The 42,510-nt window shown below is 66.9% G+C and carries 43 protein-coding genes and 3 pseudogenes; 28 read left to right on the top strand and 18 right to left on the bottom strand.

The genetic code is table 11. From position 1 onward, the window contains the following. Nucleotides 1-26: 26 nt before the first annotated feature. Nucleotides 27-812, bottom strand: a complete 786-nt coding sequence (locus tag CWS39_RS09220; protein ID WP_102142595.1) for a DUF3710 domain-containing protein — start codon at nt 810-812, stop codon at nt 27-29. After that, entirely contained in the window at nt 813-1,277 is a 465-nt protein-coding gene (gene dut / locus CWS39_RS09215) for a dUTP diphosphatase (protein WP_102142594.1), read from the bottom strand. Between the two features lie 25 nt (nt 1,278-1,302). Here dut and CWS39_RS09210 point away from each other — a divergent pair, with 25 nt between their 5' ends. Further along, a complete protein-coding gene (locus tag CWS39_RS09210) occupies nt 1,303-1,794 on the top strand; it encodes a DUF3093 domain-containing protein (RefSeq protein ID WP_102142593.1) in 492 nt (163 codons plus the stop codon). Between the two features lie 71 nt (nt 1,795-1,865). Here CWS39_RS09210 and CWS39_RS09205 read toward each other — a convergent pair whose 3' ends face one another. Beyond that, nucleotides 1,866-2,168 carry a DUF4193 domain-containing protein gene (locus CWS39_RS09205; RefSeq protein ID WP_102142592.1) on the bottom strand — a complete coding sequence of 101 codons (303 nt, stop codon included), beginning with the start codon at nt 2,166-2,168 and terminating at the stop codon, nt 1,866-1,868. A gap of 165 nt (nt 2,169-2,333) precedes the next feature. On the opposite strand from CWS39_RS09205, the gene cei reads away from it, so the two are divergent. Continuing rightward, the gene (gene cei, locus CWS39_RS09200) at nt 2,334-2,987 is read left to right on the top strand and encodes an envelope integrity protein Cei (RefSeq protein ID WP_102142591.1); all 654 of its coding nucleotides are present in this window, start codon (nt 2,334-2,336) and stop codon (nt 2,985-2,987) included. 9 nt (nt 2,988-2,996) lie between these two features. On the opposite strand, the gene CWS39_RS09195 is transcribed toward cei, so the two are convergent. Then, nucleotides 2,997-3,821, bottom strand: coding sequence for an inositol monophosphatase family protein (locus CWS39_RS09195; RefSeq protein ID WP_199178016.1), 825 nt, complete (start codon nt 3,819-3,821; stop codon nt 2,997-2,999). Nucleotides 3,822-3,904: 83 nt separating this feature from the next. Between CWS39_RS09195 and ppgK the strand changes: the two genes are divergently transcribed. The 3 genes from ppgK (at nt 3,905) to CWS39_RS29120 (ending at nt 6,864) form a co-directional block, all read left to right on the top strand. Then, a complete protein-coding gene (gene ppgK, locus CWS39_RS09190) occupies nt 3,905-4,708 on the top strand; it encodes a polyphosphate--glucose phosphotransferase (protein ID WP_102142589.1) in 804 nt (267 codons plus the stop codon). A 193-nt stretch (nt 4,709-4,901) separates the two neighbouring features. Then, nucleotides 4,902-6,446, top strand: coding sequence for an RNA polymerase sigma factor (locus CWS39_RS09185; protein WP_102142621.1), 1,545 nt, complete (start codon nt 4,902-4,904; stop codon nt 6,444-6,446). Between the two features lie 112 nt (nt 6,447-6,558). Next, nucleotides 6,559-6,864, top strand: a complete 306-nt coding sequence (locus CWS39_RS29120) for a methyltransferase (RefSeq protein ID WP_199178018.1) — start codon at nt 6,559-6,561, stop codon at nt 6,862-6,864. An 88-nt stretch (nt 6,865-6,952) separates the two neighbouring features. On the opposite strand, the gene CWS39_RS09175 is transcribed toward CWS39_RS29120, so the two are convergent. Further along, on the bottom strand, nt 6,953-8,551 hold the full coding sequence (locus tag CWS39_RS09175; RefSeq protein WP_102142587.1) for a flavin-containing monooxygenase: 1,599 nt from the start codon (nt 8,549-8,551) through the stop codon (nt 6,953-6,955). A 102-nt stretch (nt 8,552-8,653) separates the two neighbouring features. Here CWS39_RS09175 and CWS39_RS09170 point away from each other — a divergent pair, with 102 nt between their 5' ends. From CWS39_RS09170 to CWS39_RS09150, 5 genes and pseudogenes are all read left to right on the top strand, one after another. Then, the gene (locus CWS39_RS09170; RefSeq protein WP_102142586.1) at nt 8,654-9,430 is read left to right on the top strand and encodes an SDR family oxidoreductase; all 777 of its coding nucleotides are present in this window, start codon (nt 8,654-8,656) and stop codon (nt 9,428-9,430) included. A 20-nt stretch (nt 9,431-9,450) separates the two neighbouring features. After that, nucleotides 9,451-10,242, top strand: coding sequence for an SDR family NAD(P)-dependent oxidoreductase (locus tag CWS39_RS09165; RefSeq protein ID WP_102142585.1), 792 nt, complete (start codon nt 9,451-9,453; stop codon nt 10,240-10,242). Further along, a pseudogene (locus tag CWS39_RS09160) lies at nt 10,239-10,834 on the top strand (alpha/beta fold hydrolase). The gene CWS39_RS09165 and the pseudogene CWS39_RS09160 overlap by 4 nt, the downstream one beginning before the upstream one ends. Before the next feature lie 99 nt (nt 10,835-10,933). Further along, nucleotides 10,934-12,289: a histidine phosphatase family protein gene (locus CWS39_RS09155; RefSeq protein ID WP_233213422.1), complete on the top strand. Its 1,356-nt coding sequence runs from the start codon at nt 10,934-10,936 to the stop codon at nt 12,287-12,289. A gap of 115 nt (nt 12,290-12,404) precedes the next feature. Beyond that, complete coding sequence (locus CWS39_RS09150) at nt 12,405-13,253, top strand: IclR family transcriptional regulator (RefSeq protein ID WP_233213421.1); 849 nt, start codon at nt 12,405-12,407, stop codon at nt 13,251-13,253. A 6-nt stretch (nt 13,254-13,259) separates the two neighbouring features. Here the strand turns inward: CWS39_RS09150 and CWS39_RS09145 are convergent, their stop codons facing one another. Continuing rightward, complete coding sequence (locus tag CWS39_RS09145) at nt 13,260-14,348, bottom strand: acyl-CoA dehydrogenase family protein (protein WP_102142583.1); 1,089 nt, start codon at nt 14,346-14,348, stop codon at nt 13,260-13,262. A 77-nt stretch (nt 14,349-14,425) separates the two neighbouring features. Between CWS39_RS09145 and CWS39_RS09140 the strand changes: the two genes are divergently transcribed. Beyond that, nucleotides 14,426-15,451: an acyl-CoA dehydrogenase family protein gene (locus CWS39_RS09140; protein WP_142386819.1), complete on the top strand. Its 1,026-nt coding sequence runs from the start codon at nt 14,426-14,428 to the stop codon at nt 15,449-15,451. Here the strand turns inward: CWS39_RS09140 and CWS39_RS09135 are convergent. Beyond that, complete coding sequence (locus CWS39_RS09135; protein ID WP_102142581.1) at nt 15,365-16,834, bottom strand: wax ester/triacylglycerol synthase family O-acyltransferase; 1,470 nt, start codon at nt 16,832-16,834, stop codon at nt 15,365-15,367. The two genes, CWS39_RS09140 and CWS39_RS09135, sit on opposite strands and share 87 nt — an antisense overlap. A 134-nt stretch (nt 16,835-16,968) precedes the next feature. On the opposite strand from CWS39_RS09135, the pseudogene CWS39_RS29510 reads away from it, so the two are divergent. The 4 genes and pseudogenes from CWS39_RS29510 to CWS39_RS09115 all read left to right on the top strand — a co-directional run bounded on the left by CWS39_RS29510 (nt 16,969) and on the right by CWS39_RS09115 (nt 21,073). Next, a pseudogene (locus CWS39_RS29510) lies at nt 16,969-18,586 on the top strand (AMP-binding protein). Next, complete coding sequence (locus tag CWS39_RS09125) at nt 18,583-19,521, top strand: alpha/beta hydrolase (protein WP_233213419.1); 939 nt, start codon at nt 18,583-18,585, stop codon at nt 19,519-19,521. Before CWS39_RS29510 ends, CWS39_RS09125 begins: the two are co-directional and overlap by 4 nt. Then, complete coding sequence (locus CWS39_RS09120) at nt 19,512-20,306, top strand: SDR family oxidoreductase (RefSeq protein ID WP_102142580.1); 795 nt, start codon at nt 19,512-19,514, stop codon at nt 20,304-20,306. The genes CWS39_RS09125 and CWS39_RS09120 overlap by 10 nt, the downstream gene beginning before the upstream one ends. A 2-nt stretch (nt 20,307-20,308) precedes the next feature. After that, a complete protein-coding gene (locus tag CWS39_RS09115) occupies nt 20,309-21,073 on the top strand; it encodes a glucose 1-dehydrogenase (protein ID WP_233213418.1) in 765 nt (254 codons plus the stop codon). Here the strand turns inward: CWS39_RS09115 and CWS39_RS09110 are convergent. Beyond that, on the bottom strand, nt 21,063-21,914 hold the full coding sequence (locus CWS39_RS09110) for a PE-PPE domain-containing protein (protein WP_102142579.1): 852 nt from the start codon (nt 21,912-21,914) through the stop codon (nt 21,063-21,065). The genes CWS39_RS09115 and CWS39_RS09110 overlap by 11 nt on opposite strands. 78 nt (nt 21,915-21,992) lie before the next feature. Between CWS39_RS09110 and CWS39_RS09105 the strand changes: the two genes are divergently transcribed. Further along, nucleotides 21,993-22,850, top strand: a complete 858-nt coding sequence (locus CWS39_RS09105) for an IclR family transcriptional regulator (RefSeq protein WP_102142578.1) — start codon at nt 21,993-21,995, stop codon at nt 22,848-22,850. 5 nt (nt 22,851-22,855) lie between these two features. Here CWS39_RS09105 and CWS39_RS09100 read toward each other — a convergent pair whose 3' ends face one another. Further along, nucleotides 22,856-23,959: an acyl-CoA dehydrogenase family protein gene (locus tag CWS39_RS09100; RefSeq protein WP_102142577.1), complete on the bottom strand. Its 1,104-nt coding sequence runs from the start codon at nt 23,957-23,959 to the stop codon at nt 22,856-22,858. Nucleotides 23,960-24,018: 59 nt separating this feature from the next. Between CWS39_RS09100 and CWS39_RS09095 the strand changes: the two genes are divergently transcribed. After that, complete coding sequence (locus CWS39_RS09095) at nt 24,019-24,933, top strand: acyl-CoA dehydrogenase family protein (RefSeq protein WP_102142576.1); 915 nt, start codon at nt 24,019-24,021, stop codon at nt 24,931-24,933. A 3-nt stretch (nt 24,934-24,936) separates the two neighbouring features. Here CWS39_RS09095 and CWS39_RS09090 read toward each other — a convergent pair whose 3' ends face one another. Next, nucleotides 24,937-26,340, bottom strand: a complete 1,404-nt coding sequence (locus CWS39_RS09090; RefSeq protein WP_102142575.1) for a PE-PPE domain-containing protein — start codon at nt 26,338-26,340, stop codon at nt 24,937-24,939. Nucleotides 26,341-26,533: 193 nt separating this feature from the next. Beyond that, on the bottom strand, nt 26,534-27,316 hold the full coding sequence (locus tag CWS39_RS09085; RefSeq protein WP_102142574.1) for a hypothetical protein: 783 nt from the start codon (nt 27,314-27,316) through the stop codon (nt 26,534-26,536). Nucleotides 27,317-27,356: 40 nt separating this feature from the next. Between CWS39_RS09085 and CWS39_RS09080 the strand changes: the two genes are divergently transcribed. After that, nucleotides 27,357-27,761 carry a RidA family protein gene (locus tag CWS39_RS09080; protein WP_102142573.1) on the top strand — a complete coding sequence of 135 codons (405 nt, stop codon included), beginning with the start codon at nt 27,357-27,359 and terminating at the stop codon, nt 27,759-27,761. On the opposite strand, the gene CWS39_RS09075 is transcribed toward CWS39_RS09080, so the two are convergent. Further along, entirely contained in the window at nt 27,710-28,063 is a 354-nt protein-coding gene (locus CWS39_RS09075; protein WP_102142572.1) for a DUF952 domain-containing protein, read from the bottom strand. The genes CWS39_RS09080 and CWS39_RS09075 overlap by 52 nt on opposite strands. Nucleotides 28,064-28,198: 135 nt before the next feature. On the opposite strand from CWS39_RS09075, the gene CWS39_RS09070 reads away from it, so the two are divergent. Then, nucleotides 28,199-28,390: a DUF7455 domain-containing protein gene (locus CWS39_RS09070; RefSeq protein WP_102142571.1), complete on the top strand. Its 192-nt coding sequence runs from the start codon at nt 28,199-28,201 to the stop codon at nt 28,388-28,390. 63 nt (nt 28,391-28,453) lie between these two features. After that, a complete protein-coding gene (locus CWS39_RS09065) occupies nt 28,454-29,377 on the top strand; it encodes a YihY/virulence factor BrkB family protein (protein WP_102142570.1) in 924 nt (307 codons plus the stop codon). Here the strand turns inward: CWS39_RS09065 and CWS39_RS09060 are convergent. Beyond that, nucleotides 29,367-29,603 carry a DUF3039 domain-containing protein gene (locus tag CWS39_RS09060; RefSeq protein WP_102142569.1) on the bottom strand — a complete coding sequence of 79 codons (237 nt, stop codon included), beginning with the start codon at nt 29,601-29,603 and terminating at the stop codon, nt 29,367-29,369. The genes CWS39_RS09065 and CWS39_RS09060 overlap by 11 nt on opposite strands. 65 nt (nt 29,604-29,668) lie before the next feature. Between CWS39_RS09060 and CWS39_RS09055 the strand changes: the two genes are divergently transcribed. From CWS39_RS09055 to CWS39_RS09045, 3 genes and pseudogenes are all read left to right on the top strand, one after another. Next, entirely contained in the window at nt 29,669-30,067 is a 399-nt protein-coding gene (locus CWS39_RS09055; RefSeq protein WP_102142568.1) for a DUF3099 domain-containing protein, read from the top strand. 139 nt (nt 30,068-30,206) lie between these two features. After that, nucleotides 30,207-31,175, top strand: a pseudogene (locus CWS39_RS09050) (sigma-70 family RNA polymerase sigma factor); the annotation flags it as partial. A gap of 126 nt (nt 31,176-31,301) precedes the next feature. Then, nucleotides 31,302-31,997 (top strand): iron-dependent transcriptional repressor DtxR, encoded by a 696-nt coding sequence (locus tag CWS39_RS09045; RefSeq protein ID WP_102142566.1) that lies wholly within the window; start codon nt 31,302-31,304, stop codon nt 31,995-31,997. Nucleotides 31,998-32,011: 14 nt separating this feature from the next. Here the strand turns inward: CWS39_RS09045 and CWS39_RS09040 are convergent, their stop codons facing one another. Together CWS39_RS09040 and CWS39_RS09035 are read right to left on the bottom strand one after the other, a co-directional pair. Continuing rightward, the gene (locus tag CWS39_RS09040; protein WP_102142565.1) at nt 32,012-33,043 is read right to left on the bottom strand and encodes a DUF4192 domain-containing protein; all 1,032 of its coding nucleotides are present in this window, start codon (nt 33,041-33,043) and stop codon (nt 32,012-32,014) included. 103 nt (nt 33,044-33,146) lie between these two features. After that, entirely contained in the window at nt 33,147-33,839 is a 693-nt protein-coding gene (locus tag CWS39_RS09035; protein WP_142386818.1) for a DUF5642 family protein, read from the bottom strand. Nucleotides 33,840-33,992: 153 nt separating this feature from the next. Between CWS39_RS09035 and sthA the strand changes: the two genes are divergently transcribed. The 4 genes from sthA (at nt 33,993) to CWS39_RS09015 (ending at nt 38,336) form a co-directional block, all read left to right on the top strand. Continuing rightward, the gene (gene sthA / locus CWS39_RS09030; RefSeq protein WP_102142616.1) at nt 33,993-35,399 is read left to right on the top strand and encodes a Si-specific NAD(P)(+) transhydrogenase; all 1,407 of its coding nucleotides are present in this window, start codon (nt 33,993-33,995) and stop codon (nt 35,397-35,399) included. Nucleotides 35,400-35,563: 164 nt separating this feature from the next. Beyond that, on the top strand, nt 35,564-36,553 hold the full coding sequence (locus CWS39_RS09025; RefSeq protein ID WP_102142563.1) for a proteasome assembly chaperone family protein: 990 nt from the start codon (nt 35,564-35,566) through the stop codon (nt 36,551-36,553). Between the two features lie 36 nt (nt 36,554-36,589). Continuing rightward, nucleotides 36,590-37,612 carry an alpha/beta fold hydrolase gene (locus CWS39_RS09020; protein ID WP_102142562.1) on the top strand — a complete coding sequence of 341 codons (1,023 nt, stop codon included), beginning with the start codon at nt 36,590-36,592 and terminating at the stop codon, nt 37,610-37,612. 40 nt (nt 37,613-37,652) lie between these two features. Next, a complete protein-coding gene (locus CWS39_RS09015) occupies nt 37,653-38,336 on the top strand; it encodes a PhzF family phenazine biosynthesis protein (RefSeq protein WP_102142561.1) in 684 nt (227 codons plus the stop codon). Here the strand turns inward: CWS39_RS09015 and nrdR are convergent. Together nrdR and CWS39_RS09005 are read right to left on the bottom strand one after the other, a co-directional pair. Continuing rightward, a complete protein-coding gene (gene nrdR / locus CWS39_RS09010; protein ID WP_102142615.1) occupies nt 38,333-38,809 on the bottom strand; it encodes a transcriptional regulator NrdR in 477 nt (158 codons plus the stop codon). The genes CWS39_RS09015 and nrdR overlap by 4 nt on opposite strands. A 175-nt stretch (nt 38,810-38,984) precedes the next feature. Continuing rightward, a complete protein-coding gene (locus CWS39_RS09005) occupies nt 38,985-39,416 on the bottom strand; it encodes a LysM peptidoglycan-binding domain-containing protein (protein WP_102142560.1) in 432 nt (143 codons plus the stop codon). A gap of 277 nt (nt 39,417-39,693) precedes the next feature. Here CWS39_RS09005 and lexA point away from each other — a divergent pair, with 277 nt between their 5' ends. Further along, entirely contained in the window at nt 39,694-40,407 is a 714-nt protein-coding gene (lexA, locus tag CWS39_RS09000) for a transcriptional repressor LexA (RefSeq protein ID WP_102142559.1), read from the top strand. 6 nt (nt 40,408-40,413) lie between these two features. Here the strand turns inward: lexA and CWS39_RS08995 are convergent, their stop codons facing one another. Continuing rightward, on the bottom strand, nt 40,414-42,378 hold the full coding sequence (locus CWS39_RS08995; RefSeq protein ID WP_102142558.1) for an LGFP repeat-containing protein: 1,965 nt from the start codon (nt 42,376-42,378) through the stop codon (nt 40,414-40,416). Nucleotides 42,379-42,510: the final 132 nt, after the last annotated feature.

Here is a 42,510-nt window from a genome sequence, read left to right as displayed (position 1 = left end):
AGCGCAACTCCGCGCGCCCAAATCGCTTACCCGCCGGTGATTGTTCGCAGCTGCTGCATCGCGGTGCCCTGCGCGCTGCGGCGGGCCGTGGGCTGCGGCGGCTGCTGCTGCTCCGGCGGCTGCTGCGCCTGCTGGGCCATCTGCGCGGCGGCGGCCCGCAACTGCTCGGCCATCGGCTCGGGCAACTGCACGGCCAGCGGGGTGCGCACCGGCAGCGGGGTGTCTCCGCGTCGAACCACCGTGTCCGCCAATGCATTTCGGGCTTCTTCAGCGAGCGCGTCGATGGTCTCCGCGGGACCGTTGACCACACAGCGGATCATCCACCGGTAGCCGTCGATGCCGATGAACCGCACCATGCTCCGACTGTTCCCCGGGTCGCTTCGCTCCTGTCCGCCGCCCGATGCCGTGCCGACGACCTCGCGGCCCCACGGGCCGTCCTGGATGCTGACCTTGGCCGAGTCCTTGCGCAGCGAGTCGGCGAGTTCACCGGCCACTTCGCGCCACAGCCCGGCGGTTTTCGGCGCGGCGTAGGCCGCGACGGTGAATCGGCCGTTCGGCGTCACCACCCACACCGCGCTGGGCACGCCCGCCTCGTTGAGTTCGACCTGCACCTGCCCGGCTTCGGGCATCGGAATCAACACCGACCCCAGATCGAGCCTGCCCAGTGCCGCGACGGACGGGTCGTCGAAGTCCTCGATGTCGAATGGCCCTTCGAGCTCCTCGTCGACGTCAGCCGCCGAGGACTCGACGACCTCGTCAGGGCCGCCCGCGTCGCCGATGTTGTCTCTACTCTTACGTTTTCCGAATGCCATCTACAAACTCGCATGTCCGCCGGAGGAACCGTGGCCGCCGTCGCCACGGGAAGTGTCGGCCAGGCCGGCCTCGTCGAACGACGTCACCTCGACCAGCTCGGGCAGCTCCACTCGCTGCACCAGGAGCTGGGCGATGCGGTCGCCGCGGTGTACGACGATGGGTGTGTCCGGGTCGAGGTTGATCAGCGTCACCTTGATCTCACCGCGATAGCCCGCATCGATCGTGCCCGGGCTGTTGACGATCGAAAGTCCCACGCGGGCAGCCAAACCCGAGCGCGGATGCACCAATCCGACCATCCCGTACGGGATGGCGACCGCGATTCCCGTCGGGACCAGTGCCCGCTGTCCCGACGCCAGTTCGACGTCGAGCGCACTGTACAGATCGATGCCGGCGTCGCCGTCGTGGGCGCGTTGCGGCATCGGCAAGTCGCGGTCCAGCCGGACGACCGCCAGAGAAGTGGACACGACGACAAAGATTACTCTTGGCCGCGTGTCCGACACGCGCGCAACCGCCCAAACGGTGCGCTATCGCGAACGGCTCTGGGTGCCGTGGTGGTGGTGGCTGCCGGGTCTCGGGCTCGCTGCGCTGATCGCGTACGAGGTGACCCTGGGCGTGCGCAGCCTGCCCACCTGGCTGCCGTTTGCGGTGTTGTTGCCGGTGGCCGCGGCGGTGCTGCTGTGGTTCTCCAAGACCGAACTGCGAATCGTCGGCAATTCGGCGTCCGACATCGAACTGTGGGTGGGCCCCGCGCATCTGCCGGTCAGCGTGATCGCCCGCTCCGCCGAAGTACCGCAGTCGGCGAAATCGGCGGCGCTGGGCCGCCAGCTGGACCCCGCGGCCTACGTCGTGCACCGCCCGTGGGTGGGCCCCATGGTGCTGCTGGTCCTCGACGATCCCGACGATCCCACGCCTTATTGGCTGGTCAGCTCCCGTCATCCCGACCGCGTGCTGGCCGCATTGAGCGGCTCCCCAACGAATTGACTCTGCGTTCCGGGCGCAAAGCGAGAAGAGTGCGCCCTCAACGCAGAGTCATCAATGAAAACCCGAGGAGATCAGGCCGCGCAGTCGGTGCAGAGCATCACGCCGTTCTTCTCGCTGGCCAGCCGACTGCGGTGATGCACCAAAAAGCAGCTCGAGCAGGTGAACTCGTCCGCCTGCTTCGGGATCACTCGCACCGACAACTCCTCGCCAGAGAGGTCGGCGCCGGGTAGTTCGAAGTTTTCGGCGGATTCGGACTCGTCGACGTCGACGACGGCCGACTGGGCTTCGTTACGCCGAGCCTTCAGTTCCTCGAGTGAATCCTCGGAAACATCGTCGGTCTCGGTGCGCCGTGGGGCGTCGTAATCGGTAGCCATCGTCCTCATCCCCTCCGTATACGTTGCAGCAGAGCTTTGTACCAGCGTCGAACGCATCCACCAAACGATTCGTGCCCGTATTGACACGCGTTCCACTGTGATTTACATCACACTCTAAACGCCCAGGTGGGAGGCCCGCAAAGCAACACGCTCTACAGTGCAAGGGTGGTCGCGCAAATCACAGAAGGCACCGCGTTCGATGAACACGGTCGCCCCTTCCGGCGCCGGAACTATACGCCGGCAATCATCGTCTTCGCATCGCTGGCGGTCGTGACGATGTTGGTCTGGGCGTTCGCGCTCAACCAGCCCACCGCCGTCCACGAGGCGACGATCTGCAATCCGCCGCCCGCAGCGGACCCGACGCAGCCCGCTCCGAGCATCGGCGAACAGGTGAAGCGCGCCGACATGACGGAAGTGAGCCCGGCGAAGCTCGCCGACACCCGCATCCGGGTGCTCAACGCCAGCGGGGAGGGCGGTCAGGCCGCCGCGATCGCCGGGCAACTGCGCGACCTGGGATTCGCACAACCCGAGGCCGCCAACGACCCGGTGTACGCCAGCGCGCGCCTGGAATGTCAGGGCCAGATCCGGTTCGGTGAGGCCGGCCGCGCGGCCGCCGCCGCGGTATGGCTGGTGGCGCCGTGCACGGAGCTGTATCTCGACCAAAGACCGGACGACACAGTCGATTTGGCGATCGGGACGGAGTTCGCCGAGCTGAGCCACAGCGACGACATCGAGGCGGTGCTGGCAAGCCTGCGGCCGGATGCGACGCAACCCGCCGATTCCAAGCTGCTGTCGAAGATTCACAGCAGCGCCTGCTGAGCCCCTCGGTCAGCGCACAGCGTCCTCGAGGGCCGTCGCAATACCGGGTGCCGCGGCGATCACCCGCGCCGGCCCTGGCACATCGGGCGGCGGCAACAGCACCCGCGCGCCCGCCTCGGCCGCGACCAGCGCCGCGGCGGCCCAGTCCCACACATGCACACCGTCCTCGTAGTAGCCGTCGAGCCGGCCGGCGGCCACCATGCACAGGTCCAGCGCACACGACCCGATCCGCCGGATGTCGCGCACCCGCGGCAGCACCCTGGTGAGCAACTGCGCCTGCAAGACCCGCTGCTCGGGCGCGTACGAGAAGCCCGTGCCGACCAGCGCCATCGACAGATCGTCGGCGGTGCTGCAGCGCAGCGGCGTGGTCACGCTGCCGCGTCGCAGCGTGGCACCGTGGCCCAGGGCGGCGGAGTACACGGCGCCGGCGGCCACATCAGCCACCGCGCCGGCGACCGATGCACCGTCTCGTTGGGCGGCCACCGACACCGCATAGGCCTCGATGCCGTAGACAAAGTTCACCGTGCCGTCGATCGGGTCGAGCACCCACGTGATGCGACCGTCGCGGACGTCGGCCGCCCCGCCCTCCTCCTCCCCGAGCACGTGCTCCCCCGGGCGCAGCTCGGCCAATCTCTCGCGGAGCAATCGTTCGGCCTCGGTGTCGACGGCGGTGACGGGGTCGGTCGGGGTGCTCTTCGACCTGACGGCGGGGGTGGATCCGGGTGCGCCCTCGAACACCTCGGCGCGGCGGCGCCGCACGAAGTCGGCCGCCTCGGCGGCCAGCTGTTCGGCCACCGCACGCAGCGCAGGCGGGTCGTTGTCGTGATCGGTCACCGAACTATCGCAACACATATGCAGTACCGAGCTACTAGTCTGAGTGGCGCGTCGCACGTGCCCGTCCGGACCAGAGGAGCGCCATGACCGCGACCGATTCGCCCACTGCCGATCCCAGCACCAACGGAGGTTCGCAGCGCCGTGGATTCGGCGTCGACGTCGGCGGCAGCGGCGTCAAGGGCGGCATCGTCGACCTCGACACCGGCCAGCTGATCGGCGAGCGGTTCAAGCTCGCCACGCCGCAGCCGGCCACCCCCGACGCGGTTGCCAAAACCATCGCCGCGGTGGTCAAGGAATTCGGCTGGACCGACAAGCTCGGCGTGACCTACCCCGGAGTGGTGACCAACGGGATCGTCCATACCGCCGCCAACGTCGACAAAGCGTGGATCGGGTTGAACGCACCAGAAGTCATCGGCGCACAACTCGACGGTCAACCGGTCACCGTGCTCAACGACGCCGACGCGGCCGGACTGGCCGAGGAGAAGTTCGGCGCAGGCAAGGACAACACCGGGGTCATCGTGTTGCTGACATTTGGCACCGGCATCGGCTCGGCGGTCATCCATAACGGTGTGCTGCTGCCCAACACCGAGTTCGGCCACCTCGAGGTCGGCGGCAAGGAAGCCGAGCATCGCGCCGCGTCCTCGGTCAAGGAACGCAAGGGCTGGAGCTACGAGCGCTGGACGCAAGAGGTCACGAAGGTGCTCGTCGCGATCGAGAACGCGATCTGGCCCGATCTGTTCATCGCCGGTGGCGGAATCAGCCGCAAGGCCGACAAATGGGTACCGCTGCTCAAGAACCGCACCCCGGTGGTGGCCGCGGCGCTGCAGAACACCGCCGGCATCGTCGGCGCCGCCATGGCCGCCGACGTCACCGCGACCACGCTGTAGCCACGCCGGGCGCGCACAATTTGCCGCTCGGGACAGTTCTTTCTCAACAGTGTCGTTACAATGGTCGACGGCGGCCGCCTACCGAATAGCGGCGAGTATCCCCAGCCGATAACAACGCCACATTCGACATAGCCGACGCTTTCGGTGGTGTGCGCCCACGCCCACCGGATTACGCAAGACCGAAAGGGTGTACGTGGCAGCGACAAAGGCAAGCCCGGCAACCGACGAGCCGGTGAAGCGCACCGCTACCAAGACCCCCGCCAAGAAGGCTCCGGCGAAGGCTTCTGCGAAGACCTCCCCGGCGAAGGCGGCGAAGGCCGCCAACGGTGCAGCACCCGCCAAGCGGGCGACGAAGAGCACCGCGGCGAAGAAGGCGGCCCCGGCCAAGGCGGCCAAACCGGCCAAGGCAGCTCCCACGGCGCGGGCATCGCGCGCCAAGGCCGACGCGCCCGCCCCCCGTGGCCGCGCGAAGAAGGACACCGCCGCCGCAGTCGAGGTCGCTGAGGACGTCGTAGCCGACGATCTCGAGGTTGGCGACGATCTCGAAGTCGAGCCCGGCGACGATCTGGTGGTCGAGGACGCCGATCTGGATCTGGAGGATCTGGAAACCGGCGACGACGTGGCCGTCGAAGCCGTCGTCGAAGACGTCGAAGAGGACACCGCGGAGGCCGAGCCCGCTGCCGCCGTCGAGGAACCCGCCGAGGCAGAAGACGAGCTCGCCGAACCATCCGAAAAGGACAAGGCATCAGGCGATTTCGTCTGGGACGAAGAAGAATCTGAGGCGCTGCGCCAAGCCCGCAAGGATGCCGAGCTCACCGCTTCCGCCGACTCGGTACGCGCCTACCTCAAGCAGATCGGCAAGGTTGCGCTGCTCAACGCCGAGGAAGAGGTCGAGCTGGCCAAGCGCATCGAGGCCGGCTTGTACGCCACTCAGAAGCTCGCCGAGCTGGCCGAGCGGGGCGAGAAGCTGCCGGTGCAGCAGCGCCGCGACATGCAATGGATCTGCCGTGACGGCGATCGCGCGAAAAACCATCTGCTGGAAGCGAACTTGCGTCTGGTGGTGTCGCTGGCCAAGCGCTACACCGGTCGCGGCATGGCCTTCCTCGACCTCATTCAGGAAGGCAACCTCGGCCTGATCCGCGCGGTCGAAAAGTTCGACTACACCAAGGGTTACAAGTTCTCCACGTACGCGACGTGGTGGATCCGCCAGGCGATCACCCGCGCGATGGCCGACCAGGCCCGCACCATCCGCATCCCCGTGCACATGGTCGAGGTGATCAACAAGCTGGGCCGCATCCAGCGCGAGCTGCTGCAGGATCTGGGCCGCGAGCCCACTCCTGAGGAGCTGGCCAAGGAGATGGACATCACGCCGGAAAAGGTGCTGGAGATCCAGCAGTACGCGCGTGAACCGATCTCGCTGGACCAGACCATCGGCGACGAGGGTGATTCCCAGCTTGGCGACTTCATCGAGGACAGCGAGGCCGTGGTCGCCGTCGACGCGGTGAGCTTCACGCTGCTGCAGGATCAGCTGCAGTCGGTGCTGGAGACGCTCTCCGAGCGCGAGGCCGGCGTGGTGCGGCTGCGGTTCGGGCTCACCGACGGTCAGCCCCGCACGCTTGACGAGATCGGCCAGGTGTACGGCGTCACCCGTGAGCGCATCCGCCAGATCGAGTCGAAGACGATGTCAAAGTTGCGCCACCCCAGTCGTTCTCAGGTTTTGCGCGACTACTTGGACTGACAGTCCTTACGCGTGTCCGAGAAGCCCCCACGAATCCCGCCGTTGGCGTTGGTCCGCGCGACGGGGGCTATCCGCGCAGGCCTGCATCGTCTGCTGCGCACGCTTGCCCCGGGTGGCATCACCGTGCTCGAGCTCGCTACCGGGGCATGGGTGGAACGACGACGACGCGCAGCGCATCCTTCACATTGTCCGCGACGCGATCGCACCCGGCGGCAAGCTGTTGCTACTGGAAGCTGTGCTGCCGGAACGCCCGTCGCAGATCGACGTGATGTTCGATCTGGAGATGATGGTGGCGCTGCACGGCAAGGAACGCACCCGCGCCGAATGGACGGACCTGTTGGATCGCGCGGGTTTCCGGCTCGACCGCGTCGTCGACACCGCCGGGCCGTTGTCGGTCATCGAGGCGTCACCCGCCTGACACGCATTGCACCGTTCCTTCGCCGAGGTCTGCATCAGGGTTCGCTCGGCGAATTCACGACCATGGCGCAGAAATCGCGTGCCAGCAATCATGCCTCGATGACGTCGAATCCCTTGTAGCCCGCTTCGGCGACCCCGGCGATGATCTCCCCGTAGACGCCGAAGCCCCCGACGAACGGCATGAACACCCGCGGCTTGCCGGGGATGTTGGCGCCCAGGTACCACGAATTCGCTTGCGGCATCAGTGTTCCCGCCGCGCGTCGGCGACATTCTTCGACCCACCCGGCCGCCGCCTCGGGCTGGGCCTCCAGAGCGGTCGCGCCGTGGGCATCCAGATAGGCGATCGCGTCGGCGACCCAATCCACGTGCAGCTCCGAATGCAGCACCATGTTCGCGAGCACCGACGGGCTGCCGGGCCCGGTCATGTTGAACAGGTTCGGAAACCCCGGAATGCCGAGCCCGAGGTAGGTGATCGGCCCGTGCGCCCACGCGTCGTTGAGAGTCAGTCCCCCGCGGCCGATGATGTTCAGCTTGGAGACCGACCCGGTCATGGCGTCGAAACCCGTTGCCAGCACCAGCGCGTCCAATTCGTAATGCGCATCGGTGGTGTGCACGCCGGAGGCATCGATGCGCCGGATCGGTGTCGCCCGCAGGCTGACCAGGTGAACGTGCTCCTGGTTGAACGTTTGGTAGTAGTTGTCGTCGGTACAGATCCGCTTCGTTCCGATGGGATGGTCGTTGGGAATCAGCAGATCGGCCGTCGCGGGATCATCGATGACCGCCCGTATCTTCTCTTCCCAGAACTTCCGCGCGGTCTCGTTGGCTTCGAGCGTGATCATCTGATCGGCGAAGGTTTTGGAGAACAGCACACCGCCCAGCTGCCAACGCTTTTCGTACGCCTCGCGAAGCTCCTCCTCCGACGCCTCGACAGCCAGCTTGGGGTGCGGCTGATGCGGCGAGCCGCCACCGCTGGCCATCGACAACCGCCGTCGCTGCGCGTAGTTCGCCTTCTGACTTGCCCGCGTCGCGTCATCGAGCGGCACATTGCCGGCCGGCACACTGTAATTCGCGGTGCGCTGGAACACGTACAGCTGCGCGGCCTGCCTGGCGATGCACGGAATCGCTTGAATACCAGACGATCCGGTGCCGATAACGCCGACGCGCTTACCGGAGAAATCGACACCATCGTGCGGCCAGCGCGCGGTGTGGTACACCTCGCCGGCGAACGAGTCCAGGCCGTCGATGGCCGGTATGTTCGCGTTCGACAGCGGACCGACCGCCAGCACGCAGAACCGCGCGGACAACACGTCACCGCGGTCGGTGCGAACCTCCCAGCGCAGGGTTTCCTCGTCGAGCACCATATCGGTCACCCGGGTGCTGAAGGTGATGTCGCGCCGCAGATCGAAGCGGTCGGCGACGTGGTTCAAATAGCGCAGGATCTCCGGCTGCGTGGCGTACTTCTCGCTCCAGTCCCACTCCTGCTGCAGGTCCTCATCGAACGAGTACGAGTAGTCGACACTTTCGACGTCGCAGCGAGCGCCGGGATAGCGGTTCCAGTACCAGACCCCGCCCACGCCGTCGGCGGCCTCGATCACCCGCACCGACAGCCCGTCGCTGCGCAACCGATGCAGCGCGTACAGACCGGCGAAGCCCGCACCGACCACCACCACATCGACCGACTCGTTCATAACCGGTGACGGTATGGGCCGCTGGAATCTCGCCGCAGTGGTTGTCCCGCTGGCCGAGACACTTCGCGTCGGCCGCGGCGCCGGACATGGTTGCCTGCGCGAATGACAGCAGAATCACATGTCCTGTCCGGTGTGGTCGCGATCGTCACCGGGGGTGCCCGCGGCCTGGGCGCGGCCTTCGCCCGCCACATCGTCACCAACGGCGGCCGGGTCGTCATCGCCGACCTGCTCGACGCGGAAGGCAAGCTGCTGGCTGGCGAGCTCGGCCCGTCGGCCGCATACACCCACCTCGACGTCACCGACCCCGAACAGTGGGCCTCGGCGGTGACGTTCACCCACGCCGAGTTCGGCACGTTGACGGGCCTGGTGAACAACGCCGGGGTCGCGACCGGCCAGTTCATCGAACACGAGCCCGTCGACCACCTCCGGTCGGTGCTGGAGGTCAATCTGGTCGGGGTGTTCAACGGCATGCAGGCGGTGATCGCCCCGATGCGCGCGGCGGGCGGCGGCTCCATCGTCAACATCTCGTCCGCCGCCGGGCTGTTCGGCCTGGCCCTGACCGCGGGCTACGGCGCGTCAAAGTGGGGTGTGCGCGGACTGACGAAGATCGCCGCGGTGGAACTCGGTACGGATCGCATCCGCGTCAACTCTGTCCATCCCGGAATGACGTATACGCCGATGACCGCTCAGGTCGGCATACAAACTGGAGAGGGCAACTACCCGAACACCCCGATGGGCCGTGTCGGCGTGCCCGAGGAGATCGCCGGGGCGGTCGGGTACCTGTTGTCCGATGCCGCCGCGTACGTCACCGGTGCGGAGATCGCGGTCGACGGAGGCTGGACCGCCGGACCGACTGTGAAATATGTTATGGGACAGTGAGTTTGACCGATGGAGGCGACATGAATCGACTGGACGGCCATCGGATCCTGGTGACGGGCGCGGCATCGGGGATCGGGCAGGCCACGGTGCTGCGGCTGCTGGCCGAGGGGGCCGCGGTGGTAGGCGCCGACATCGCCCCCGACGGCTTGGAGAAGACGCGCCTGAAAGCACAAGAGGCCGGGGCCGACGCCCGACTCACAGCGCTGCTGATGGACGTCGGCGATGAATCCTCCGTGGTCGACGGGGTGAAGTCGGCGCTCAAAACGCTCGACGGCCTGGATTCGGTGGTCAACGCCGCGGGCATCCTGCGGGCGGCGCATACCCATGAGATGAGCCTGGCGGCATGGAACCAGATCCTCACGGTCAACCTCACCGGGACGTTCCTGGTGGTGCGGGAGGCACTGCCGGCGCTGCTGAGGAACTCGCGCAGCGCGATCGTGAACTTCAGCTCCACCTCGGCGACGTTCGCCCATCCGTACATGGCGGCCTACGCCGCGAGCAAGGGCGGTATCCAGGCGATGACGCACGCGCTCGCACTGGAATACGGCCGTCAGGGTCTGCGCGCCGTGTGCGTCGCCCCGGGCAGCATCAAATCCGGAATCACCGACACCACAGGCGGATACCTGCCGTCGGATTCGGATTGGTCGCTGTTCGGTCGGTTGACGCCGATCCTGCCGACGTCACTGGAAGCCAGCGGGGCCGGCATGGCTGACCCGTCGGTGGTCGCGGGTGTCGTCGCGATGTTGGTGTCCGACGACGGCGCGTTCATCAGCGGCACCGAGATCCGAATAGACGGGGGCACGCACGCGTGAGTTTGGCACTCAGTTACGAGACCACGTACCGGGAGATCGCCACACCGACGCGGGTGTATTGCGGTATCACGAATACGGCTACGGGCCCCCGCTGGTGCTGCTTCACGGTTCCGGACCGGATGTCACCGGCTGGCACAACTTCCACGGCGTGCTGGGGGCGTTCGGCGAGTTCTACCGCTGCCTGGTGCTTGAGCACCCCGGCGTGGCCACCGCGCTCGACGCGCTCACCCAGTTCGTCGACACGCTACAACTCGACAGCGTCGACATCATCGGCAACGCGATGGGCGGCGGCGTCGCGATCACCTACGCGATCGCCCATCCGGAGAAAGTCCGGCGCCTGGTCACCGTCGGCGGTCTCGGCTGCGGCCTGCAGCCGTGGGAGGGCATACACCGAATCACGGCGCCGACCCTGATCACCTGGGGTCGCGACGACCGGGTGAGCCCGCTGGACATGGCGCTGATCGCGCTGCGCGCCATCCCCAACGCCGAACTGCATGTGTTCCCCAACTGCGGGCACGGGGCAATGATCGAGCAGCGCGACGCGTTCGTCACGACCGTGTTGTCGTTCCTGCTCCACAAAGAGAGCAACTGACCAGCCATATCCGAGTCCCGTTCTACGGGACCAGCGCTTACTTCGCGGTCGACCGCGAGTTCAACATGACCCTGTCCGCCCAGCGAAAGGGAGTGTTGAATGAACGATCCTCGACGGCGCCAAACCGTGCCGTGGACATATCTGGGCGCCGCCCTGACGGCGTTCGCGCTACTCCTCGGCGTCGCGATTCCCGCGTGGGCCGCCGAGAACATGAGGGTGACGTTCGTGCGTCACGGCGAGTCGGCAGGCAACGCGTCCGGGCTGATCGACACGTCGACGCCTGGTCCGGTGCTCACCGAGTTGGGCCAGCAGCAGGCCCGGGATGTGGTCGACACGCTGGGTGACAACAACTACGACGCCATCTACGCCTCGACGATGGTGCGGACTCAGCTCACGGCGGCACCGATGTCGCAATACCTCGGCCTGCCCATCCAGGTACTGCCCGGTCTGCAGGAGATCGAGGCCGGCGTCTTCGAAGGAACACCGGAGAGTGAAGCCGCCAACGGGTACGCCAGGATCCCGCTTGCATGGGCACTGGCGGGAAACCGCGATGTGGTGATGCCGGGTACGTCGCTCGACGGGCACGCGTTCGACGCCCGGGTGGACGGCGCGCTGAAGACCATGTACGACAAGGGCGACCGGAACGTCGTCGTGTTCTCGCACGGCGGCACCATCATGTTCTGGACGATGATGAACGCCCAGAACCTCACCACCACACAGAAGATTCAGCTGCTGAGCACCGCGCCGTTGGGCAATACCGACTACGTGATCATCGAGGGCAATCCCGAGGACGGCTGGACCTTGGTGGAATGGAACGGCCAGCGGTTCGCCCCCGAGCCCACCTTCGAGCATGAGGTGCAGCTCCAAATGCGCACGCTGACACGGCAGCTCAACGCCGCCGCCCAGCAGGTCACCGATGCGATCGCGACCGGCGACGTGACAGCCGTGGCGACCGCGATCAACCGCAGCGTCGCGACCGCGGCCTTCTCGGTCACGAAGTTCACCCGCGCGATCAATGCCGAAGTCATCGAGCGTGTCGGCAACGCGGTCGAGGAGCAGCCTTCGGAACTGACGAACACGGTGGAGGCAAACACCACGGCGGTCGGCAATGTCGTTGCCGACGTCACGTCGGCCGTCGACATGGTGAAGCCGTTGAAGGCGCCTGTGGCCGATACGGTCACCAAGGCGTCGCCGACCGGCCCGGCGAATGACGTCGTGTCCAACGGCGCAACCGATCTCACCGACGGCAACATGGCCGAGCCCGGCAAGGTCGGAACCACCGCGACCCGCACCCAACAGCGGGTGCGCGAGACGGTCAAGGCGGTCAGCGATCAGGTGGCGGAATCGGTCGACAAGATCGGTGACGCCGTCAAGAAGGCCGCCGATACGGCACGCGACGCCGCCAAGGCCACGACGTCAAATTCCGGCGAGGCTGACTCCGACAGCGAAAGCTGACCACGCGGCAATGGCGCCGCCGCGAAATTGCATTCCGGCAGGCCTCTACTCGCACTTTTGCTGCCTGCACGCAATCTCGCGGCGGCGCCGTCCGCATGGTGGAAGGCTGACGTCCATGCACAAGACCGTCAGCGGCGACGGCGACACCGCGGTGTCGATGGTGGAACGTGTCGCGCTGATCATGAATTCGTTCGATGACCCGGGGAAGCCGTTGCGGCTCGACCAGGTCGTGACCCGGACGGGTCTCCCGCGATCCTCGGTCCATCGCATCCTCAAGCAGTTGCACGGTGCCGGGTTGCTGCAACACCGCCCCGACGGCTACTGCCTGGCGGCCTCGCCGCTGCCGATGACGAGGATGGTCGACCACTCGCGGTTGCGCGGAGTGGCATCGCTGACGCTCGATCGACTGCACGCCGACACCGGCCTGGTGGTCCACCTCGGCGTCTTGCTCGGCGGCGACGTCGTCTATCTCGACAAGGTGGCGGGCCGCAACAGCGCGCTGGTGCCGACGCGGGTGGCCGGCCACACGCCTGCACACGCCAGCGCATTGGGTAAGGCGATGTTGGCCCAACTTCCCGCCGAACAGGTGGATGCGATTGTTCCAGAACGTTTTCGAAAACGCACACCCGCCACGATCGCCGATCTCGCGACGCTGCATCAGGAGCTCTCGCGCATCCGGTCCCGACACGGACTCGCCTACGACAACGAGGAATTCGCGATCGGACTGGCCAGCGTCGCGGCGCCACTGCGCACACCCGACGGTGAGATCGCGGGCCTGTCGTTGACAGGGGCGGTCCCCATGCACCGGCTCCAGCGCACCGCACCGTTTGTCATGCGCGCCGCGCGTCACATCGCCCAACAGCTGGGCAGCACGCCATCCGCGGCGGCGGCGAGCGGCTCGCCGGCCACCGACAGCATCCTGTCGCGGGTGCTGCGCACACTCACCTCCGACGCGTGGGTCTGAGCGGACTCACCAGATGAGGTCGTCGACGTTCAAGCCGAATGCGAACCGGCCGACCACCGACAGCACTTGTTCGACGTTGCTGGCCACGTGCGTGCGCGCGGTCTGCACGTCACGCCATACCCGCTCCGACACATCGTCGTCGACGTCCGAGTGACGGAGGAACGTCTGCACCGCCCGCACGGCCCGCTCCGACGCCATCACCTGATCGCGGCGCGAGCGCAACATCAACTCTGTATCCGGCGCGATGTCGCGGCGTGCGCAATCCATGAGTTCACCCAGATTGCGCCGCATCTGAAGAAGCGACAGGTCGAGATCGGTTCTGGCCATGGCGATCTCGCTGAGTGCCGAGGTGGGATTCGGCGGCCCCACCGCCGACACTGCAAGAGCCGCTCCGAGAATCGGTGCGATCCCGGTGTGGGTGTACATTGTCGGTTGCGGAAGCCGGTAGAGCGGCGCAAGTCCGGCTCGTTGATCCTGGGTGACCCAGCCGAATGTCCGATACCTCGGCACGAGCGCGCCGGAGACCACGACGTCGTCCGCACCGATTCCTCGCAGTCCCAACCCATTCCAGTTCGGCTCGATGACGTAGTCACTCCGCGGCACCAGCGCCACCGCGAAGTCCTGGGCGTCCCCGTCGGCCCCGATGAGCACCGCTGCCGCCAGAAACCACGATGCATGGCGCACGCCGGTGCAATGGTGCCAACGGCCGGACAACCGGAACCCACCGTCGACGCGCTCCAGCCGCCCGGTCGGCGCGTAGGACTCACACAGCAGCGCCTGCGGGTCGCAACCCCAGACATCGCGCTGCGCGCGCTCGTCGAACAGGGCCAGGTGCCAACTGTTCACCCCGAGCCACCCCGCCAACCACCCCGTGGAGGTGCACGCCGACGAGAGTTCCCGCGTCGCCACCAGATAGTCGAACGGCGCCGCCTCGCGGCCCCCGAAAGCCTTCGGCTGCAGCATCGAGAAGAATCCCGCGTCCCGCAGGCGCGCAATCGTGTCGGCGTCGACGGCGCCGTCCCGATCGACAACCGGAGCGGCCTCGGCGATCGCGGGCAGCAGTGCGCGGACCGCGTCGAGCACACTTTGCGTCATCGGCACCGCCCCGTCTGGCTCGTTCCGTGTGTCACCATCGTGGATACCACTGATCGTCGCGCCCCGAGGAGGTCTGGGTGTCTCAGGTGTCCCGGCCCGCCGGTGCGTACGCCTCGGCCCGGGCGATTCTCGACGCCGCCGGATCGACGGACGTTGCGGCGCTTCGCGATTCAGGAATCTGGCGGATGTTGCAGCCGAGCCGATACGGCGGCGCAGGCGTCGACGCCGACGAGTTCATCTCGGCCGTCGAGGGACTCAGCGCGCTCGACGGGTCGGCCGGTTGGCTCACCGCGGCGTTCAACACTGCGGCCTACGACATGGCTGGGTTGCCGGCGGCCGACGACGTCTGGAGCGACGACCCCGACGCGTTGGTTGTCGCGAGCTATCGTCCCGAGGGTCGATTGGTTCGATCCGGCCGCGACCGACGACTGACCGGCCGGTGGCGGTCTGTCGCGGGTTGCGAGTACGCCGGCTGGCTGTTGCTGACCGCGCACGACGAGGATGGCCCATCCGCCATCCTTCTGCCCCGCAGCGACATCGACATCCATCCGGTGCGGCCCCGGCCCGGACTGCTTGCGGCCGGCATCTGCGATGTGACGGTGTCCGAGGCGGCGGTCGCCGAGCATCGAGTGTTCCAATGCGCCAGCGCGCGTGTGGAATTCGAAGCAGCATCGAGGATACCGACGCCTGTGGTCGTCGGCGCTGCGGCGGCCGCCGCCGTGGTCGGATCGGCGGACGGCGTCTGGCGAAGCCACGTCGACCAGGTCCGCGAACGGCTGGCCGTCTCGTACGGCAGCGAAGAGGTGACCGATCAGGCATCGTCGACGACCCAGGTGGCACGGACGGCGTCCGACATCGATGCGGCCAAGCTGCAGATCGCCGCGTCGATCCAACGGTCGGACACGGGTGACGTCGACGTGCGCGCGGCGGCGTGGGCGCATCGGCAGGCCATCGTCCGGGCGCGCGATGCGACCGACCACCTGTTGGCCAGCAATCACCGCCATGCGCTCGACGCCTCAGATCCGGTTACCCGCCTCTGGCAGGACGTCCACGCCGGTTGCCGGCTGACCATACGTCTTCTCGATGGCCTCGATCCGGGCTGACGCCGCCGCCGCCAACTCGGCGAGCTCGGCGGGCAGGTGGTCCGCGATCTCGAATGGGTCGCGCACCTGGTCACCGCACGTGAGCACGCCGATCGTCATCTGATCTTCGTAACTCCACCCGGTGAAGTTCAGCCCCATCGGAAACACCAGCGGGCCGGTCGAGATGAGCTTTTCGATCGGCGCCCCGCCCCAGTAGAGCCGGCGCTGTGGGCCCCGCATGTTGGAGGCGATGAGGCTGAACATCGGCCGGCGACTGATCCGCGCGCCGAGGATCGGCAGCACCCGGGAGTAGAGCCAGAACAGCGGCCAGTACTCCATCCAGTCGTGCTGCAGGAACGCGTCGCGCTCGGCCTGCACCTCGCGGGCGGTCTTGGTGGCGGTGGCAATCGCGTGTAGCCGCTCCACCGGATCGGCGATATGGGTGGCGAAGTCGACGTTCCAGCGGGCCACCTGATTGCCCCACTTCACCTCGGCACCGGGCGGCCGCATCGACACGGGCACCACAGCGGTCAACGGTTCGTCGCTCAATTTCCCTGTGCGGTACAGGAATTCGCGAAGCGCGCCGCTGCAGATCGTCAGAAATACGTCGTTCACGGTGACACCGAACGTCGTCGCGACCCGCTTGATCTGCCGCATCTCGCAACCGCGGTAGGCGAACCGGCGATCCGAGGTGAGCGGCTCGTTGAACGGGGCCGGCGGCGCGGCGAATGCCTTGGCATAGCCGGGTTTGCCGGCTTTCTGGCGGCGCCGGATGATGCCGGTGACGCGCACGGTGCGGGCGATGATGCCCGGAAACCTTGCGAGCGCGGCGAGTTGATGCCGCAGCACCAGCGGGAACCACACCCATGGCGCCGGCCGCCGCTCATCGGGCATCGGGTTCCGTCGCGGCGTCGGCAGCGGAGTCTGCGGGTCGCTGCTGAACATCGCCTCGAGAAGGCGCAGCGAGGCCGCCCCGTCGGCCACGGCGTGGTGAATCTTCAGCATCAACGCGATCCGCCCGTCGGCAAGACCGTCTATGTACCACAGCTGCCAGGCAGGACGGTTGCGGTCCAGGCGCGCTTCGAAGATCGAGCTCATCGCCGCCGCGAGCTCACGATCGCCGCCCGGTGCCACGGCGGTAGTGCGCTTCACGTGGTAGGCGATGTCGAGCTGGGGGCGTGCGATCCACCACGGCCGACCGAACCCGATGCGCGGCATCAGCAGCTGCCACTGCAGTGGTTCGACCTGCTCTACCAAACCTGAAACGGCATCCTTGACCGCCTCGAAGGTCAGCGGCACCCGCCCGTGGCTCGGGTCGAGCACCACGACCTTCATCGTGTGCTGGGGTTGCACGTCGCTCTCCCACGCCAGGAAGCTGTTGTCCTCGCCTTTCAGACGCCGCATCGGTCACCTTTCCCGTCGAACCCGTTGTGGTGTGGCTTACATCTACGCGCGTGGTGTGCGGAAGCAGACAAGATGTCTCGGTCAGCGAGACTTTCCGGTGAGCCGGGCGTGGCGTCGCCCCTACCGTGCCGGGCATGAAGTACGTCGTCGATACCGCCCGCCGGCTCCGTACCACCGCCCGCAGCGTGAGCGTGCTGCGTGACGCCGGCCTGTCCGGAGGCATCGTGGACGGCATCCGGTCGGCGAAACTGGTGCGCGCCTACGGTGGGTTCGCCGGGGTCATCGAGGCGGCCGCGGTGAACAACCCCGATGCGTTCGCCGTCACCGATGAGGCCGGTGATCTGACATTCGCCGACCTCAACGGTCAGATCAACGCGTTGGCGCGGGCGTGGACCCAGCGGGGTATCGGATCGCGCGACGTCATCGCGGTGCTGTGCCGCGATCACCGGGGACTGCTCACCGCCCTCGCCGCGGCCGGCAAGATCGGCGCACAGCTGCTGCTGATGAACACCGGGTTCGCCAAGCCCCAGCTCGCCGACGTCGCCCGACGCGAAAACGTCACCGTCTTGGTCTACGACGACGAATTCAGCGAGCTCCTCGGCGCCATCGACGGGAGCGTACGGCGATTCGTCGCCTGGACAACCGACAGCCCACCCGACGGCTCCATCGAGGGGTTGATCCGATCGGCTTCCACCGCACCCGTGCCGGCGCCGGCGAAGCCGGGCGGTCTGACGCTGCTGACCAGCGGGACGACGGGCACCCCGAAAGGCGCACCGCGTGGCAAAACCTCTCCCCTGTTCTCCGCGCAACTGCTGGACCGAGTTCCGCGGCGCCGCAACGAAACAGCGATGCTGGCCGCGCCGATGTTTCACGGCACCGGGCTGGGCCAGGCGGTGCTGTCGCTGGCGCTCGGCAACCGGCTGGTGCTGCGCCGCAGGTTCGATCCCGAGCAGACGCTGCACGCCGTCGACGCGTACCGGTGCGACGTGCTCGTCGTCGTGCCGACCATGCTGCAGCGAATCATGGCCCTGCCCGAGGAGGTTCGCGACCGCTACGACACGTCGTCACTGCGGATCATCTTCGTCTCCGGATCCGCCGTGCCGCCCGACCTGGTCGTGCGCACCATGGACGAGTTCGGACCGGTGCTCTACAACCTCTACGGCTCAACCGAGCTGGCCGTGATGACCGTCGCCATGCCCGAAGACCTCCTGCACGATCCGAGGACAGCGGGACGGCCCCCCGGTGGGCTGCGCCGTCAAGCTCTACGACAAAGACGGCAACGAGATCACCGCGCCGCACACCATAGGCCGCATCTTCGCCGGCAGCAACATCAGCTTTTCGGGCTACACCGACGGCCGGCGCAAGGAAGTCATCGACGGGCTGCTCAGCAGCGGCGATGTCGGCCATTTCGACGAGACCGGACGGCTTTACGTCGACGGACGCGATGACGACATGGTGATCTGCGGCGGTGAGAACGTCTACCCGCTCGAGGTGGAAAACCTGATCAGCGCCCACCCCGCCGTCGACGAAGTGGCCGTCATCGGTGTCGACGACCCGGACTTCGGCCAGCGTCTCAAGGCGTACGTGGTGCCCGCCGGCGACGCCGCCGTCCGGCCCGACGACATCAAGGAGTATGTGCGGGCAAACCTGGCGCGCTACAAGATTCCTCGCGACGTCGAGTTCCTCGCCGAATTGCCGCGCAACGCCACCGGCAAGCTGCTGCGCGGGCAGCTGACGGGCGGCGTCAAATGACGGACACAGCCACGATGCAGCAGGAGCTGGCGGCCCGGATGAGCGCTGCGTTCGCCTCCGGTGACGCGGTGCGCGTGCGCGCCAGCCTTAAGGCCAGTCGCAGACCTGCCATCCCGGTTCCCGTCGATCGGGTCGAGGACCGCACCATCGGCGAATCCGGTGTGGGCGTTCGCATCTACCACCCCGCGGCCGCGGGTCGTTCCGGTTCGGGGTTGCCGGCGCTGGTGTACTTCCACGGCGGCGGGTTCGTGCTGTGTGACCTCGACTCACACGACTCGTGCTGCCGCAGACTGGCCAACGGCATTGGCGCCGTGGTGGTTTCGGTGGATTATCGGCTGGCCCCGGAGTTTCCCTTCCCGGCCGCCGTCGACGACGCCTGGACGGCTACCGAGTGGGTGGCGGCCCATATCGACGAGCTCGGCGGTGATCCGACACAGCTGGTGGTGGCCGGCGACAGCGCCGGCGGCAATCTGGCCGCCGTCGTCGCCATGATGGCCCGCGATCGCGGAGGTCCGCCGATCGCCTTTCAGGTGCTGATCTACCCGGTCGTCGACCAGCGCCGAAAGTCCTCGCTGGACAGTCCGCACACCGCGAGCGGGGTGCTCACCGCAGCGCACATGCAGTGGTTCACCGAGCAGTACCTCGGCGCCGACGGTGACCGTACGAACGTGTTGGCCTCGCCCATCCTCGGCGACTTCAACGGCTTGCCACCCGCTCACGTCGTCACCGGCGAACTGGATCCGCTGTGCGAAGAGGGCGAGGAGTTCGCCGCGCGGCTTCGCGCGGCCGGTGTCCCCGCGACGGTTCGGCGGTATGAGCGGGGCTTTCACGGATTCTTCAACCTGGCCGACCACCTTCCGGCCGCCCAGCAAGCCACCGACGACGTGTGCGCGGTCGTGCGTAGCGCGTTGAGAGGGGAATCACCATGCAGTTGAGGAACACCCGCGCGCTCGTCACCGGCGCAAGCCGCGGACTGGGCAAGAGCATCGCCGAGGTACTCGCGGCGCGCGGCGTCGACGTTGCCCTGGTGGCCCGCAGCGATTCGATTGAGGTGCTGGCAAAAGAGCTGGACGGCAAGGCATATCCGACCGACCTCGCCGACCCCGGCGCGGTAGAGGACCTGATCGAACGGGTAGAGGCCGACGGCCCGATCGATGTACTGATCAACAATGCCGGCATCGACCGGGTTGGCCGATTCCCCGAGGCCAGCGCACAAGAAGTCCGTGATCTGTTGCAGGTCAACCTCAATGCCCCGATGGAGTTGTGCCGGCAGGCGATGCCCCGCATGCTGTCGCGTGGACGCGGCCACATCGTCAACGTGTCGTCGATGGGCGCGATCTCGACGGGACCCGGCGTCACCTTGTATGGCGCATCGAAGGCCGGGCTCAGCCACTTCACCGCGGGCATCCGGTCCGAACTGCGCGGCAAACCGGTGAACACCACGCTCGTTCAGATCGGTGAGGTCAAGACCGACATGATCGACCACATCCGGGAATTCGGTCCGGCACGCCGCACGATCGAGCGGTCGTTGAAGTGGAAGATGTTGCCACCCGAGGCGTTGGAACCCGAGGAGGTCGCGGTGGCCGTCGCGGAGGCCATCGAGCGCAACCGTCGCCACGTGATCCTGCCGCGCCGCATCGCGATGATGGCCACCTTCACCGAGTTTCCGCGCCGGGTGTCAGAGATCATGCTGACCGGCATCGATCAGGACTCGGACTGATCATGCCCACACCGATGGACCTGTCGGGAAAGGTCGCGATCATCACCGGCGCGGCGCAGGGCCAGGGCGCGGCGGAGGCCCGCCTGTTCGCCTCACTGGGCGCCCGTGTGGTGCTGACCGACGTGCTGGCCGAGCAGGGTCGTGCGGTCGCCGACTCGATCGGTGCGGCGGCGTGCTTCGTACGGCATGATGTCGGCAACGAAAACGACTGGCGCACAACGGTGGACACCGCACTTGCCACGTTCGGCCGGGTCGACGTCCTGGTCAACAACGCGGCGATCTGCGTGAACCGGCCACTCGTCGAGCAACCCGCAGCCGAGTTCGAACGGATGCTGCGGGTCAATCTCGTCGGGGCGTTTCTCGGCATCCAGGCTGTCGTGGGCCCGATGACATCGGTCGGCGGCGGCTCGATCGTCAACATCGCGTCGCAGGCCGGTCAGCAGGGCCTGTCCGGTTACAGCGCCTATGGCGCATCGAAGTGGGGACTGCGCGGCATGTCCAAGGTGGCGGCGATCGAACTGGGCCCGTTGGGCATTCGGGTCAACACGGTGTACCCCGGGATGATCGATACGCCGATGATCGCGCACCTGGGCGTGCAACGTGGACCGGGAGGCCATCCGGGCGCGCCGCTGACCCGGGTGGGGACGCCCGAGGAGGTCGCCGACGTCGTCGCGTTCCTCGCCTCGGACGCATCGTCCTACATCACCGGGGCCGATCTGACGGTCGACGGCGGCGCCAGCGCGGGCCGGATCCCGGTCACAGGTTGACGACGTCGGGCACCCGCGGTCCCCAGAAGTTCAGATGGTTCGCGGAATGCTGTAGCGCCGTCCGCCCGGGAATGATGTCTGTTACCGCGTACTTGTCGTGCGGGAAGTCGCGCAGGAACACCCCGAGGTCGAATCCGGTTTTGACCAAACGGAACAAGCTGACCGGCCCCAGCTCGCCGGTCTGCGCCCAGCGCGCGATGTTCATCGCGATGGTCGCGATCATGCTGAACGGGTCGACGAGCGAAAGCGGCGTGACAAGGTCGTAACCCTGCTTCAGATAGGTGCCGAAAATGTCGGCATTGCCGTAGATGTCGCCGGGCAGGCAATAATCGAACCAGTCGATGGTGCCGGCCATGGTGATGTTGTCGCCGGAGATTCCTTGGTAGGCAAGCTGATTGCCGAGATGGAAGGTGCGCCCGCGACCTCGGTGCGGTGATCCGATCGCGTGTACCCAACGGCAGTCACGTTGGCGTGCGGTGAGCGACCCGGACACCAACTCACGGCCGACCAGCGACACCACCGCGGCGCCCTGGCTGTAACCGAGCAGGCCGAATGAGCCTCGATGTTCGCCGATCAAACGCTTCACCTCGGCGACACCCATATCCCGGGACTTCAGATACGACGGGTTGCCCAGCGCGTCCAGCAGGTCCTGGCCACCCCCGGGAATCGGGCCGAAACTGGCCGGATAGTTGACGTAGACGATGTCGAACACAGTGCGATCGAGGACATCGGTGATGCCTTTGAGCATCCCGATCTCGGCCGCCGGCGTGATGGGGCCGCCATTGGCCGCAGCGACCGCTTCCCAGGTCCCCGGTACGCAGAACAGTCTGTGCCTGGCCATAACTCGAGTATGCGCCGACGTAGGTGAAACGACGATTTCCGCAGCGCTGAATCCGGTGTGGTGAGATTCTTTCGGTACATGCAGCGGTCATCGAGTGGTAAACGCGACGCGACGACGTCGTTGGTGGACCGCGTCGCGCAAATCATGAACCTGTTCGACAGTCCCGGCACGCTTCTCTACCTCGACGAGGTGGTCGCCCGCACGGGGCTACCCCGTTCGTCGACGCATCGCATCCTCAACCAGCTGCACGACGCGGGGCTCCTGCACCATCGGCCCGACGGCTACTGCGTCGCATCCTCACCGCTGCCGCTGACCCGGATGGTCGATCACTCACAGCTGCGCGGCGTCGCCGCCCCCACCCTCGAGCGTCTGCACGCCGACACCGCGTTGGTCGTGCACCTCGGGGTGCTGGTCGGCGCGGATGTCGTCTACCTCGACAAGGTGTCGAGCGGCCAAGGCGTGGTGGTGCCGACGCGCGTCGGCGGTCACACGCCTGCACATGCCAGCGCGTTGGGAAAAGCGATGCTTTCGCAGATTCCGGCCGAGTCGGTCGACGCGATCGTCGCGGACCCGCTCCGCAAATGCACTCCCGCGACCATCGCCGATCTGTCCATGCTGCATCAGGAGCTGGCCCAGATCAGATCCCGCCACGGGCTCGCGTACGACAACGAGGAGCTGACCGTCGGCCTGTCCAGCGTGGCGGCGCCCATCCGCACCGCCGACGGCGAAGGGGCCGGCCTGTCACTCACGGGAGCGGTGCCTGTCGGACACCTACAAAATACGGCCCCGTTCGTATTGCGTGCCGCGCGTGACATTTCCGAGCGACTCGGCCGCATCGCAACCCGGTCAGCACCGGGCCCGGCCGAACCCCCGTCGGTGACCGATGACATGTTGTCGCGGGTGCTTCGCACGCTGTCCTCCGACGACTGGGTCTGACCCGGTCACCAAATGAGGTCGTCGACCTTGAGGCCGAACGCGAACCGGCCCACCACCGACAGCACCTGAGTGACATTGCTAGCGACGTGGACCCGGGCGGTCTGCACATCGCGCCACACGCGCTCGAGCAGACCGTCGTCGTCCGCGCCAGACTCTTGCATGACCGTGCGAACGGCCCGCATCGCCCGTTCGGAGGCCATCACCTGGTCTCGGCGCGATCGCAACACCAACTCGGTGTCCGGGTAGCCGCCGGCACGAGCGCATTGCATGAGGTTTGCAACGTTGCGGCGGATCTGGCGCAGCGACAGCTCGATATCGGTTTCGGCCATGGCGAGCGCACTTTGGGCTGCCGTCGTGTCGGGACGTCGTGCTCGCAGCACGCGCCGAGCCGCACCGAGCAGCGGAATGGTGCCGGCAAGGGTGTACAGCGTCGGTTGCGGTAGCCGGTACAGCGGCGCAACGGTGGCACTCTGGTCGATATTGAGCCAGCTAAAAGTGCGGTAATCGGGCACCAGCGCGTCGGTGGCGACGACGTCATCTGCGCCAATCCCGCGCAGCCCCAAGCCATTCCAGTTCGGCTCGACCTCATAGTCCGTACGCGGCACCAGCACCGCGACAAAATCCTGAGCGGCGCCGTCCGGGCCGACGAGAAGCGTCGCGGTGTTCAGCCACGATGCCTGCCTCGCGCCGGTGGCCCGCTTCCACCGCCCCGACAGCCGGAAGCCGCCGTCGACGCGCTCCAGCCGTCCGGCCGGCGCGTAGGACGAACACAGCAGCGTCCGTCGATCGGTACCCCAGATCTCTTGCTGCGCCCGCTCATCGCGCAGTGTGAGCCCCCAGCTGTTCACCCCCAGCCACCCGGCCAACCAGCCCGTCGAGGTGCACGCCGATGAGATCTCGAGGGTGAGCGCCAGAAAGTCGTTCGGATCAGCCTCCAAGCCCCCGAACGACTTTGGCTGCAACAGCGAAAAGTAACCCGCGTCGTGCAGGCCAACGATCACCTGTGGGTCGACCGCGCCGTTTCGGTCGACGTCGGCCGCCGCGTCCGCGATCGCAGGCAGCAGTGCCTCGACCGCTTCTCGCACCGCTTGCGAGGAACCCTGGGTCATGGCTGCCCATCCCGTGCCACGATCATGCATACCATTCGCGGCTGCCGAAGGATGCAGATATGACCGAGCCGGGCGGGACGGGCGACGTTGTGCGCGACGTGCTCGACGCGATGGCCCCGCTTGCAGCCGGCGCGCAGAGCACGCCGACAGCTGAATGGGTTACCACGCTGCATGATTCGGGCATCGGCCGGCTGTCGGTCGAGACGTTGTTCGAGGTGGTTTACGAGCTCGCCGCGCTCGACGGTTCGCTGGGGTGGCTCGCGGCGATGTTCAACACGGCCGCCCATGACGTTGCTGGGCTGCCGGATGTCTCCTTGGTCGCCGCCTCACATCGGGTCGGCGGCGAGCTGGTGAATCGTCGGCTCACGGGTCGATGGGGATCGGTCGTCGGTGCCGAGTACGCGGATTGGCTGTTGCTCACCGTCAGCGACGGCGACGCACGCCGTCGCGTCCTGCTGCCGCGGGACTGCGTGCGCATCGACCCGGTTCGCCCGCGGATCGGCCTCGAGGCGGCCGGCGTGTGCGATGTGACGGTCACGGACTTGGCGGTAGGCGAGGGCTGGATGTCCGAAACCTGGAGTGCCGATGCCCATTTGGTCGCTGCGGCGGCAGCGGCGACGGCGGTCGTGGGATCCGCCGATGGTGTCTGGCGCAAGCACGTCGGCGAGGTACGCGCACGGCTGGTCACGTCGTTCGGCAGCGGCGAGGTCACCGAGGAGAAGTCGGCCCAGGTGGCTGCGACGGCTTCCGATATAGACATGGCCAAGTTGCAGGTCACCACACCGAACCGCGCTGCTGACGCGGCGCGCGCCTATCGACAGGCCATCGTCCGGGCACGTGACGCGGCGGATCGGCTCCTGGACAGCAGCCGGCATGCACTGGACGGGGCCGATCCGGTCAGCCGCCAGTGGCGCGACGTGCACGCCGGCTACAGTCTGGCGCTGCAGCTGCTCGACGCGCTCGACCCCGCCTGACGATCACGCCGCGGGCTTGGATTCGTTCGATGAATCCTTATCGGACGTGGAATCTGGGTGTCCAGCCCGCGCCTCACGTGTTTCGCCCTCGGACTCGGTTTGGTCCGACCTCGGAGTGGCCCGACCCGGCAGAGCCTCGGAAATGGCATTCGCGAGCCGGGATGCCAACCGGTTCGCGCCCAACGACCCTCTCTTGGAGCGGGTGTCGCGCGTCGTCGCCGGCGTCTCGCTGCCATTTTCGGTCGCGCGTGCCACGGCAGCGGAGGAGAGTTCGGCCGCCTCGGGTTCTTCTGACGCCGGCGACTCGACGACCGGCGCGGGCGGGGCCGGCGGGACGTATTTCTTGCCCCCGAGGATCTCCACGCCCTCGGCGACCGCCCCGGGCAGCTGCTGCACCGCCTCCGCGATTTTCTCCGGCGGCGTGATGAGGCTGAACTCGGAGACCTGGCTGGGGTCCGCAGTGCGGTCGTACCCCATTTCGACCAGCACCCGAAGAGCGGGTTCGGCGAAATCGACGAACCGCTCCATCCCGACGACGGACGCCGCCACATGGAACGGGTACAGCAACGGAAGGTGCTGGGGCAGCAACACATACGTGGTGTTGCCAACCGTGGTTTCCACCCGGTTGGGGTTGTTCGGATCGTCGAGAAAGTATCCGGGGATGGCGTGCTGGAACACCGCACCGGCCGCAGCGTTGGCGAGCGACAGCGGGTTGAAGTAGGCCGGGAAATCGGACACCGGGTCGTACTGGTTCGAGTAGTCGGTGGTCTTGAACGGGCTGTCGGCCGGTCCGGGGCGCCCGATCGGCACACCCAGAAGGCGTTCGATCGGCGTGTCGTTGAAGAAGTTGAAGCGCGTCGCGATACCGCCGACCGGTCGATACGGATTGCCCAGCAGAATGAACTCGTAATTGTCCGCGTTCGCAACGTATTCCGGATCTTCGGCCATCTCGGCGCGCACGGTTTCGGCCACCATCGAGCCCTGCGACATGCCGATGATCGTCGTCTTGTCATCGGTCGGCTGCGCCGCGATGGCGCGACTCAGAAGGAATGCCCCTTTGTCGACGGATGAGGTCATCGACTGCGGCCAGTACGGCAGATAGGACAGGACCGGAAGATCGGACACGATCGGGATGTCGACGCCGGCGATGCCCGGATACGGGACTGGCCGATACCGGTCACCCTCCGGGACGATCGTGCCGTAGAAGTTGAACGGGATGGACAACGCGAAGCCCTCGATGGTGCCGCCGACACCCAACGTGGTTCCGGCGAGCCGAACCGCGGCGTTGTACAGCGGCGTGCGCCCCGCGTCGGGCACAGACACTGTCAATGCAGCCGATATGACCACGACTGCGCCGCCGGCCAGGCATCGTCGCGCCCACCCCCGGAAGAAGCCCTGCACCGTCATCTCGCCCCCTGTGGCCCCACTGGCTGATCCTTCGGCGAAATGTATGACAGACGGCCCCGATAGGTGGCCAAATCGGTCATCTGACGTTCGCCGTTGTGAACTGAGTGCGAAAATCGGCCACATTTTTCGCCACAGCTTCACACTCGCGGACGGTCAGTGCGTCTGTCGCCCTGCGCCTTTCGCTATCGCGCAGCTAGCGCTTCTTCTCGCGCACCTTGTAGGTCGAGGGCCACGACTCCCGCGTCTCGTCTCCCACCAGCGGGACACCCTTGCTCCCGATCCTGACGTCGTAGGGCTCCTTGCCGGGCCCGACCTCGCGCTTGGCGTGTTCGGTGGCCAGGTACATGAGTTGGTCGATCTCCGCCTCGGCGAACGCGACAAAAGTGGTCTTGCGCACGATGTCCTCTTCGGCCGGGGCCATCCGTTCGGGTAGCAGACGCGACGCGAGGGCGGCAAGACCGAGCAGCGTGAACGGGATGACCCAGTAGCAGATGAACGACAGCGGCGTCTCGGTGTCGAGGATCGTGGCATCGCCGTACACCAGGGGCGGAATCGCCGACGACACCGTCATGCCGGCGAACGCGGCGACCCAGATCCAGGTGAGCAGCATGGTGATCCGCGCGAACATGTCGCTTTCGACGACTTCTTTCGGCTGGCCCACTTCGGCGAACTCGCGGACGAACGGCCGGCCGAGCAACAGCCCGCCGAGCGCGACCACAAAGATGCCGGCTGTGCTCAGCGGCTGCATCCACCGCTCCAGGAACGACTGGCTCACCGTGAACGTAAGCACTGTCAGCACCAAAAAAGTTGCGACAGCACCGATTTCGAGCGTCCGGCCTGGCGCGCCTCTGATGCGGCCGATTCCGAAGGACAGCACGGCGATGCCCAACGCGACCAGCACGGCCGCGCTGAACGGGACGTTGCCGACCAGAATCCAATAGACGATCCACGGCGCGAAGCCAAACAGAATGCCCACGGGGGGCAGTGTAGTTACACCAGAGCACTAGATTGTAGTGATGCCCGAGCGCCTCAACGTGTCCTCTGACTCCCCGTTCGAGGCGGTGGCCGGCTACTCGCGCGCGGTTCGCACCGGACCCTACGTCGCGGTGGCCGGCACCACCGGCACCGGCGACGACATCACGGAGCAGACCCGAGATGCATTGCGGCGCATCGAATCCGCGCTTCAGCAGGCTGGCGCGTCGCTGGCGGATGTGGTCCGGACCCGGATATACGTCACCGACATCGCGCAGTGGCGGGAAGTCGGCGCCGTCCACGCGGAGGTGTTCGGCGACATCCGACCCGCCGCGACCATGGTGGAAGTGTCGGCGCTCATCACGCCGGAGCTGCTGGTGGAGATCGAAGCGGACGCCTATGTCGACGACGTCAACGGGGCGAATCCACCGTCGGCGCCTGGCCGGTAAGGCGTGGCGCTGATCACAGCCGCGACCGGAAGCGGTCCGTACAAATGCGGGAACACCATCCCCGCGGGATCGGTCGGCACGCCGGGTTCCCAACGCAGTGGAGCTGACAAGCGTGTTCGGTCGATATGCAGTAGCACCAAGTCGGTGCGGCCGGCAAAGAGCCGGTTCGCCGGCAGATGCACCTGTTCGGGTGTCGACAGGTGCACGAACCCGTCAGCGTCGAGCGAGTCGGGACGATGTTCACCCCGGTCCTGGGCCAGCCGCCACTCATCGGCGCTGCACAAGTGGACCAACGGAGCCATATCGCCAGCCTTCCTCGCCCGCAACGCCGCGCACACGTGAGACACGACACACCGGTAAACCCCGGGGGAACAAGGCCGGAACCGAATGCGTCTGACACAGTAGAGGCGAAACGGTAACCAGACGGAGGAGCAGCCATGAACGCAACTCTGACCAGTCCCGAGCTGACCCGGGCTGATCGCTGCGATCGCTGCGGCGCGGCTGCTCGCGTCCGCGCGAAGCTTCCTTCTGGAGCCGAGCTGCTCTTCTGCCAGCACCACGCCAATGAGCACGAGGCCAAGCTGATCGAACTGGCCGCCGTCCTCGAGACCAGCACGGTCGAGGCGTAACGCCACCACGCCCGACACCCAGCTTGGGCAGGATTTCAGTTCGTCAGTAATGCTGGACTGGTCATGACAGACCAGTCGCCGCCGGTGTCGCGTCACCACATTTGGCGCATCGCGCGGCGTACGTTGTCGAAAAGCTGGGACGATTCGATCTTTTCCGAATCGGCGCAGGCAGCATTCTGGTCGGCGTTGTCGTTACCTCCGCTGCTGCTGGGCATGCTGGGCAGTCTGGCCTACATCGCGCCGTTGTTCGGTCCGGAGACCCTGCCGACCATCGAGGCGCGGCTGATCAGCACCGCCGACAGCTTCTTCTCCCCCAACGTCGTCAACGAGATCATCGAACCGACGGTGCGCGACATCGTGCAGGGCGCGCGCGGTGAGGTGGTCTCCATCGGCTTCGTCATCTCGCTGTGGGCGGGCTCGTCGGCGATCTCGGCGTTCGTCGACTCGATCGTCGAGGCGCACAACCAGACCCCGCTGCGCCATCCGGTGCGGCAACGGTTCTATGCGCTCGGCCTGTACGTGGTGATGCTGGTGCTGGCGATCGCCAGCGCCCCGTTTTTGGCGCTGGGGCCGCGCAAAATCGCCGAATTGCTCCCCGACAGCTGGCACAGCGTGCTGCGGTTCGGCTATTACCCCGCGCTGATCATCAGCATCGTCGTCGCGGTGAACGTGCTGTACCGGGTGTCGCTGCCCAAACCGCTGCCCAGCCACCGGCTGCTGTTGGGCTCGGTGCTGGCCACCGCGGTGTTCCTGCTCGCAACACTGGGGCTGCGCGTGTACCTGACCTGGATCACCAGCACCGGCTACACCTACGGCGCGCTGGCCACCCCCATCGCGTTTCTGTTGTTCGCGTTTTTCCTGGGCCTCGCGATCATGCTGGGTGCTGAGCTCAACGCCGCCATCGAGGAGGAGTGGCCCGCACCGGCCACCCACGCCCACCGGCTGCGGGGCTGGCTGAGGCAGAAGGCCGAGTCGGTTACTTCTTGAGCTGCTCGTAGATCCGCTTGCAGTCGGGGCACACCGGCGAGCCCGGCTTGGCGGCGCGGGTCACCGGGAACACCTCGCCGCACAGCGCGACGACATGGGTACCCATCACCGCGCTCTCGGCGATCTTGTCCTTCTTGACGTAGTGGAAAAACTTCGGGGTGTCGCTGTCGGTCCCGTCGTCGACGCGTTCGTCGGTGTCGGTGCGCTCGATCGTCTGGGTCTGCATGGTTTCAATTGTGCCTTGAGGGATCCCACCCGTTTAGAGGTGGACAGGTGTGGAACAGTGGAGGTATGAAACACGGCCCCGAGCTGAGTTTCGACGACGAGGGTCGGCCCGTCCTGATCACCCGCGCGGCGCTTCCGTTTGAGGAGCAGCACCGCGCGCGGGTTCGCAAGTATCTGACGTTGATGGCGTTTCGTATCCCGGCGCTGATCCTCGCGGCCGTGGCCTACGGCATCTGGGAGAACGGCCTCATCTCGCTGGCCATCATTTTGGTGTCGGTGCCGCTGCCGTGGATGGCCGTGCTGATCGCCAACGACCGGCCGCCCCGCAAGGCCGACGAGCCGCGGCGGTACGACGCCCGGCGGATCCCGCTCTTTCCGACCGCCGAACGACCGGCGCTGGAACGCCCCGGCACCTTCACCGCGCAACCGGAGACGGGCGAACCGCAGCGCGATGTTCCCCGATGAGGATCCTCTGCCCGTATTCTCAGGACATTCTCAGCTCGACGGCGAATAACCGCAGATCAACAGGTGTGAAGCGGGCAATAGGCGGGAACTCTTAGCGGCACCTGGGCGTTGAAGCTCTTGACAGTGCGAAGCCGATCAGGAGGCCGTCATGGCAAATGCCACCACAAGCCGCGTCGACAACGACCTGGACGCTCAGAGCCCGGCCGCTGACCTCGTGCGCGTGTATCTGAACGGCATCGGCAAAACGGCCTTGCTGAACGCCGCCGATGAAGTGGAACTCGCGAAGCGCATCGAGGCCGGCCTTTATGCGCAGCATCTGCTGGCCACCCGGAAGCGTCTGGGCGAGAACCGCAAACGCGATCTGGCCGCGGTCGTGCGCGACGGCGAAGCGGCCCGTCGGCATCTGCTCGAGGCCAACCTGCGCCTGGTGGTGTCGCTCGCGAAGCGCTACACCGGTCGCGGGATGCCGCTGCTGGACCTCATCCAGGAGGGCAACCTCGGCCTCATCCGGGCCATGGAGAAGTTCGACTACACCAAGGGCTTCAAGTTCTCCACGTATGCCACCTGGTGGATCCGGCAGGCGATCACCCGCGGCATGGCCGACCAGAGCCGCACCATCCGGCTGCCCGTGCACCTGGTCGAGCAGGTCAACAAGCTGGCCCGGATCAAGCGCGAGATGCACCAGAACCTGGGTCGCGAGGCCACCGACGAGGAACTGGCCGCCGAGTCCGGGATCCCGGTGGAGAAGATCACCGATCTGCTGGAGCACAGTCGCGATCCGGTGAGCCTCGACATGCCGGTCGGCAGCGACGAGGAAGCCCCGCTGGGCGACTTCATCGAAGACGCCGAGGCGATGTCGGCCGAAAATGCGGTCATCTCCGAGTTGCTGCACACCGATATCCGGCACGTGCTGGCCACCCTCGACGAGCGCGAGCAGCAGGTGATCCGCCTGCGTTTCGGTCTCGACGACGGGCAGCCGCGCACTCTGGACCAGATCGGCAAGCTGTTCGGGCTGTCCCGCGAGCGGGTCCGCCAGATCGAGCGTGAGGTGATGGCCAAGCTGCGCAACGGTGAGCGCGCCGACCGGCTGCGCTCGTACGCCAGCTAACACGTTGACGAGAAGCCCGCCGGTCACCCGGCGGGCTTCTCGCTGTGCCTGGCCTGTGTCACACAAGATGGACCGCAGTTTTTGCAGCTAGACCGGTAGACTTTGGCCTGACGGAGGGTTGCGCGAATGAACGATCTTGTCGATACCACCGAGATGTACCTGCGGACGATTTACGACCTCGAAGAGGAGGGCGTGGTGCCGCTGCGTGCCCGCATCGCCGAGCGCCTCGACCAAAGCGGCCCGACCGTGAGCCAAACCGTGTCCCGGATGGAGCGTGACGGGCTGCTGCACGTCGCCGGCGACCGCCACCTGGAGCTGACCGAGAAGGGCCGCGCCCTGGCCGTGGCCGTGATGCGCAAGCACCGGCTGGCCGAGCGGCTGCTGGTCGACGTCATCGGCCTGCCGTGGGAGGAAGTGCACGCCGAGGCGTGCCGCTGGGAACACGTGATGAGCGAGGACGTCGAGCGTCGCCTCGTGCAGGTGCTCGACAACCCCACCACTTCACCGTTCGGCAACCCCATCCCCGGGCTGTCCGAACTCGGCGTCGGCGGTTCCCTGTCCGGCGGCGACGACGTCAACCTGGTCCGGCTCACCGAGCTTCCGGCCGGGATGCCCGTCGCGGTCGTCGTGCGCCAGCTCACCGAACACGTCCAGGGCGACGCCGAATTGATCGCCCGCCTCAAGGACGCCGGCGTGGTGCCCAACGCCCGCGTGACCGTGCAGCTCAATGACCACGGCGGGGTGATGATCATGATCCCCGGCCACGAGCAGGTCGAACTGCCCCACCATATGGCACACGCCGTCAAGGTGGAAAAGGTCTAACCGGCGTCAGCCCGTTATCCGGCGCGCTTGCCCCACAGCCGCCGCGGTGGCAGATCCACGCCCAGCTGATCGGCTAGGCGATACCCGGTGATGCCCAGCTCGCGGATTCGCTCGGGCCGCAGCCCGGACTGCAGCGCGGTGTCGAGCATGCCGGCCATCCGGTGCGTCGGATCGGCGCGCAACGCCGCCTCCAGCGACACCCCGGCCAGCGGGCCGTCGCCGCGGGAGTAGGCCGAAAACGCCAGCAACACCAACGGCTCGATTCGCCACGGCTCGGGCAGGGTACGCGCCAGCAGCCCCCACAGCGCCTCGGCTTGTTCGGCGTTCTCCCCCACGGCCAACGCGTATAGGGTGTCGCGGACCATGTAGTCGCTCAGCGCGGTGCCGAGGCGGGCCAGCACGTCGACGCTCAGATCCTCGCCGGCGGCCACTCGAGCCGCGGCGTCGATGGCGTGTTCGATCTCGCTGGACGCATCGGTCGGGGTGCGCGCGGCCGTCAGTTCCTCGATCTTGGCCGCCACCTCGGCACTGCGAACGCGGTCGATGTCGATGACCCCCTGCAGGTCGGCGCGGCGGGCGTAGAGCCGGCGCCCGTCCAGGACCGCTGCCATGGCCAACGGCGACGACGCCGGGTCGTCGACGGTGCCGCTGCTTCCGCAGCCATCGACGCAATGCCACCGCCCACCCGCGGCCACCTTGTCGACGACGTGCGCGGCATACAGCTCGATGCCATGTTCGGCCAGGCAATCGGTCAACGCGTCGGCGAGCTCACGGTATTCGTCGTTGCACATCCGGCAGGCCGCACCGTCGGCGTCGACGACCACCACGATCGCCGAGTCGGGCCTGGCGGCGGCGGCCACCTCGGCGATGTGCTCGACCGTATCGGCCAGGTCATCCGAAAGGTCAACGCGCATAACGCATCCCAGTTCGCCGCGATCGATGGTCACCAATACCAGTGACTTCTCTGGGACGAAGCCCAGGACGGCGGGCAGGGCCGCGATCAGTGCGCCGGGCCGGTTGAGGTGAAAGTCGGGTGTTCTGGTCATGCCCCGACGCTTCCAATCCGCACCGTCACGACGACGCCGCCGCAGCGGTTTTCCGCGTCTGCTGTGGATGAACCCGTGACTTGGGATGAACCGCGCGGACGGACTACTGCACGCCGCGGCGCACCCGCAGCACTGCGTCGCTGAACAGCGTGTGCAGCGCTTCGGTGTCCGGGCTGGAGCTTTCCCCGGCGCCGATCCAGGCCGCGGTCACCCGCACGTCGTCGATCTGGGCCACCAGCACCAACAACCGGCGTGTCGCACCCTGCGCTTCTGACACCGTCTGATCCACCGCCAAGGTGTCGTCGGCGTCGACCGGAGGCGACGGCACCAGCTCCGCGCTGACCGTCGTGACGAGTTCGCCGGCGGTGGCCGTGACCGACGCGCAATCGCCGAGCTGGTCGCGTCGCTGCGCCAGCTCGTCACCCGCACGCGTGAGCACGACGACGAGGCTGTCCGACGTCGTCGCATCGACACCCCGCGCGGCCACGGCATCGTGTGGGGCCGCGCTCGGCGGCGGTGGTGCACACTGCGGCGGTTCCACCACTGCCCCCGGCCCTATCCCGTCGATGTGGCGGATCGTCTCTTCGACCGATTTCGGGTCCAGCACTACGGCCGGATAGTCGGGCGGGAAGCGCTGCGGCTCAATGAGCAAGTCGGACAACGCTATTGGCTGCTGCACGCCGGCGGCGAAATCTGCCGGATGTCCGGCGCCGTCGACTGTTCGCGTGCAGCCCACACCCCAGCCCGCCGTCGCGACCAACATCCACCCGACGACGACGTGCCCTGTGCGCCGCACGCATTCGACCATCGGGGGTCATGGTCTCATCGCGGCCGGCGCCGGCGGGTCAGGCGCGCGCGGGAAGACATCCTGCGGATCTTGTTCACGAGCTTTTGGTGTGGTCGGCATGCGAGATTGACCGAACCGGCGTAGACATTTGCCATGGCTTCGATGCTGGAGTACGACCTCGTCGTCATCGGTTCAGGTCCCGGGGGGCAGAAGGCGGCGATCGCCGCCGCGAAGCTCGGCAAGTCGGTGGCGGTCATCGAACGCGGCCGCATGATCGGCGGAGTGTGCGTGAACACCGGCACGATCCCGTCCAAGACGCTGCGCGAAGCCGTCGTCTACCTCACCGGTTTGAGCCAGCGTGAACTCTACGGCTCCAGCTACCGGGTCAAGGAGAAGATCACGCCCGCCGACCTGCTGGCCCGCACCCAGCACGTGATCAACAAAGAGGTCGACGTGGTGCGCTCGCAACTGATGCGCAACCGCATCGACCTGATCATCGGCCACGGCCGCTTCGTCGACCCGCACACCATCCTGGTCGAAGACCCTGCCCGCGGCGAGAAGACCACCGTCAGCGGCGATTACATCGTCATCGCCACCGGCACCAAACCTGCCCGGCCGGCCGGCGTCGAGTTCGACGCGGAGCGGGTGCTGGACTCCGACGAAATCCTCGACCTGAAGTCGCTGCCGTCGTCGATGGTGGTGGTCGGCGCCGGGGTGATCGGCATCGAGTACGCGTCGATGTTCGCCGCACTCGGCACCAAAGTCACCGTCGTCGAAAAGCGTGACACCATGCTGGAATTCTGCGATCCGGAGATCATCGAGGCACTCAAGTTCCATCTGCGCGATCTGGCGGTGACGTTCCGGTTCGGCGAAGAGGTGACGGGCGTCGACGTCGGCTCGGCCGGCACCGTCACCACGCTGGCCAGCGGCAAGCAGATTCCCGCGGAAACGGTGATGTACTCGGCGGGCCGGCAGGGCCAGACCGAACATCTCGACGTCGAGAAGGCCGGCCTGGAGGTTGACCGGCGCGGCCGGATCTTCGTCGACGACCAGTTCCAGACCAAGGTCGATCACATCTACGCCGTCGGCGATGTCATCGGCTTCCCCGCGCTGGCCGCCACGTCGATGGATCAGGGGCGGCTGGCCGCCTACCACGCATTCGGCGAGCCGGTGAAGGGCATGACCGAGCTGCAGCCGATCGGCATCTACTCGATTCCCGAGGTGTCGTATGTGGGGGCCACCGAAGTGCAGCTGACCAAGGACGCGATCCCCTACGAGGTCGGGGTGTCGCGATACCGCGAGTTGGCCCGCGGCCAGATCGCCGGCGACTCCTACGGCATGCTCAAGCTGCTGGTCTCGACCGAAGACCTGAAGTTGTTGGGAGTGCACATCTTCGGTACCAGCGCGACCGAGATGGTGCACATCGGCCAGGCCGTGATGGGCTGCGGCGGCACCGTCGAATACCTGGTCGACGCGGTGTTCAATTACCCGACGTTCTCAGAGGCCTACAAGGTCGCGGCGCTGGACGTGATGAACAAGCTGCGGGCGCTGAACAAGTTCCGCGCGTAGCGAAACGAGCAAACTTCGTCGCCGCGGCCTCTGCGCATACGCCGATCTGGGTATTGGCGGTGGGATGAAGCAACATCGGCGCCGCGTTCGAATAATGAGTGGGGCCGCGATGGCGATCACCGCAAAATGCGCGACACTAGTTGTTACGCGAGGAGGCGAAGCGAATGGCTGACAGCAGCAACAACCCGGAGCAGCATTACCAGCCCGAGCAGACCGGCATGTACGAGTTGGAGTTTCCCGCACCCCAGCTGTCCTCATCAGACGGCCGCGGACCGGTGATGATCCACGCCCTGGAGGGATTTTCCGATGCCGGCCACGCCATCCGGCTCGCCGCTGCCCATCTCAAGGCGAGCCTGGACACCGAACTGGTGGCGTCGTTCGCCATCGACGAGCTGCTCGACTACCGGTCCCGGCGCCCGCTGATGACGTTCAAGACCGACCACTTCACCAGCTACGAGGATCCAGAGCTGAACCTCTACGCCCTGCATGACAGCATCGGCACCCCCTTCCTGCTGCTCGCCGGCATGGAGCCGGACCTGCGCTGGGAACGGTTCATCACCGCGGTGCGGTTGCTGGCCGAACGGCTCGGTGTGCGCCAGGTGATCGGGCTGGGCACCATCCCGATGGCCGTCCCGCACACCAGGCCGGTGACGTTGACGGCGCACTCCAACGACAAGGAACTCATCGCCGACCACACGCCGTGGGTCGGGGAAGTGCAAGTGCCGGCCAGCGTGTCCAACCTGCTGGAGTACCGGATGGCTCAGCATGGACACCCCGTCGTCGGGTTCACCGTGCACGTCCCCCACTATCTGGCCCAGACCGCCTATCCGCCGGCCGCCGAGGCGCTGCTTGCGGAGGTCGCCAAGTCCGGATCGCTGCAGATCCCGCTGGCGGCACTGGCCGAAGCCGGCGCAGAGGTGCACGCGAGGATCAACGAGCAGGTCGAGGCGAGCCCCGAGGTCGCTCAGGTGGTGGCCGCGCTGGAGCGACAGTACGATGCCTTCGTCGCCGCTCAGGAGAACCGGTCACTGCTGGCACGCGACGAAGACCTGCCCAGCGGTGACGAACTCGGCGCCGAGTTCGAGCGGTTCCTGGCCCAACAGGCCGGCAACACGTTCACAGAAGGCTTCGGCGAAGGCGAAGACGACAAGTAGAGCCCCAGCGGGCCACATTGGCGAAGGCGGCGGACTATGACGGAGCGAAAGCCCAATCTGCGCCCCGTGCGTGAGCTGACGCCCTCCCTCGAATACCGGACCATCCACGGCTACCGTCGCGCGTTCCGGCTGGCCGGCTCGGGTCCCGCGCTGTTGCTGATCCACGGCATCGGCGACAACTCCACCACCTGGAACACCGTGCAGGCCACGCTCGCCCAACGGTTCACGGTCATCGCGCCCGACCTGCTGGGCCATGGAAAATCCGACAAGCCGCGGGCCGACTACTCGGTGGCGGCCTACGCCAACGGCATGCGCGACCTGCTCAGCGTGCTCGACATCGACCGGGTCACCGTGATCGGGCATTCGCTCGGCGGCGGCGTGGCCATGCAGTTCGCCTACCAGTTCCCGCAATTGGTCGAGCGGCTGATCCTCGTCGGCGCGGGCGGGGTGACGAAGGACGTCAACATCGCGCTGCGGTTCGCGTCGCTGCCGATGGGCAGTGAAGCGCTGGCGCTGTTGAGGCTGCCACTGCTGCTGCCCGCGCTGCAGGCCGCCGGCCGGGTCGCCGGAATGGTGTTCGGCTCCACCGGAATGGGCCGCGACCTGCCCGATGTGCTGCGGATCCTGGCCGACCTCCCGGAGCCGACGGCGTCGTGGGCGTTTGCCCGCACGCTGCGCGCCGTCGTCGACTGGCGAGGCCAGGTGGTGACCATGCTGGACCGATGTTATTTGACCGAATCTGTTCCGGTACAACTGATTTGGGGTAGCCACGATTCGGTGATCCCGGTCAGCCATGCCCGGATGGCGCACGCCGCGATGCCCGGTTCCCGGTTGGAGATCTTCGACGGGTCCGGGCATTTTCCGTTCCATGACGACCCGGACCGCTTCGTCGAGGTGGTCGAACGGTTCATCGACTCCACCGAGCCCGCCGTCTACGACCAGGACCTACTGCGCAACCTGTTGCGCACCGGCATCAGCGAAGGCGCGATCTCCGGATCGCTCGACACCCGGGTGGCGGTGCTCGACGCCATGGGCGCCGACGAACGCAGCGCTACCTGAGCTTCGCCGATACCGCCCCCGGACGAAGTAGCATCGGCGCATGGCAATCGACGTGACAGTGCTGCGCGTTTTCACCGACCAGGACGGCAAGTTCGGCAACCCCCTCGGCGTCGTGGATGCCAGCACTGTGGACCCCGCTGACCGGCAACGTATCGCCACCCAATTGGGTTACAGCGAAACGATATTCGTCGACGTCCCTGCACCGGGCGCTAACACCGCGCACGCCCGCATTTTCACCCCGGCCACCGAGCTGCCCTTCGCCGGACACCCCACCGTCGGGGCATCGTGGTGGTTGCGCGAGAACGGCAGGCCGATCCACACTCTGCAGGTCCCGGCGGGCATCGTGCAGGTCACCTACGAAGACGACCTGACCGCCGTCAGCGCCCGCTCCGAATGGGCGCCCGAGTTCGCGATCTACGACCTGGATTCGACCGAACAGCTGCTGGCGGCCGACCCCGACGACTATCCAGACGATGTCTCGAATTACCTGTGGACGTGGACTGACCGGGAACAGGGGGTGATCCGTGCCCGCATGTTCGCCGCCAATCTGGGAGTGCCCGAAGACGAGGCCACCGGCGCCGCGGCAGTCCGGATCACCGATTACCTCAGCCGTGACCTGACCATCGTGCAGGGCAAGGGGTCGGTGATCTACACCAAGTGGAGCCCCGAGGGGTGGGTGCGCATCGCGGGGCGCGTCGTCAACGACGGGCCCACGCAAATCTAGTCCAGGCCCGCAGAGCCCGACGTGGACATGCGGTGCGCGCGCAGCGCTTCGATCTCCCGCTCGAAATCCTCTGCGGAGGAAAACGACCGGTACACCGAGGCGAACCGCAGATAGGCGACCTCGTCGAGGTCACGCAGCGGGCCCAGAATCGCCAGGCCGACTTCGTGGCTGGGCACTTCGGGCGAGCCAGTCGCCCGCACCGTGTCTTCTACCTGCTGGGCCAGCAGGTTCAGCGCGTCGTCGTCGACCTGCCGACCCTGGCAGGCGCGCCGCACTCCCCTGATGACCTTTTCGCGGCTGAACGGCTCGGTGACGCCGCTGCGCTTGACCACCGCGAGTACGGCGGTTTCCACGGTGGTGAATCGGCGGCCGCATTCCGGACACGCCCGGCGGCGTCGGATCGCCTGCCCCTCGTCGGTCTCGCGGGAGTCAACCACCCGTGAATCGGGATGGCGGCAGAACGGACAATGCATCACCGCTCCTTCGCCGTGCCGGCAGACAGCTACTTCGAACGCCTCCGAGAGTACCTGCGCCTCCTGCGTCCGGCCCAGCGCCCAGGCGACTTCCGCGCGGCCTCCCAAACCAGTCGCGAACACCCTTGTCGGGCAGAGACTTTCATCGCCATTCATCGCTGTCGGCCACCACGCGTCAGCCGACCGGTGCGATGAGCATCTGCCCGGCCTCCACCGCCGCCGAGTCGAGCTGGTTGAGTTCACGGATCCGTTCGATGACCTGCCCGGTGGGCGCGTCGGGGGCCACCCGCGCAGCCACCTGCTGCAGACTCTCGCCCGTCTGCACATGCACCACAGCCAACTCATCCGGCACCGCTGCCGCCGGGCCGACCACACCGCCGAACTGGGCCACCAAGCCCAGCCAAATCGTGATCGCGCCCGCCACCAGCGCGAGCACCACCGTCGTCGCGGGCGTGATGGGTCGCCGCCGGTGCGAGGCGCGTGACATGAGCACCCCGGTCCCGCGATAGCGCATCGGCGCCCCGCCCGGCCGATCCAGCTGCGCCGGCCGGTATCCGGGCCGAATCACCGGCCTGACCTGAGGTTGTCGAGTGTCGAGGACTGTCATCTGCCCGCCTTCCGCTCTGCCGTTTTCGCTCTTGTGTTCGAACTATAATCGCTCACACGTTCGAGTGATAGAACATGTGATCGAACCGTTGCCAAACGATAGAGCAGCCCACCGACAAGTCGGCACGGCGAGTGTGCGATTTCATACGTACACGCCCGCGAGGGCGTATGAGGATGCACACTCACCACGTCCTCGGGCATCCGCGGCGCGGAGCCGATCACGACACGCCTCGAACACATGTTTGATTATCGGTCGTCTCAGGACTACATTCGGCGCCATGAGCGACGACAGCGGAGACGATCGAGACAACACGGCAGGCACACACACCAGCACGCGTAGAGCCTCCGACACCGGTCTGACGGAACGTCAGCGCACGATTCTGGACGTCATCCGCGCGTCCGTCACCAGTCGCGGATATCCCCCAAGCATCCGGGAGATCGGCGACGCGGTGGGCCTGACGTCTACGTCGTCGGTCGCCCACCAATTACGCACGCTCGAGAAAAAGGGATATCTGCGGCGCGACCCGAACCGTCCGCGCGCTGTCGATGTCCGCGGCGCCGACGACGCCGCCGCCCCGGTCGTCAGCACCGATGTCGCCGGCTCGGACGCATTACCCGAACCGACCTTCGTCCCGGTGTTGGGCCGCATCGCAGCGGGCGGGCCGATCCTGGCCGAGGAGGCGGTCGAAGACGTTTTCCCGTTGCCGCGCGAGCTCGTCGGCGAGGGGTCGCTGTTCCTGCTCAAGGTCGTCGGCGACTCGATGGTCGACGCCGCCATCTGCGACGGCGACTGGGTGGTGGTGCGTCAGCAGAACGTCGCCGACAACGGCGATATCGTCGCGGCGATGATCGACGGCGAAGCGACCGTCAAGACGTTCAAGCGCACCCGCGGACAGGTCTGGCTGATGCCGCACAACCCGGCGTACGACCCCATTCCGGGCAACGAGGCAGCGGTATTGGGCAAGGTCGTCACCGTTATCCGAAAGATCTGACGGCCTCTATTCGCCCTTCACAAAGCCGTTCGTGACTGCGAATTCCTCACTGGCGAACCAGATTTCGGGCTCGACGTCGTCGTAGAGCCGGCTGCCCGGCGTCCAGTACAGACCGGATCTGGTGTCGGCCTTGATCGGGTAGCCGACGGGCGCCTGGTGCGGGTCGTCCAGCGGCAGATGCAACGACGGCCGAGCCTCCGTCGGCTCGTCGAACTGGATGGCGGCATGGCGACCGCTGTGCGTCTCCTCGGGTTCTTCGATGCGTTCATCGATGCGTTCTTCGATGCGTGTTTCGAGGGGTTCCTCGATGCGGGTGGGTGCGGTGTCCACCTTGTCCGGATCGTCTTGAACCCCGAACAGCTCAACGCGCTCGGTTTCGTCGTCCCGTGTCGCATCAGGGCTTTCGGGACGCACCCGCCAGGCGGCGGCCCCGGCTGCCCCGGCGGCCGGCTCCGGCATCTGGCCCCCCAGGCCGAACGGCGACGCACTCTGCGGCTCACCGTACCTATCGGCGAACGAGCCCGCCTCATCAGGAACTGTCGTGCGGCCCATCGCACCCGCGGGCGCAGCGTCGTACGACGTCTCGCCATTCGGCCCGAAATCCCCGTGGTCCAGCCAATCGTCGTCGCGGCCGCGGCGCCGGTTCAGCATCGCCGCCCCAGCGATCAGCCCAGCCAATGCCAGCACGGGAAGGATGGCGAGCAGCCACCACCAGTTCCAGCGGAAGTCGAACAGCTTGCTGCCATTGTCCTCTGAGGCCTGGGGCGCGCTCGGAGCCTGCGGCTCAGGTTGTTCCGGCACCTGCAAGTCCGACAATGAGGACGCTAGATCCGGCGGTTCGGTGCTGAAGGATCTGTTGGCTCTGTCATAGGAGATCGCTCCGCCGCTGAAACGCTGGGTGATGACGTCGCCGTCTTCGCTCTGATCCGCCATGGGCGCGCCCAACGGGCCCTTTGCGCCGTCCAGCTTGTTCCATGCGGCGGCCATGGCACCTCTGACGATCACCGCACCGTAGTCGGGCGTCCAGAAGATGACGGGGTTGTCCTCGGCGGCGAACGTCACCATCCGACTCTCCGAGCCGTGGCCGCCGTCGACCTCGCTGCTGGTCGGGAACCCCAGATCACCTTCTGGCCCGCCGACGCTCTCGTACTTCTCGAGCACCTGTCCGGTCAGCGCGTTGGCACCGGTGGCCGGGCTGTAGAAGATCTTGCCGCCGTCGAAGTTCTGGCCGATGCCGTCGGCGCCGATCTTGTACTGTCCGCCCTCCGGCGCGCCGAGCGGCCCCATTGCGCCGCCGGCAGCACGCCGGGCAGCATTGATGGCCGACGTCGGGTCTTCGGGAATGGTCAGCCCGACCAATTGCTCGGCGAGTTCGGGCGGGACGGTCGTGAACGTCTTGGTTCGGCGGTTCCAGGACAACTCGCCACCGGTGAACTTCTGCGACACCACATCGCCGCGGTACGCCTCGTCCTCGGCCGGCACACCGAGCACCCCGGCCGAGCCGCCCAGTTTGTCCCAGGCGGCGTTGATCGGGCCGCGCACCACCCGCGCACCGGTCGCGGGCGTCCAGAAGACCACCGGCTTGTCGGCGGCGCTGAACGTCACGTTGCGACTGTCGGGGGCGCGACCAGGGCCTTCGTCGATGGTCGGAAAGCCCAGATCGCTGTCGGCGGGGCCGCCCAGCGACTCGTATTTCTCGAGGATGGCGCCCTGCATGAAGTGTGCGCCCGTCGCCGGAGTGAAGAAGATCTTGCCGCCGGTGTAGTTGTGGCCGAAGCCAGCGCCGATCGGGTACACACCGCCCTGCGGCGCGCCGAGCGGACCGCCGGCACCCCCACTTGCCTCCCACGCCGCAGTGATCGCGTCGTTGGCCTCGGTTTCCGGCGATGCGGTCGCCGTCGGGGCCAGCAGCACGGTGGTCGCAATGGCCAACAAGGCGACCGTCAGCCGTCCCAACGGCGTGTTCAGCATTCTGCGCTGCCCACTCAATTTCGTTCCTCCCCGTGGTCCGGCAACATGCCCGGAAATATCGCGTCGGTCGACATTGCGTCGGCACGACGTCGATATCGAAGGCGCACCACCGATCTTGGTGAAGATACCCGC

It is taken from the genome of Mycobacterium hubeiense, assembly GCF_002838065.1.
In the GTDB taxonomy this organism is placed as follows: Bacteria; Actinomycetota; Actinomycetes; order Mycobacteriales; family Mycobacteriaceae; genus Mycobacterium; species Mycobacterium hubeiense.
Note: the sequence above shows the minus strand (reverse complement) of the source record. Positions and strands in the feature narration are given on the sequence as shown.

Bases quoted from the DNA above. Each gene is read 5' to 3' on its own strand.
- CWS39_RS09220 (WP_102142595.1), bottom strand. From the start codon at position 812: ATGGCATTCGGAAAACGTAAGAGTAGAGACAACATCGGCGACGCGGGC.
- CWS39_RS09205 (WP_102142592.1), bottom strand. From the start codon at position 2,168: ATGGCTACCGATTACGACGCCCCACGGCGCACCGAGACCGACGATGTT.
- ppgK (WP_102142589.1), top strand. From the start codon at position 3,905: ATGACCGCGACCGATTCGCCCACTGCCGATCCCAGCACCAACGGAGGT.
- CWS39_RS09175 (WP_102142587.1), bottom strand. From the start codon at position 8,551: ATGAACGAGTCGGTCGATGTGGTGGTGGTCGGTGCGGGCTTCGCCGGT.
- CWS39_RS09170 (WP_102142586.1), top strand. From the start codon at position 8,654: ATGACAGCAGAATCACATGTCCTGTCCGGTGTGGTCGCGATCGTCACC.
- CWS39_RS09165 (WP_102142585.1), top strand. From the start codon at position 9,451: ATGAATCGACTGGACGGCCATCGGATCCTGGTGACGGGCGCGGCATCG.
- CWS39_RS09155 (WP_233213422.1), top strand. From the start codon at position 10,934: ATGAACGATCCTCGACGGCGCCAAACCGTGCCGTGGACATATCTGGGC.
- CWS39_RS09150 (WP_233213421.1), top strand. From the start codon at position 12,405: ATGCACAAGACCGTCAGCGGCGACGGCGACACCGCGGTGTCGATGGTG.
- CWS39_RS09145 (WP_102142583.1), bottom strand. From the start codon at position 14,348: ATGACGCAAAGTGTGCTCGACGCGGTCCGCGCACTGCTGCCCGCGATC.
- CWS39_RS09135 (WP_102142581.1), bottom strand. From the start codon at position 16,834: ATGCGGCGTCTGAAAGGCGAGGACAACAGCTTCCTGGCGTGGGAGAGC.
- CWS39_RS09125 (WP_233213419.1), top strand. From the start codon at position 18,583: ATGACGGACACAGCCACGATGCAGCAGGAGCTGGCGGCCCGGATGAGC.
- CWS39_RS09120 (WP_102142580.1), top strand. From the start codon at position 19,512: ATGCAGTTGAGGAACACCCGCGCGCTCGTCACCGGCGCAAGCCGCGGA.
- CWS39_RS09115 (WP_233213418.1), top strand. From the start codon at position 20,309: ATGCCCACACCGATGGACCTGTCGGGAAAGGTCGCGATCATCACCGGC.
- CWS39_RS09110 (WP_102142579.1), bottom strand. From the start codon at position 21,914: ATGGCCAGGCACAGACTGTTCTGCGTACCGGGGACCTGGGAAGCGGTC.
- CWS39_RS09105 (WP_102142578.1), top strand. From the start codon at position 21,993: ATGCAGCGGTCATCGAGTGGTAAACGCGACGCGACGACGTCGTTGGTG.
- CWS39_RS09100 (WP_102142577.1), bottom strand. From the start codon at position 23,959: ATGACCCAGGGTTCCTCGCAAGCGGTGCGAGAAGCGGTCGAGGCACTG.
- CWS39_RS09095 (WP_102142576.1), top strand. From the start codon at position 24,019: ATGACCGAGCCGGGCGGGACGGGCGACGTTGTGCGCGACGTGCTCGAC.
- CWS39_RS09090 (WP_102142575.1), bottom strand. From the start codon at position 26,340: ATGACGGTGCAGGGCTTCTTCCGGGGGTGGGCGCGACGATGCCTGGCC.
- CWS39_RS09080 (WP_102142573.1), top strand. From the start codon at position 27,357: ATGCCCGAGCGCCTCAACGTGTCCTCTGACTCCCCGTTCGAGGCGGTG.
- CWS39_RS09075 (WP_102142572.1), bottom strand. From the start codon at position 28,063: ATGGCTCCGTTGGTCCACTTGTGCAGCGCCGATGAGTGGCGGCTGGCC.
- CWS39_RS09070 (WP_102142571.1), top strand. From the start codon at position 28,199: ATGAACGCAACTCTGACCAGTCCCGAGCTGACCCGGGCTGATCGCTGC.
- CWS39_RS09065 (WP_102142570.1), top strand. From the start codon at position 28,454: ATGACAGACCAGTCGCCGCCGGTGTCGCGTCACCACATTTGGCGCATC.
- CWS39_RS09060 (WP_102142569.1), bottom strand. From the start codon at position 29,603: ATGCAGACCCAGACGATCGAGCGCACCGACACCGACGAACGCGTCGAC.
- CWS39_RS09055 (WP_102142568.1), top strand. From the start codon at position 29,669: ATGAAACACGGCCCCGAGCTGAGTTTCGACGACGAGGGTCGGCCCGTC.
- CWS39_RS09045 (WP_102142566.1), top strand. From the start codon at position 31,302: ATGAACGATCTTGTCGATACCACCGAGATGTACCTGCGGACGATTTAC.
- CWS39_RS09040 (WP_102142565.1), bottom strand. From the start codon at position 33,043: ATGACCAGAACACCCGACTTTCACCTCAACCGGCCCGGCGCACTGATC.
- sthA (WP_102142616.1), top strand. From the start codon at position 33,993: ATGCTGGAGTACGACCTCGTCGTCATCGGTTCAGGTCCCGGGGGGCAG.
- CWS39_RS09025 (WP_102142563.1), top strand. From the start codon at position 35,564: ATGGCTGACAGCAGCAACAACCCGGAGCAGCATTACCAGCCCGAGCAG.
- CWS39_RS09020 (WP_102142562.1), top strand. From the start codon at position 36,590: ATGACGGAGCGAAAGCCCAATCTGCGCCCCGTGCGTGAGCTGACGCCC.
- CWS39_RS09015 (WP_102142561.1), top strand. From the start codon at position 37,653: ATGGCAATCGACGTGACAGTGCTGCGCGTTTTCACCGACCAGGACGGC.
- nrdR (WP_102142615.1), bottom strand. From the start codon at position 38,809: ATGCATTGTCCGTTCTGCCGCCATCCCGATTCACGGGTGGTTGACTCC.
- CWS39_RS09005 (WP_102142560.1), bottom strand. From the start codon at position 39,416: ATGACAGTCCTCGACACTCGACAACCTCAGGTCAGGCCGGTGATTCGG.
- lexA (WP_102142559.1), top strand. From the start codon at position 39,694: ATGAGCGACGACAGCGGAGACGATCGAGACAACACGGCAGGCACACAC.
- CWS39_RS08995 (WP_102142558.1), bottom strand. From the start codon at position 42,378: ATGCTGAACACGCCGTTGGGACGGCTGACGGTCGCCTTGTTGGCCATT.